This is a genomic window from Cupriavidus necator (assembly GCF_016127575.1).
Taxonomy (GTDB): Bacteria; Pseudomonadota; Gammaproteobacteria; order Burkholderiales; family Burkholderiaceae; genus Cupriavidus; species Cupriavidus necator_D.
In genome coordinates this window covers 2,267,654-2,325,324 of record NZ_CP066019.1, presented here as the reverse complement: position 1 = coordinate 2,325,324, position 57,671 = coordinate 2,267,654, and the positions used below count along the sequence as shown (strand labels likewise).

Sequence of the window (57,671 nt, the reverse complement as noted above, 5' to 3'; positions counted from 1 at the left end):
TTGCGTGACGGCTTGAATTGCTGAAGGGTCCTGCCTCCCGCTGGTTCGCTCCCCTCTCCCGCTTGCGGGAGAGGGGGCGCGCAATCAGTCAGCAATCCGCGCTGCCCACATCAGCCGAACGCAGCAACCTGCCTGAATGCGCCATGCCCCGGCGCCTGTGCTGACGCCGGTTCCGCATCCAGCCTGAACTCGCCCACCACGCGCTGCAGCTCAGTGGCCTGGCCCGCCAGTTCGTGCGAGGCACTGGCCGCCTGCTCCACCAGCGCCGCATTCTGCTGCGTCACGGTGTCCATCTGCGCCACCGCCTCGTTGACCTGCGCAATCCCGGCACTTTGCTGTTCAGAGGCCGCAGTGATCTCGCCCAGCAGCCCGGTCACGCTGGCCACTGCCTGAACGATCTCCTGCATGGTCTCGCCGGCCTGGCCCACCAGTGCCGAGCCGCTGTCCACCTGCTGCACCGAATCGTCGATCAGTTGCTTGATCTCCCGCGCCGCCGACGCACTGCGTTGCGCCAGCGTTCGCACCTCGCCGGCCACCACGGCAAAGCCGCGCCCCTGCTCACCCGCGCGCGCGGCTTCCACCGCCGCGTTCAGCGCCAGGATATTGGTCTGGAAGGCAATGCCTTCGATCACTTCGATGATGTCCGTGACCTTGCGCGAGCTGGCGCTGATCGCCGACATGGTCTGCACCACGTTGCCCACCACTTCGCCACCGCGCGCGGCGATTCCCGATGCGGTTGCCGCCAGCCCGTTGGCGGCGCGCGCGCGTTCGGTGTTCTGCTGCACCATCGAGGTCAGCTCGCCCATGCTTGACGCGGTCTCTTCCAGCGCCGCCGCCTGCTCTTCCGTGCGCTGCGACAGGTCGGTATTGCCCGCGGCAATCTGGTGCGAAGCGGCGGTGATCGAATCGGTGGAAGCGCGGATGCGTGTCACCAGGTCGGTGAGCATGTCTTCCATCTCTCCCAGGCCGCCCAGCAGCCGCCCAAACTCGCCGCCGCGCTCGGTGTCGAACTCCTGGCTGAGGTCGCCCGCCGCCACGGTCTCGGCTATGTAGACGGCTTCTGACAACGGCGCCTCGATGCTGCGCGCCAGCGCCCAGACCGCGCCCACCGCCAGGCATAGCCCACCCACGCCCAACGCGATCAGCAGGCGCCGCGCATCGGCCGCCTCCTGCATCCGCGGCAAGGCCACCGCGATCCCGATCGCCATCAGCGACCACATGGCGCCAAACGCCGCGCCCAGGCGTATGCGAATCCCCAGGTTTTGCATGTCTCTCCCCCGTTTCCACCCCAGAAGTGCAGGCGCCGGCGTGCCGGCTGCCTGTCTTGCCAATGTCTTCGCTGGCCAACTCTTGCTTAACGGCGGGAACGGTGCAGTCTTTAGCGGCTTGCAGGACAGGCTTGTCGCGGCATCGACTTACAATTGCAATTGAGTTGCGTTAATATGGCGCCGGTCGACACAGCCAGCGCCTCCATCAATGCGTAAGCATGCGAACTTCGTTCGTCTCATCTGGGCCGTGCTCCTGCTCTTGCTAGTGCAGGCGTGGGCCGCGGTGACGCACGTGCATGCGGTACCGGGAACGCGGCTGGAGGCTGTCGTGGCGAACACAAGCGCAGGCGCAATCCCCGATACGGCCGCCACGCCGGACACGTCCGACACGGACCGCGTGCCTGCCGATGGCACGACGGAATGCGATTGCCTGTGGTGCTCGCCCCGGTTGCATCTCTTCATCAGCGCCGCCATCGCGGTGCAAATGCTCTGCGTCATCCTGCGCCTGTTGTCACGGGTACGGCAGGTCGATGTCGCCGCGCCGACATGGCGTACCCGCTTCCTCTCTCCGCCCGCCTTGCGCGCGCCACCGGCGCTGCCCCGCGCCGCCGGCTAACCCCCGGCCGCATCCCTTTCCCGTATATCTGATTGCGCGTCCGCTGCGTCATGCCAGGCGGGCGGCATGCTCACGTCTGAATTTTGTACGGCAAGCCCGGTGCCCGTAGCGGATACCGCCGGGCTGCCGCGAGGCCTCATGAACAAGAACGAAAACACGGGTGCCGCGCGCCCCCTGGCCTGGACACTGCTCTCGCTCTCGTCGGGCGTCTTCAGTCAGGCCGCATTTGCCGAAGGCCAGCATACGGTGCTGCCGGAAGTCAGCGTGGTGGCGACGCAGGACACCAGCCTGCAAGGCAAACGCAAGCTCGTGACCACGGACAGCACCGGCCTGCCGACCGCGGTCTCGGTCGTCACCGCCGACGAGTTGGGCACCATCAATATCGGCCGGGACATCTCCAACATGTTCCGCCGTGTACCTGGGGTGGTGGCCAACAACATCGACCAGGGCGACACGGGCAACGGCTTCCGCATGCGCGGCTTCGCCACCCAGGGCACGCACGGCGCCGACACCGCAGTCTATGTGGACGGGGTGCCGCAGAACATGCCGTCCAGCCAGGCCGGCGCCGGGCATGGGCCTGCATTCCTGGAATGGCTGACCCCGGACATGATCGGCCAGATTGACGTCATCAAGGGGCCGGTGTCCGCGTTGTATGGCGACCAGAACCGGGCGGGTGCCGTGCCGATCAGCACGCAGTCGGGCGACGTGCCCTCCAGCATCGGCATCGGCTTCGACCGGTACAACGGCAAGCGCGCAACACTGGTCCTGTCAGGCAGCCATGCGTTCCGGCCCGGGCCTGAGCCGATCAAGTCGCTGTTCGTGGCCGATATCTACCGCACCCATAGCTACCGGTACGACGGCAGCACCGACCGCGACAACTTTTTCTGGAAGCTGTCGACCAGGATCGGCGACGGCGTCTACAGCCTGCGGCTCAACCACTATCGCTCCGAATCGACAGCCGCCGGCTACCTGCTGCTGAGCGACCTGCAATCCGGCAAGGTGGACCCGCGCTCCACGCAATACGGGCTGCCGGGCTTCGGCAGCGGCAAGCGTTCGATGTTCGCGCTGAATCGCGCCCCGGCGCATGGCGAGGACGGCTGGTATGCGACGTTGTACGGGGAAGCCTTCGAGCGCGAGCGTGGCATTGCCACCAGCAGCGTGCAGCACACCGTGGGTTCGGATGACCGGAATATCTTCGGCGGCCGGCTGGCCAACAACTTCACCTTCGGAGACCGGGCCGCGCTCATGGTCGGCGCGGAAGTGCGCCGCGACCGCGGCGACGCGCAGCGCCAGATCTGGGTGCGTGGCGTGCCCACTGCGAACTATATCAACGCGCAGCAGCTCGACCTGCTCACCTACGGGCTGTTCGTGCAGGGGCAGTTCAGGCCCGTCGAAGCGGTCAAGCTGACCGCCGGCCTGCGGCGCGACTGGTTCGACTACGACATCGTCAACCGCAAGCTGCCGGCAGCGAGCACCGACTACTTCTCGGGCGTCACCACGCCGAAGCTCGGCGCGGTCTGGTCGGTGCTGCCCCGGCTCGACCTGTTCGCCAACGTCGCGCAGGGCTTCCGTTCGCCGGCCGCGGAGCAGATCAGCAGCAGCGGGGCCACGGGCCCGCTGGGCGCTCCCGGCGGCACGGTCTATGACGTATCGCCGTCGAAGGTGAAATCCTACGACGTGGGCTTTACCGCGACGCCGGCCAACAACCTGACCGTGACCGCAGCAGCCTACTACACGCTGAATGAGGACGAGATCGTGGGGCAGCCGGACGGATCGTTCAAGTCGGTCGGCGACACGACGCGCAAGGGATATGAGCTCGAGGCCCGCTGGCGGCCCATCCGCCCGGTGTCGGTCTACGCCAGCTACGGGCAGATCATCCAGGCCGAAGCAAACAACCCGCTGCCAAACACGGGGGCCAGGCTTTCGGTTCCCCGGCACCAGCTCAAGCTGGGCGCCGAGTACCGCCAGCGGCTGCAGGGCGCGCAACTGACGGTCAATGCCGATGCTTACCTGACTACCGGTATTCCCTATTACATGGGGGCGCCGCAGACCCAGTTGCGCTTCATGCCAGCCTACACGCGCTTCGACTTGCGTGCGGTGCTCGACTGGAAGCAATACCAGTTGTCGCTGTTCGCGGTGCTGCAGCCGCACCGGTTCTCGACCGAGGCCGCGTATGGGTCCGCAGCGGGGCTGCTGGTAGCGCCGCAGCCGAAATGGCAGGCCGGCATGGCGGCACGCTATTTCTTCTGACGTATTCGACGGAGACACGACATGCTTGAAATTCGTGACCTGGTTGTCCATCGCGACGGGCGTCGCGTGGTGGACGGCCTGAATATTACCGTGCCGAAGGGCTGCATCTACGCCTTGCTGGGCGGCAACGGCGCGGGCAAGACCACCACCATCGATGTGACGCTGGGGTTTGTCCCGCCGGCCGGTGGCACGGTGCTGGTCGACGGACTGTCGCCCGTTGCCGATCCGGCTGCGGTCAGGCGGCGCGTCGCCTACCTGCCCGAGAACGTCGCGCTGTATCCCTACTTGTCCGGCGCGGAAAACCTGGATTACTTCTGCGCGATTGCCGGCATCAGCCTGTCGCGTGCCGAGGCCACGGCGCTGCTGGACGGCGCGGGGCTGGCCCGCGACGCGCACGGCCGGCGCGTAGCGAAATACTCGAAGGGCATGCGCCAGAAGGTGGGCCTGGCCATCGCCCAGGCCAAATCCGCGTCATTGCTGCTGCTTGACGAGCCGACCTCAGGGCTGGACCCGGCCGCGGCCGATGACATGGCAAGCCGTGTCCGGCAAGCGGCGGACGCGGGCACGGCGGTGCTGATGGCCACGCATGACCTGTTCAACGCCAGGCAGCTCGCCGACCGCATCGGCATCCTGCGTGCCGGCGTGCTGGTGGCCGAGTTTGACGCGGCCACCGTCGGCCACGAGGCACTGGCCTCAACCTACCTGGCCCATGCGCGCGCGCAGGGTGTTGCGCCATGATCAGGACCGTGGTTGTGAAGGAACTCAGGGCGATGGCCAGGGAGGGGCGCTTCGCAGCCCTGCTTGCGATCGGCGCCGCGGTATTGGCCGTCGCCATCCTGGCCTCGCTGCAGCGGCATGCCGCCGTCGCCAGCGAGGTGGCGCAGGTTACCGCCGCCACGCGGCAGCAGTGGGACGACCAGGGTGACAAGCATCCGCATCGCGGCGCGCACTTCGGCTTGTACGTGTTCCGGCCCGCCTCCGCGCTGACGGTGATCGAGCCGGGGCTGGGCGACTACTTTGGCCAGGCGCTGTGGCTGGAGCCGCACCGGCGCAATGTGGCGCGCTTCGAGCCCGCGCAGGATGCGCTGCCATCCACCCGCTTCGGCGACCTGAGCGCCGGCTTCGTGTTCGCGGTGCTGTTGCCGCTGCTGGTGATCGCAGTCACTTTCGATGCCGTCAGCGGCGAGCGGCAGCGCGGCACACTGCGCATGATGCACGGCGCCGGCGTGGCGCCGGCCAGGCTCGTGGCCGGCAAATTCCTGGCGCTGGGCGCGGGCTTTGCCGTGTTTGCGCTGGCCGTCGCGCTGGCCCCGGTCATCGCGGCCAGCGCCGGCGGCACGCTGGATGGTGCGGTCTGGTGGCGGGCAGCGGGCCTGGGTGCCGCCTATCTGCTATACACCGCGATTCTGGTGGGACTGGGCCTGGCGGTGTCGGCCTGGCTGGCCGACGGCAGGAGCGCGTTGTTCGTGCTGGTGGGCCTGTGGCTGGCCTTTGTCTTCGTGATCCCGGGCATTGGCGCGGCGGTTGCGCGGCATGCCGTGCCGCTGCCGTCGGCGCAAGCGTTCTGGGCGGCGATCCAGCGCGACTTCACGGAGGGATTGCCGGGCGACGGCAACCTGGCGGCCCGCACCGAACGCCATGACGCGGCGCTGCTGTCGCGCTATGGCGTCACGCGCCTCGAGGACCTGCCCGTGGGCGCGGCGCCGCTGCGGCGGCTGGAGCGCGACGCCTACGCCGACCGGGTCCATGCGCTGCATTTCGATGCGCTGTGGCAGCGCTATGCGGCGCAGGAGAACGTGATGCGCGCCGCCGCGCTGCTGAGCCCCACGCTGGCGATCCGCAACTTCGCCATGAAGATGGCGGGAACGGATCTCTCGCACCAGCGCGACTACGAGGCCGCCGCGGAGCGCTATCGGCGCAGCGTCAACACGGCCATCGATGAATGGGATGCCAGCCACACGCGCGGCATGACTTCGTTCGATGCCAGGTACGCAGGCGCTGCGCTTTGGCGCGCAATCCGGCCCTTTGCCTACACCATGCCGCCGGCGCTGTTCGCGCTGCGGGCAGCGTTGCCGGAGATCGCGATCATGTTCTGGTGGTGCGGGCTGGCCGTGGCCGGCCTGTTCTTCTCTCTTCGCAGGATACAGCCATGAACCCCATAAGACAGACCAGGCAGGCGCTTGCCGCGCAATGCCGCCGCTTCCGCGCGGCGGGCAGTGCCCGTTGGGCGCTGCTGCTGTTTGCTGCCGCCCTGTGCGCGTGCGCGCTGGCATCGGGTCTCAGTGCGCGCGCATGGCATGAGAAGCTGCAGCAGCTGGAAGCAAACGGGCAGGCGGCGTTGCGCCTTGCCCAGGCCAAGGCATCGCCGGCATCGCCGGAGCAGGCCGCCATGGCGGCATTCCGGTTCGCCAGGTCGGAAGCCCCGGTGGCGCAGCTGCCGCCAGGTGGCGGGTTGGCGCTGGCGAGCAGCGTGCTGGACCTGCTGCCGCCGTCGGTTCGCGTCACTGTCGAGAGCCGCCACACCGACGCGCGCAACGAGGAGCGGCTGGCCAACCCGCTGTTGCAGCGCTATGGCACCTTCGACCTGGCGACGGCGATCGCGCTGCTGGCGCCGCTCATGCTGGTTTGCCTGTGCGCAGGCATGGTCCAGGGCGAGCGCGAACATGGCACGTGGCGGATGTTGATGGCGCAGGGTGCGGCCGGCGGGCGTGTGCTGTTCGCCGCCATCGCGGTTCGGGCGGGCGCCGTCTGGCTGATTGCAGTGCTCGCTTCCACGCTGGCATTCGTGCTGGACCCCGCAGCAACGCTGTCGGCGTATCTCGCATGGCTGTTCTGCGTGACGGCGTTCATCGCGTTCTGGAGTGCGGCCAGCGGTGCGCTCAACCTGCTGCCCGGTTCCGGTGCCACGGCGGTGCTGGCCGGGCTTGGCCTGTGGGTCATCGCCACCTTCGGCACGCCTGCGATGGTCGCGGCGCTGGCGGATCGCACGATGCCGATGCCGTCACGGCTGGCGGCAATCGTCCAGATCCGCGCGGCGCAGCAGAGCGCGGAAGCCAGGATGTCGGCCCTGGTGGACGAGTGGTATCAGGCTAATCCGCAGTGGGCCCCGGCCACGGCACGACAGCACGCATGGCCGGTCAGCTTCATGCCGCGCTACCTCGACCAGGCAGCGCATATCCGGCCGGTCGTGTCCGCGTTCGACCAGGCGCGCGCGCTGCGTTTCGAGCAGGCGGAACGATGGGGCTGGTTGTCGCCGCCACTGTCGCTGCTGCTTGCTGCCGACCGGCTGGCAGGCAGTGACGCGCCGCGGTACGCCAGCTTCATGGCACGGGTAGACCGCTTCGAAGCGCAGTGGCGCGCGTACTTCGTCCCGCGCATCATGGGCTATCGTGGCGTGTCGACGGACGAGTATCGGAATGCGCCGCGGTTCGAGTGGATTGAAGGGGAGCGCGGGAAGGTGGGGATTGGCGGGCTGCAGCAATTTGGGCTGGCAGCGGCAATGCTAGGCTTGCTCGTGGTGTTCCGGGCGCGGTTGGCGCGCCCTTGAACGCCGCGCTCAGTCCACCTGCGCGCCCGATGCCTTCACGATGCGGGCCCACTTGTCCATGTCGGACGCCAGCATCTTGCTGAACTGCTGCGGCGTGCCCGTCATCACTTCGGCGCCCTGTGCCGCCAGCTTGTCGCGCAGGGTCTTGTCCGCCAGGATCTCCTGCATGGCCTGGCCGAGCTTTTGGGTCACGTCCTTCGGCGTATTCTTGACCGCGAACAGGCCGACCCAGAGGTCGCCGCTATACCCGGGCACGGTTTCGTTGATCGCGGGAATGTCCGGCGCGAACGGCGAGCGCTTGGCGGAGCTGACGCCGAGCGCGCGCACCTTGCCCGCCTTGATATGGGCCAGCACCGACGGCAGGCTGGCGAAGGCCAGCGGCACCTGGTTGCCCAGCACATCGTTCAGCGCCGGCGCGACGCCCTTGTAGGGCACATGTTCGAGCTTGATGCCGGCCATGCTGTTGAGCATCTCGCCCAGCAGGTGGTTCAGCGTGCCATTGCCGGCGGAGGCATAGCGGTAGTAGTCCGGCCTGGCCTTGGCCATCGCGATCAATTCGGGCAGCGACTTGGCGGGGAAGGCGGGATTGGCCACCAGCACGTTCGGCACGCTTGCCACCGGGGCGATCGGCTCGAAATCCTTGACCGGGTCGAACGGAATGCTGCGGTACAGCGACGGGTTGATGGCCTGCGTGCTGCTGATGGTCATCAGCAGCGTGTAGCCGTCCGGCGTGGCGCGGGCCGCTGCCTGGGTGCCGATATTGCCGCCGGCGCCCGGGCGGTTTTCCACCACCACCTGCTGGCCGAGCCGTTGCGACAGGGTCGCGGCGACCAGTCGCGCGACGATGTCGTTGGTGCCGCCCGGTGCCTGCGGCACGATCATCTGGATGGGCTTGGACGGATAGGGGGCGGCGGCGAGGGCTCTGGCGCTGAACAGCGGCAGGCATGCGGCCAGGGCAGCGGCGGCTGCCAGGGCGCGGCGGGTGCGTTGCATGGTGTCTCCTGGAATTGCGGGGCCGTGAATGCCGGCCCAGGCTGGTGGCAACTCTAGCCGACTGCCGCGCCGGCGTGAAATTCAATCGCCGACTACGGGCATAAGTTTTATTGATCGGCCGCAGGCGGCGAAATGAGCGGCTTGAGCGACCCGCCCGCCGCAATGCGCTCGGCCACCAGCTCACGCAGCATCTCCGCCACGGCCTCGGCCGCGCTGGTGCGCGGCAGCGCGCGTGGCCAGCACAGCGACAGCGTGCGGCGCAGTTCCGGCACGATCAGGTGCCGCGGCACTTCGCTGTCCGCGTCGGACAGCGACGACGCGGGCAGGATGGTGCAGGCCAGGCCCTCGCGCGCGGTCGCCAGCAGGAAGGGCAGCGAATCCAGGTCGGCCACCACGTTCAGCGACACGCCGGCCTGCGCGAAGGCAAGTTCGACCACTTCACGCAGGCCCTGCGAGCCGCTTGGCAGCACGAGTGGCAGCTCGCCCAGTGCCTTGATCGCGACCGTAGCGCCTTCCGCACCGGCCAGCGCCCGAGGCTTCGCTTGCGCCTTTGCGCGCCCGCGCGTCACGGGAAGCGTCCCGACTAGGTATAGCGATTCGCTTGCCAGCCGCTCCAGTTCCACCGCGCGCGACGGCACATCGCGGAACAGGATGGCGAAGTCCAGCCGGTTGTGGTCCAGCAGCTCCGAGATATAACCGCTCATGCTCTCGAACAGCTGCAGCCGGATTTGCGGATAGCGGGCGCGCACCGCGCGGATCAGCGGCATGCCGAATGCCGCTGCCGCCGTGGTGGGCAGGCCGATGGCAACCATGCCGGTAACATCCGTGCCGGCCACCCGGGCCTCGGCGCCGGCGATCTCCACCTGCCGCAGGATATTGCGGGCGTGGCGATAGAGTGTGCGGCCGGCTTCGGTGGGTTTGACGCCCTTGGCGCCGCGATGGACCAGCGGCACGCCCAGCTCTTTTTCCAGCGCCGCCAGCTGCTGGCTGAGTGCGGGCTGCGCCACGCAGACCACTTCGGCTGCCCGCGTCAGGCTGCCCTGGTCGACGATGGCGATGAAATAGCGCATGGCGCGCAGGTCCATGGCAGGCTCCGGGAGAATTCCAAAGTATTCATTTTACTTATGATCCCCTCGGCAATCGGTATTTCCCAGGTGCGGCCCGCTCCGGTAGATTGCCGTCAGGACATTGCGCAAAACCGGATACCACCATGCCCCATCCCCTCGAAGGCATCACCGTCGTTTCCCTGGAGCAGGCGATCGCGGCCCCGTTCTGCACCCGCCAGCTGGCGGACCTGGGCGCGCGCATCATCAAGATCGAGCGGCCTGGCAGCGGCGACTTTGCCCGCGCCTACGACACGCGCGTGCGCGGCTTGTCTTCGCACTTCGTCTGGACCAACCGCTCCAAGGAGAGCCTCACGCTCGACGTCAAGCACGCCGCGGCCGCCCCCGTGCTGGCCGGACTGCTCGAACGCGCGGACGTGCTGGTGCAGAACCTCGCGCCCGGCGCGGCCGCGCGCCTGGGCCTGGACTTCGACAGCCTGAGCGAAAAGTACCCGCGCCTGATCGTGTGCGATATCTCGGGCTATGGCAGCGACGGCCCGTACCGCGACAAGAAGGCCTACGACCTGCTGGTCCAGAGCGAGTCCGGCTTTGTCTCCGTGACCGGCACGCCGGACGACGGCGTCAAGGCAGGTGCCTCAGTAGCCGATATTGCGGCCGGCATGTACGCCTATACCAATATCCTGGCCGCGCTGCTGGAACGCGGCAAGACCGGGCGCGGCAAGCGCATCGATATCTCGATGCTGGAATCGATGGTGGAGTGGATGGGCTTCCCGCTCTACTACGCCTTCGATGGCGCCGAGCCGCCGCCGCGCGCGGGCGCGGCACATGCCACCATCTATCCCTATGGCCCGTTTCCGACCGGCGATGGCAAGACCGTGATGCTTGGACTGCAGAACGAGCGCGAGTGGGTCGTGTTCTGCGAGGCGGTGCTGGGCGAACCCGATCTCGCCACGCATCCCGACTTTGCCAGCAACAGCCTGCGCAACCAGAACCGCGCCGCGCTGCGCGCGCGCATCGTCGACAGCTTCTCGGGCCTGACCGCCACCGAAGTGGCCGACCGGCTGGAGGCCGCCAGGATTGCCAATGCGCGGGTCAATACCATCGCTGACGTTTGGGACCACCCCCAGCTGGCGGCGCGCCAGCGCTGGCGCCAGGTCGACACGCCGGTGGGTCCGGTGCCGGCGTTGCTGCCGCCGGGCATGACCGAGGCACGCATGGACCCGATTCCGTCGCTCGGCGCGAGCACCGATGCCATCCTGGCCGAACTGGGCCAGACCGCGGCGCAGATTGCCGCGTTGCGCTCGGCCGGCGCAGTCTGAAAGGAGCAGCCATGCCGATCGCCAATCCTCGCAGCTACCTGTTTGTCCCGGCCTCGCGCCCGGAGCGCATCGCCAAGGCGATCGGCTCCGGCGCCGATGCCGTCATTGTCGATTTCGAGGATGCGGTCGCGCCCGCCGACAAGGGGCAGGCCCGCGACGGGCTTGGCGCCCCGTGGGCGGCGCTGGGCCAGCAGGCAGCGGCAGCCGGCGTCGCCATGCTGGTGCGCATCAACGGCGCCGATACCGCGTACTACGAAGACGATCTCGCCTGGTGCCGCGCACAGGGTGTCTCGGAAATCGTGCTGCCGAAGGCCGATTCGGCCGGCGTCGATGCGCTTGCTGCGGCATTGCCCGGTGTGCGCTGTTTCCCGCTGGTCGAGAACGCCGCCGGCTTCGCCGGCTTACGCGAGCTGGCCCGTGCCGGCGGCGTGGTCCGGCTGCTGTTCGGCAGCATCGACCTGATGTTCGATCTCGACGTGCAGGACGACGGTGAGGCGTTGCACTACTTTCGCAGCCGGCTGGTGCTTCATTCCCGCGCGGCGGGTTTGCCCGCGCCCGTGGATGGCGTTTGCACCGCAATCGGCAATGACGCCGCACTTGCCGCGGAAACGCGCCGCGCCCGGGCCTTCGGCTTTGGCGCCAAGCTGCTGATCCACCCGGGCCAGGTCTGCGGCGTGCACGACGGCCTGGCGCCGTCGGCCGATGAACGGCACTGGGCCGGGCGCGTCATGGCCGCGGCTGCCGCTGCCGATGGCGCCGCGGTGGCGGTGGACGGCAAGATGGTGGACCGCCCGGTGCTGGAGCGCGCGCGCCGGATCTTGTCCGGTGGGTAGTCTGCCACAGTCAGTCCAGCCGCTTGCCCGCCGTCTCCGGCGCCATCGCCAGCCCGACCAGCGAAATCAGGCCGCAGCCGATCACATATAGCGCAGGGGCGCTGGCATTGCCGGTCAGTTCGATCAGCCAGGTGGCGATCAGCTGCGCGAAGCCGCCGAACACCAGCACGCCGATGCAATAGACCACCGACAGCCCGCTCGCGCGAATGCGGCGCGGGAACAGCTCGGTGATCAGCACCACGGACGGCACTACGTTCAGCACCAGCGGCAGGGCCAGCATCGCGACCACGGCCAGCAGCGTGCCGAGCGACGGCCGCGCGTTGAGCAGCAGGAAGGCGGGGTAGACCAGCACCAGCATCGCCACGCGCGACCACAGGATGGCGGGCTTGCGGCCGATGCGGTCGGACAGCCTGCCGGCATACGCAGACAGGGCCACCTGCACCAGTGCGGCGACGCAGCCGGCGGCCATGCTGAGCCCGAGCGGGATCTTCAGTACCGTCACCGCGTAGCTGGTCATGTAGTGCAGCACGATATAGGTGGCGGAGGTGCCGCCGATCGTCACCAGCACGCCGGCCACCACCACGCGGCCGTGCCCACGGAAGATTTCAGTCAGGCCTGCGCGTTCATGGCCCGGCGCGCCGGCGGCCGGCGCTTCGGCGGTTTCTTCCAGGTGGCGGCGGATATAGAGACCGAGCGGGATCACCAGGACGAGACCAGCCGGCTCGGCATCATCACGCGCCATAACGCGGTGCGCAGCCCCGCGGCGCAGTGCTTCACCGACTGCCTGCTGCAGGAAATCCGGCGCCGCGCGCGCTCGGCGGCGCAGAAGGACAGCGAGTTGTTCGACGAGCTGGAAGTCTTGTACTGAGCGCCCAGGGCTCGCGACTGCCCGGAAAAGAAAATCGGCCCCATGTGGGGCCGATGTGTCTGGGTGCGACCGGATCAGGCAGCTTCTTTCAGTTCCGCCAGCGCGCGCCGGCCCGCGACCAGTTGCTGCGCCACTTCGGCCACGCGGGCACCCAGGTGCTCGGCGGTGCGCAGGTCGGCCAGCGGCGGCACCACGTCGGCGCTTTCATCGGCGTTGGACTGTGCGGCGGCGCCCAGGAAGAAGCCGTGGCGGTTCAGCGAGTCCTCGGTCGACTTGGAGTTGTTGTGGCCCGGGGGCAGGCCCAGGTTGACCCAGTGCATGCCGTGCTGCGCCGCAAAGATCGCGATCTGCTGCAGCGTGGCCAGCTTGTCGCCGGAGCGCGAAGCCGCGTTGGTGAAGCCGGCTGCGACCTTGTTGGCCCACTTGCCGCCCTTGGCAAAGACATTGCGCGAGGTGGCGTCCATAAAGCCCTTGAACTGTGCCGAGGCGCTGCCCATGTAGGTCGGCGCGCCGAATATGATGGCGTCAACCTGTTCCAGCGTGTCCCAGTGCTGGTCGATGTCCTCGACCGGGATCAGCAGGCTTTCAGTGCCTGCGACATTGCCGGCGCCGCGCGCAACGGCCTGGGCCTGCTTGGCGGTGTGGCCGTAGCCGCTGTGGTAGACGATGGCGACGCGGGTTTGTGCGGTGGTCATGATGGTGGATCCCCTTGGTAGTAGCGAAAATCTGAATACCCTTATGCTGCATCGCGTGATGGACTGGTGCGGTTGCGGCGGGTGGTGAAAGCAGTGTAGGGAGCCGTGGGGCGGACTGCGTGAGCGTCCATGCAATCAGTTGTTGAATTTTTCTGAACAACCGGAATCCGGTGCCGGCTCCATCTCCTCCGCGGGTTTTCCCCGCGGCCAAGCGCGTGGCAATAGTGCTGTGGACACGATAAAGTTGCGACACATTCACCTGTGCCCGGCGCCTCCATCCTCCGCGCCAGAACCCGCAACCGCTTCCGATCCCATGAAACCAGGCGGCAGGCAGATTTTGGCGGTCCGGCAGCAGCGCCGTTCCGGTATCCCCCGCATCCCGTTCGCGAACCGCTCCGCGCTGGCGTTCGCCGCGCTGGTCCTGGCCAGCGCCGGCGCGCGTGCCGCCGACCCGCCCGGCACGGCAGTGGCCGCCGCCACCGCCGAAACGCTGCCCGACGTGGTGGTCAGCGCCACCCGCAGCGAGCAGCGCCGCTTTGACGCGCCGGCGGCGGTGGACAGCGTGCCGGTCGATCCGCTGCGCAGCGCCACGCCGCTGGTGAACCTGTCCGAGGTGCTGGCCGGCGTGCCGGGCGTGGCGGTGCGCGACCGGCAGAACTACTCGCAGGACCTGCAACTGGCGGTGCGTGGCTTTGGCACGCGCTCCACCTTCGGCGTGCGCGGCGTGCGCCTGTATGTCGACGGCATCCCGGCCACCATGCCGGACGGGCAGGGCCAGGCTTCCACTGCCGACCTTGCCAACGCCAGCCGGGTCGAGGTGCTGCGCGGCCCGTTTGCGCAGATGTATGGCAATGCGTCGGGCGGCGTGGTGCAGGTGTTCACGCCCGATCCGCCCAAGGACGGCTTCAGCGGGCGCGCGTCGACGGGCTTCGGCTCCGATGGCCAGTGGCAGGCGGGCATCGCGCTGGCCGGCGGCAACGACCGGCTCGGCGGCTCGCTCGACGCCTGGACCTACCAGACCGACGGCTACCGCGACCACAGCGCGGCGCGCCGCTACCAGCTCAATGCCAAGGTAGTGGCGCAGCCGGCGAGCGGCACGCGCGTGACCGGCCAGTTCAACTATTTCAACCAGCCGCTGGCGCAGGACCCGCTGGGGCTAACGCGCGCGCAGGCCGATGCCAATCCGCGCCAGGCGGTGTCCGCGGCGACCCAGTTCGATACCGGCAAGAACGTCGAGCAGACCCAGGCCGGCGTGGTGGTGGACCACCAGCTGACCGGGACCGACAGCGTGTCGGCACGCCTGTACGGCGGCACGCGCAACCTGTACCAGCGGCTGGGCTTCAGCGGAGCCGCGCCGAATTCGGCCGGCGGCATCGTCGACCTGGACCGCACCTACGGCGGCGCCGCGCTGTCATGGAGCCGGCGCACCGCCACCGCCGCCGGCCTGCCGCTGCTGTGGAGCGCCGGGCTCGAAGCCAACGGCATGCGCGATGGCCGCAACGGCTACGTCAACCAGAACGGCACGCAGGGCGCGCTGCGCCGCGACGAGACCAATACCGCGACCGACCTCGGCGCGTTTGCGCAGTTCGACTGGACCTTCCACCCGGCCTGGCAACTGGTGGGCGGCGTGCGCGCCAGCCGGGTGCGGCTTGGCATTGACGACCACTTCATCAATGCGGCCAGCCCCGATGACAGTGGCAGCGCGACCTACAGCAACGTCAGCCCCGTGCTTGGCGTGGTGTGGCACGCGCTCGATTCCCTCAACGTCTACGCCAACCTCGGCCGCGGCTTCGAGACCCCGACGCTGACCGAAGTCGCCTACGGACCCGGCGGCGTAGGCAGCAACCTGGGGCTGCAGGCCTCCACCAGCCGCCAGGGCGAGATCGGCATCAAGTGGCAGGCGGCGGGGCAGCGGCTGGAGGCGGCGCTGTTCGATGCCGACAGCCACGACGAGGTGGTGCCCCAATCGAACAATGCCGGGCGCACCGTCTACCAGAATGTCAGCGGCGTGCACCGGCGCGGCTTCGAACTGGGCTGGCGCGGCGGCTTTCTCGGTGAGGTGGGCACGCCGGGCAAGGGCGGCGGCAGCCGTATCGAGGCAGGACTGGCCTATACCTGGCTCGATGCTTACTTTGGCGACAGCTTCGTCAACGCGCAGGGCCAGACCGTGGCGGCCGGCAAGCGCCTGCCCGGCACCGCGCGCCACAGCCTGGGCGCGGACTTGTCATGGCGGCCGGCTGCGCCGCTGACGCTGGGGGCAGAGATGCGCGTGGACAGCCGCGTCTACGCCGATGATCTCAACACGCAGGCCGCGCCAGGCTATGCGGTGTTCAACCTGCGCGCCGGCTATGAGTTCCGCATCGGCCCGACCCGGCTCTACGTCTTCGGCCGCATCGACAACCTCACCGACCGGCGCTATATCGGCTCGGTGATCGTCAACGAGGCCAACGGGCGGTATTTCGAACCCGCGCCGGGGCGGCGCTTCTTCCTGGGGCTGCGCGCTGCCCTTTGAGGCGCGCCGGATAGCGGTCAGCCTGCGGATCAGGACTCTATGCCGTCAGGCTGGCAAAGCTGTCCTGTATCCCTCAGAGCGGGCTAATGCCACTGGTTCCGGCATACCGTTGGTGTGCTCCCCCCTACGCTCTCACCACCATCGACAACTCGCTCGCCAGCGACGCCAAGTACGACGCAGGCGCGCTGGTGGCACACACTGACCGCGTAACCTCCATTGCAAGAAATCGTCATGGCATCGCGGGAGACTCACGCGCGCCGGCCTGTCCGCTCATACCAGCCAACGAAAATCCCGCCTGAAAACTCAGATTTTTTTTAATTCTGATTTAAATAGATCGCATTCATTTATAGGAAACGTCCGATATCCGGCTGGACTCCACTTCCATATAAAAGGCGTATTGATGCGCATCAAGTGCGGGCGCAGCGATCGCCCCGCAAAATAGCTAGCCATTGGCTGCCTGTGGCAGTCACCAATCCATTCTCACGGAGCGTGTTTGCATGGGCAGCCGATCGCTTTCCTCTCGTACCGTCACTGTCAAGGGCAATGGCCTGCCCGAATTGATGGGGCAGCCCGCGTTGGTGCTTTCCAAGCTGTCTGGCACCGAGCGCTTGTGCGAACTGTTCGAATACGAGTTGGAGCTGAAGACGCCGGACGACCGCCAAGCGCTGTTCGGCCCGGCGGCGGACCTCGATACGAAGGCGCTGCGCGGCCAGGAGCTGACCGTCACGATTCAGCTCGACGGCATGGGCACCGGAATGGCGGGCGGTGTCGGCGCGGGCACGCGAGAAATCACGGGCATGGTCACCGATGTGCGAGGCCCCATTGCAGTCGGTCACCAGATTGTCTATCGCCTCACCCTGCGCCCCTGGCTGTGGCTGGCGACACTGACCAAGGACTTCCGCATTTTCCAGCAGCAAAGCGCCGTCGAAATCCTCGACACGCTGCTCTCGGACTATACCTTCCCGGTCGAGCGGCGCCTGGACGTGGCGCGCTACCCCAAACGCGAATACCAGGTCCAGTATGGCGAGAGCGATTTCGACTTCTTCCAGCGCCTCACTCAAGAATGGGGGATTTCCTGGCACATCGAACACAGCGAGGGCAAGCACCGGCTGGTGCTGACCGACGGCAACGGCGCCTTTGCCCCGTTTGCCAGCTCCGCCTACCATTCGATCCGCTGGGCACGCTCGTCCGACCGCATCGACGAGGAACACCTCCATGAGTTCGAGCTGCACGACCGGCTGGTGTCGGGCCAGTGGACCAGTTCCGACTACGATTTCGTCAAGACGCGGGCCGACTTGACGGTACGCGCTGCTGATCCACTCGACACCGCGCACGCCGGCCAGGAAATCTACGAGTTCCCTGGCGACCACAGCCAGCCGGCCACCGGCAACGACCCGTGGAAGGAAGGCGACCAGGTGGCCCGGCAGCGCATGGAAGCGCTGCGCCAGCATGGCAGCCGCGCCAGCGGGCGCGGGAATGTGCGCGCCATGGTGCCCGGCTGCACCTTCACGCTGGCGAACTTCATCCAGCCCAAGGCCAACCGCGAATACATCATTCTCGGCACGCACCTGCTGATCGAGGACGTACCGGAAGCGTCGGGCGGCAGCCAGCCGTGGCGCTGCGAGGTGGCATTCACCGCCCAGCCGTCCAACGAACTGTTCCGCCCCGAGCGCACCCAGCCCAAGCCGCGCGCCCACGGGCCGCAGACCGCCACCGTGGTCGGTCCAGAGGGCCAGGAAACGTGGACCGATGAGTACGGGCGCATCCGTATTCAGCTGCACTGGGACCGGCAAGGCAAGCGCGACGCCAATAGCTCATGCTGGGTGCGGGTGGCCTCGTCCTGGCAGGGCGAGCGTTTCGGCGCCGTGCACGTGCCGCGCATCGGTCAGGAGGTGATGGTCGAGCACCTGAACGGCGATCCGGATTGCCCTATCGTGACCGGCAGCGTGCCCAACAAGCTGAACATGCCGCAGTGGCCGCTACCGGAGTTCCACGCGCTGTCGGGCTTCGTCAGCAAGGAGGTGCACGGGAATCGCACCAATACCTTTGTGCAGGACGCCAGCGAAGGACAGATCCAGACCCAGCTGCAGAGTGACCACCAGACCTCGTGGCTGGGGCTGGGCTTCCTCACTCGCATCATCCGCGGCAGTGGCCGCAAGGACAAGCGTGGCGAAGGCTTCGAGCTGCGCTCCGACGCGCAGGGCGTGGTGCGTGCCAATGGCATGCTGCTTACCACCGAGCCCCGCGCCAACGCCAGTGCCCACCACAAGGACATGGGCGAGACGGTGCAGCGCCTCACGGTGGCGCGTGACCAGCAGGAGACGCTGGCGGAACTGGCGCAGGAACACGACGCGCAAGAGTGCACCGACCAAGCCGAGGTCGCGAAGATCATCAAGGCGCAGAACGACGACATCCGGGGCAATGGTACCGCCAACGCCGAGACCGGCGACTTCCCAGAACTGGCCGCGCCCCACCTGGTACTGGCTAGCCCGGCCGGCATCGAGGCCAGTACCGCGCGCTCGACCCACTTCGCCGCTGGAGAGCACCTGGCCTTCACCAGCGCCGGGCACACGAGCCTCGCCATCGGGCAGCGCCTGCTGGCGAGCGTAAGCCGGGGCGTGCGCATCTTCATCCAGAGCATGGGCTGGCGGCTGGTCGCCGCCGGGGGCGACATCGACCTGCGCGCGCTGCAGGACAGCATCAACCTGCTGGCGAAGCTGAACGTCACGGCCACGGCCAACCGCATCACGCTGTCGGCCAAGGAGGAACTGGTGGTGGCGGGCGGTGGCAGCGCCACCATCTACAACGCGGGCGGCATCACCCACAAGACGAGCGGCCCATACACCATCCACGCGGCCAGCTATACCTTCACCAGTGCGCAGAAGTATGTCGCGCAGTTCCCCGAGCCGCCCAAGCCCGGCAAGGGCAATCTCGAACTGTTCAATCACTACGCCAACCGCTTGGGTATCGATGGTGGCGACTTCACGGTCGAGGACGCCTTGGGCAAGGTCACCACTGGCAAGCTCGACACCAAGGGCTTCGCGGCGGTTAGCGGCATCGCACCGGGCCCGGCCAGGGTCAGCTTTGGTAAGGACCCGACCGATACCTGGGCCGAGGGCAGCTATGTCGCCAAGCCAACCTGGCCGCCGGCCGGCGCATCGGCCGACGGCGCAGGCGCGCTGACGCAGGCTTCAGGCATTGCTGTCGGCACCGCCGCCGGCGCCATGGCAAGCCAGGTGCTGGCAGCCGCTGGACAGGCCACCCAGGCACTGCAACTGGCGCAACAAGTGGCCGGCGCGGTCAAGGCCGGTCCTGCCGGCTTGGTTGGCCTGGGCCTGTCCGGTGCGCAGAGCCTGCTGGGCGAGGCCATGCCAACCGCAGGCACGCCGACGCTTGCCAAGGCCAGCCCGCATCCCACGCAGACCACGATGCGCGTGCCCGGCTTTGTCTGAGCACATCGAGCCAAGAATACGAACAATCCTTGACTTGACCTATGGCTGAACCTACACCCGCAGCAAAGCCGCGCGAGCCGCAAACCGCCGTCGCGCCCCTGAACACCATCGCGCTCGAGGACATCGGCAAGGGCGCCGCCAGGTTCGACGCCTGGCTGCAAAGCGCCAGCGGCGGCCTCGTGACGCTGGAGCGCATCAAGACCGTGGCGGGCAGCCTGCCGGTGGTGGGCAACATTATCGCGCTGGTCGACGCCTTGGGCGATGTCGTCACGCTGGTACGCACCAAGTCGCAGAACTTCCTGGACTGGGTGAGCCTGGGCATCAACCTGATCGGCGTGTTGCCCGCGCCGCCGACCATGGCCGCCGCGAGGATGAGCCTGCGCCCGACGCTGGCGCTGGTGCGCCAGGAGCTACGCCAGGCGGCCAAGGCCGCGCTGGGGGATGGGATCATCGAGGTGCTGGTCGGGCACCTGAACGCCACCATCATCGGTGAGATCGATGACTTCGTGGCCAAGGCGCAGGCCAAGCTCGCCACCATTCTCAATGATGCCGGGGTGCTGGGCGAGAAGATGGTGCTGGAGGTCGCCGGCGGCCTGGAGAAGGTGGCGCTGGGCAAGCTCAACGCTGCCGGCAATGCGCAAACAGCGGTCAGCCAGGCACGAGAAGGTGCCAGCCAACTCCTGCATGATCCCAAGAAGGCCATTGGCAACTTCTTGAACGCTACCTGGAACGCCTACAAGGCCGCTGGCAAGGCCGTTGTCAACACGGCGGTCAAGGTTGGCATGCCGGCCGAAATCCGGCAGACGGTGGTGGCCCATGTCGGCCAGTTGCGGACCATGGGGCCCGTGCTGCGCGCGCAGATGACCAGGCTCGCCGACCCGAGGCTACAGCACAGCATTGGCTGGCTGCTGTCGATGCTGGTCCAGGCGGTGGCTGCCTGGCGCAAGAGGAAAGGCAACCATCAGGCCGCCAACGTCCACCCGAAGCAAACCAGCCAGGCCCGCAAGACCGGCCACGAAGGCGAACTGGAGGTGAGCAGCCACCAGGCGCCGGCCAAGGCCAGCCCCCGCTGCAAGAACTGTCCCGCGCCGGCGGGCAGCACCAACAGCATCAGTTTTGCAATGGGCGACGAAACGCTGTCGCACACCGATTTTGTCTTGCCGGGGCTGTTCCCCATCGACTGGGCGCGCACCTACCGCTCCAGCCTGGGCGCCTATGACGGCGGTGAACAGGGCGCGCGCTGGATCACGCCGTACACCACGCGCTTTGATGTGATACGCAAGGAGGGCCAGGAAGCGCTGCGCTACCATGCCGCCGACGGGCGCAGCCACGACTACCCGCTGCCGGCGGTGGGCAAGTTCCACCACGACCCCATCGATAACGTGACGCTGGTGCGGGTGTCGGAGAACGGCCTGACGCTGGCGCGCGGCTTCGAGAGCCAGGAAACCTACCGGCGCCATGGTCAGCGCTTCCGCCTGACCGGCATTACGCTTAGAAGCGGTGCAGGTGTCGCGCTGCACTACGACCACCGCATTGACGGCGACACCGTGCTGTCGGACGTGATCGCTTATCAGGGCGAGACCGTCTTCGCCCACGTTGGTGTGCGCCCGGATGCCAAGGGCCGCATTGCCGAGTTGTGGCAGATCGCAGACAGCAAGCTGGTGCGCCAGCTTTCCCGCTACACCTACGACGATGCGGGCGACCTCACCATGGCGCAGGACGAGAACGCCGCGCATTGGGAGTACACCTATCAGCACCATCTCGTCACGCGCTATACCGACCGCACCGGGCGCGGCATGAACCTGCAGTGGCAAGGTGACGGCCCGGACGCCAGGGCCGTGCGCGAATGGGCCGACGATGGTAGTTTCGATACCCGCCTGGAGTGGGACGAGAACATCCGGCTGACCTACGTTACCGATGCCCATGGCAACGAGACCTGGCATTACTACGACATTCTCGGCTACACCTATCGCATCCAGCACCCGGATGGCTTGTCGGAGTGGTTCTTCCGCGACCACGCCAAGAACGTGGTCAAGCATGTGCACACCGATGGCGCGGTCGATCGCTATGCCTACGACGAGCGCGGCAATCTGGTCGAACACATCCGCCCCGACGACAGCGTGGTGCACTACGCCTGGGATGATAAGGACCAGCTCATCAAGATCCGCGACGCCGAGGGCGGGCTGTGGCTGCGCGATTACGATATCAAGGGCAACCTGACCGAGGAAATCGATCCGCTCGGGCACAAGACAGCATACGCCTACAACAAGTCGGGCTTGCCGGTGGAGATCACCGATGCCAAGGGCGGCAAGAAGCAGCTCGCCTTCACCGCCACCGGACAGCTGGCCAGCTACACCGACTGCTCGGGCAAGACCAGCGCCTGGAAGTACGGCGAGCGCGGGGAACTGGTCAGGTTCACCGATGCGGCGGGCAATGCCACCCAGTACCACTACGAGGCCGGGCAGCTCGCCAGCGTTACCCATCCCGACCAGCGGGTGGAGCGCTTCGAGCGCGACGCCGAGGGGCGGCTGCTGGTGCACACCGATGCGCTGCACCGCCGCACCGCCTGGCGCTATAACGAGGTCGGTCTGATTGCCGAGCGCACCGACGCCGCCGGCCAGACGCTCGGCTACCGGTGGGACCGGCTGGGACGGCTGGCCACGCTCACCAACGAGAACAGCGCCAGCACCGAATTCCAGTACGACCCGGTGGGGCGCCTGCTGCGCGAGAGCGGTTTCGACGGCAAGACGACCGAGTACAACTACGACCCGGCAAGCGGCTTGCTGGATTGGACGGTGGACTCGGGCCAACTGATGACGGATTTCGTCTTTGACGCCATGGGTCGCCTCACGCGCCGCCGTGCGGGGCTGATTGACGCCGACAACCGGGTGCCGCATGTACTGACGGAAACCTTCGCCTATAACGGCAACGGGCGCCTGATCCTGGCCGAAAACGCCGACAGCCGCCTGCAATGGTTCCACGATGCAGCGGGCAATGTGGTACGCGAGCACCAGCACTACCGCTGCCTGAAGGAGCCGCTGGTGGCCGTGTGGCGGCACGAATACGACGCGCTGAACCAGCGCATCGCCACCGTTCGCCCGGACGGGCACCGCGTGGGCGTGCTTACCTACGGCTCGGGCCATGTGCACGGCGTGATGCTGGACGACCGGGAGTTGGTGCAGTTCGAGCGCGACAACCTGCACCGGGACATTGCCCGCACGCAGGGCAACCGGCTGGCGCAGTCGCAGGTGTACGACCCCGCGGGACGCCTCCTGGAGCAGACGCTTTCACACGTCGAGGGCGCCCATGCGGGCCAGCGCATGCTGCGCCGCGAGTACCAATACGATGCGGCGGGGCAACTGTCCAGCATCCGCGACCTGCGGCGCGGCACGCTGCAATACCGCTACGATCCGGTGGGGCGCCTGCTGGAGGCCAACAGCGCGCTCGGGGTGGAAACCTTTGACTTCGACCCGGCGGGCAATCTGCTGCACGACCCCGACACGCGCGTATTCAAAGCCGACCCGGCCCGTGGCCGGCCCGAGTTCCACAGCCGCCTGCAAGGCCGCCCGAAGCTGGTGGACAACCTGCTCAAGCAGTACGCCGGTACCCACTACGAGTGGGACGAGCGCGGCAACCTGAGTTTGCGCGTGGTCAACGGTGTCCATGAGCGCTTCGCCTGGGATGCCTTCAACCGGCTGGTGGGCTGGCACAATCCGAAGGTGGAGGTGCGTTACCGGTACGACGCACTTGGGCGGCGGCTGTCCAAGTCGTCATCGGCCAACTACTTCGAGAATCAGAATGACGGCGAAATCTACCGGCGCAACGAGCGGGCACGGCTGAACCAGGAATACGGCTGCGCCTTCACGCTGTATGGCTGGGACGGTGACCAACTTGCGTGGGAGAGCCGCCAGGAACCCGAGGCCGGTGTCGGCGACCACTTCCGGATAATACCGGGTGCGGAGCGCACCACGCACTACCTGTACGAGCCGGGCAGTTTGGTGCCGCTGGCGCAGGCGGTGCGGCGCGAGGCCATCGACCTGCTGCCTGAACCCGCCTGGGAGGGCGACTACGACCTGGACGACGATCCGCTGTGGACCCGCGAGATTGCGCCGCAGCCGTTCGAGGCGCTGGCCTGGTATCAATGCGACCACCTGGGCACGCCGCAGGAACTGACCGACGAGGCGGGCGAGCTGGCGTGGAGCGCGCAGTACAAGGCATGGGGCGCCGCGCAGGAGGCAATCTCGAACGCCGCGAGGAAGGCCGGCATCCAGAATCCGCTGCGCTTCCAGGGGCAGTATTACGATCACGAGAATGGGCTGCACTACAACCGGCACCGGTATTATGATCCGGGAACCGGGCGCTTCGTCTCCAAAGACCCTATCGGGCTGGCTGGCGGGCTGAACCTGAATCAGTACGCGCCGAACCCGATAAGCTGGGTTGATCCGCTCGGGCTGGCATGCAGTCAGACGCGGCGCGCTAGTCTGAGAGAAGTTCGGCGACAGCTTGGCATTCCAATGTCTCAGCAACCAACAAGTCAGAAAATGGTTCCATTAACTGACTCAAGCGGTGCTTGGATCCTCGGCAACGACAAGCACCCGATCATGACCAGAGAGTTGACCTATCAGTTGAATGGGAAGAATGTGATTATTCAAGACCACTCGGCAGGGCACTACTACAATGAAGGAGGTGTTGGCGACCAGCCGTCGCACCATAATGTACGCCCCGAAGACAATACTCGGACGGGCAAAGTCGATGGTATGGACGATCATTACCATTTCAATTGCCGGAATAAGAAATGAAGACAACTGCGAGGTTAATGAATCCCAAAGCCATGATTTCCATATATGGTGAGTTTCCGTCACTTAGTGGATCTGAACTTTCTGACGTCCATGTCAAGCGCGATGAGCCGCGGCTATCGGTCAAGCTTATAACTGAAGAGAAGCCAAAATCTTGCCCTGACCGATGGCCCAAGAACTATGACGTGGTTCATATTAAGCTATCATTTGTCGGCTTGAGCTGCTTGTCCTTCAGCCACTGGGGGCATGAGAACATCATCGACAAGTTCGAATGGGAGGATATGGAAGAATCAGTATCTGTGCGGTTTGTATGCAAAAATCAAACTACGTTGGCATTCTCATGTGATTGGATTCGCATCGAGAGCATTACTTACGGGCATGTTGGCAGTCCGTGAAAGACATACGAAGGGGCCGCAAGCTGACGCCGCGCCCTCGAATCAGTAACGTGTCGAACCCGGTAGGCCCTGTGGAATTGAGTCACGGCAATCAGCCTGCCCCCGACCAACGGGCTATCAGAACCACAATGTTATCCATGATCGATGGACGGCATATCCGATACATTAGTGGGGCGACAAAATGATTTGCCACAAGGTATGGATAGGATGAAATTGTTGAAGCAAGGATTAACAGGTCGCTGAAATACCTCCAGCGGACGTCAGCGTGACAACTGGCTGAAGCGTTGATTTGAGGACCCCATCCAACCCCACATTCATGCGCGGCGGAGACACCTTCACCGAAAGTTTGTTCACCATGCGGCGTCTGGATGATTTCGTGCCGAAGTCGCACCCGCTGCGCTCGATCCGAACCATGGCCAACCAGGCGCTGGTGAAGATGGACCGGTTGTTCGCGCAGATGTACGAGGCCGACATCAAGGGTGGCCGGCCTAGCATCGCGCCGGAGAAGTTGCTGCGCGCCATGCTGCTGCAGGTGCTCTACAGCATCCGCTCCGAACGTCAATTGATGGAGCAGACGCAGTACAACCTGCTGTTTCGCTGGTTCATCGGGCTATAGATGGACGCCCCAGTTTGCGTGCCAACGGTCTTCACCAAGAACCGCGAACGGCTGACTAAGCATGATGCTGTGATCGAGTTCTTCAACGAGGTGCTGGCTATCGCGCAGAAGAAGAACTGGCTGTCGGGGGAGCACTTCAGCGTCGACGGCACGCTGATTCAGGCGTGGGCAGGCCACAAGAGCTTTGTGCGCAAGGACGGCGGTGACAAGGACGATAACGACGGCGGTAACTTCAAGGGTCGCAAGCGCAGCAACGACACGCACGAGTCCAAGACCGATCCCGATGCCAGGCTGTACCGCAAGGGCAAGACTGCGAGTGAACTGCGCTACATGGGCTATACCCTGAGCGACAACCGCCACGGCCTGGTGGTGAGCGCCATGGTGACCAATGCGGACGGACACGCCGAGCGCGAGGCCCGCGAAGGTCATGCATCAACGATGCCAGGCAGGTGACTGAAGATCTGAATGTGGAAGTCACCGTGGGCGCGGATAAAGGCTACGACGCGCAGGAGTTCATTCAAGCCTGCCTGGAGATGAAGGTGACGCCGCATGTGGCGCAAAACACCTCGGGTCGGCGCTCGGCGGTTCCTGATGCCATTGCCCGCAGCGAGGGATATGCCATCTCGCAGCAAAAGCGCAAGCTGATCGAGCAAGGCTTCGGCTGGGTCAAGACGGTCGGGCGCATGCGCCAGGTGATGGTGCGCGGACTGAAGCGAGGCGACTAGATGTTCGTGCTGAGCATGGCCGCCTACACCTCGTGCGCATGCGTTCGCTGGGAAAAATCCGTCCGCAGTTGCAGTAAGCGGGCCAAGAATGCCGGAAACGGGCGCCCAACAGCCGAAAAAAACGATTCAGGGGCGCATAGCTTCCGGATTGTGAAATCAAGCAGTGCTTACCTGCACAGGCGGAAAGCATTCCGTTTGTGCGGCAGTACTTCAGCAGCCTGCTAGTCTGCTATTACCTTGAGCGTAGCGCCGACAGCGGGTCACTGCTGGCGTTGGCCTATTGCGGGCTTCTTCCTGAACCTGTTTAACCTGGTTCCGCTTTCACCCTTCGATGGCGGGGGGCGGGCTGTGGCAATGACAGCACCAGCCCGTTACTGTTACGGTCACTGCGGCGGCGCGCAAGCCACCGAGGTAAAATCGCCCCGGCCGCACAATCCGGCGAGGCGCCGGGTGCCCTGCGATCTGTAGCCAGACTCCAGCAATTCCCAGTCAACCGCGCCAGCTAGAGGCATTGGTTTGCGAGGGGAAGCAAACCGCCAGCAGGCCAGTTTTCTCAGCGATCAGAGGGCACTAGCTCCTGACCAGCAACACCGGGCAGTGCGCATGGGCAAGCACTCGCCTGGCGACCGAGCCGATGATGGCATCCAGGAAGCCGCCGCGGCCGTGCGAGCCCATCACGATCAGGCTGGCGCCGATGCTGCCCGCGTACTCGACGATGCGGGCCGGTGCGAAGCCGACGAAGCCGTGGCACTCGCAAGCGATACCGGCCTCGTCCAGGATGCTCGCCACGGACTGCATCGCCTTGTCGTTCTGTTCGCGATGCCAGGCATCCAGGGTGGACCGGTCGATGAAGGTCTTGATGTCGCCAGCCACATCCGGTTCGCAGTGCACCACGTGCACCACGAAATCGCGGCTGAACAGGGGATTCTGTACCAGGTAGCGGGCGGCCGCGTCGCTATAGGCCGACCCGTCGGTCGCAAGCAGGATCTTGTTCATGGAATCGCTCCTTATGTGCGCCGGTTCCCTGCCCTGCGCTCGCGCGGGGCGCAGTGGCCGCCCAGTTCGTCCCCGGCGTGCGCAAGCGTGCGCCTGGCCCTGGCCCGGCTGACCAGGACGGACACGAACAACGTCATGGCGACGGCGCCGAGAGACCAGTGCACCGGCACATGGAACCACGGCTCGGCCAGCATCTTGGCGCCGATAAAGGCCAGCACGATGGCCAGGCCGTACTTCAGATAATGGAAATGCTGCGCCAGGTTGGCCAGCAGGAAATACAGCGCCCGCAGCCCCATGATGGCGAAGATGTTCGAGGTGAAGACGATGAACGGGTCGGTGGTGACGGCGAAGATGGCCGGAATGCTGTCGACGGCAAACACCAGGTCGGTCGCCTCGACCAGCAGCACCACCAGGAACATCGGTGTCGCATGGCGCAGGCCGTCGACGCGCACGAAGAAGTGCTCGCCGTGATAGTCCGCGGTGATCCGCATATGCGCACACAGGAAGCGAACGATGGGATTGCGCGAGAGATCGGGGGCACGCCTGGAGACGAACAGCATCTTGATGCCGGTGAACAGCAGGAACACGCCGAACACGTAGAGGATCCACGAGAATTCGCTGATCAGCCACACGCCGAGCAGGATCATGACGGCGCGCATCACGATCGCGCCGACCACGCCGAACAGCAGCACCCTGCGCTGCAACTCCGGCGGCACCGCGAAATAGCCGAAGATCATCGCGAACACGAACATATTGTCGACCGACAGCGACAGCTCGATCAGGTAGCCGGTATAGAACTCCAGCACCTTGCGGTCTGCGGTCTCGCGTCCGGCGCTTCCGGCCAGCAGCCACCACAGGGCGATGCCGAAGAGCACCGCCAGCGTCGACCAGGCCAGGGTCCAGCCCAGCGCCTCGCGCGTTGAAACGCGGTGCGCGTGCCGGCCGCCAAGGACGAACACGTCCACCACCAGCGTCCCCAGCACCAGGACCAGGAAGCCGGCCCACATCGGGGCGGTGGCAAAGGTATCCATGCCGCTAGGGTCCTGCTCCGTCGGCAGATGTCATGGCAAGTTCCTCGCGGCGCGGGGCACTAGGCCCGCCTCGCATCCCGGTGCGTCGTGCGCCGCGCATCCGGTTCGCCGCAGTAATGGAGGATCTCGGCGCGGGCGGTGTTGCGCAGGCGCATGGCGGCGGGCCAGTCTGCGCCGTCCGGCCAGAGCGGGCTGCCGATGACCACGCCGATTGGCCCGCGGCGCGGCAGCCACTGGCCGTCGCGCAGCACCGAGCGGGTGCCGCGGATGGCGACCGGCACCACAGGCGCGCCGGCCCGCGCGGCCGCCAGGAAAGCGCCCGAGCGGAAGGCCTGCAGCCCCGGCGCACGGCCGAAGGTGCCTTCGGGGAAGAACAGCGCCGAATGCCCGGCGCGCACCGCGGCCACCACGCGCTCCACATCCTCGTGCTCGCGCACGTTATCGAAGCGGTCGATGAAGTCCGCGCCGATGCTGGCCAGGTAGGTGCCGGGAATGCGCTGGCGCTGCAGCTCGCGCTTGGCGACCATGCATACCGGCGTGGGCAGCGCGGCCACCAGCACGATGCCGTCCAGGTAGCTGGCGTGGTTCGAGACCAGGATGCAGGGCCGGTTGCGCGGCAGGTGCTCAAGCCCTTGCACGAACCAGGGCACCGCGCCCAGCCTGAGAAACAGCCGGGCGGCGTGGTGGCTGAGCGTCCAGCCCAGTGCCGGCCGGTGCAGCGCAACCGATGCCAGCCAGGTCGCCGGCGCCAGCGTTGCGAACAGGAGCCAGGTGTAGAGCGCGTAGGACAGGCTCGCGGCGGTCTGCCGGCCGCGCCGCAGTTCCGGCCGCAGCGCGCGCCAGCCAAAGCGCGCGATCTGCAGCCAGGGCGCTTCCACGCCGCGGCCGGGGCGTCCGTGCTCGAAGCGCTCGCGGCAGGCGGCGCGCCGGATCTTGCCGCTCGATGTCTTCAGGATGCTGTGCGGCGGCACCAGCGCGATATGGTCGGGCGGCATGCCCAGCACGTCGAGGGCGGTCTTCAGCGCCTGCCGGTGCAGCGCGCGGCGCGCCTGCACATCCTTCTCTGCGGTTTCCGCCATCACCACGATGCGTTCCGTGCCGCTATCCGGATCGGGACTGCCGAACACGGCCACGCAGCCCTTGCGTATGCCGGGGATGGCGCCGACCGCCTGCTCCAGTTCATAGGGATAGATATTGCGGCCGCCGCGAACGATGGTTTCCTTGGCGCGCCCGGTGATATAGACCTCATCGGCGGCGATATAGGCATAGTCGCCGGTGTTCAGCCAGCCGCGGTCGAACAGCTGGCGGGTCTGCACGGGATTGCGGAAATAGCCGCTGGTGGCTGAAGGGCCGCGGAACTGCAGCAGGCCTTCATGCCGCTCGCCCAGTTCGCGTCCGGTGGCGTCGACGATGCGGACTTCGTGGCCGGACAGCGGCCGGCCGCAGGACGGGAATTCCAGTGTCTCGCGCTCGCCAGTGGGCCCGTGTTCGCCCGCGGGCACGGCCACGGCAGTACGCGTGAATTTGTCGCGGTCGATGCGGTCGGCCGCCAGCCCTCGGCCAAGCGGCGGAAAGGCCAGGCCCAGCGAGGCCTCCGCCAGCCCGTACACCGGCGCGGCAGCCTGCGGGCGCAGGCCGTAGCGGGCAAAGCGCTCCATGAAGACGCGCATGGTCTGCAGGCTCACCGGCTCCGCGCCATTGAAGACGAAGCGCCAGCTGGACAGGTCCAGCCCGGCCAGGTCGGCATTGGCCAGCTTGCGCAGGCACAGTTCGAAGGCGAAGTTGGGCCCGCCCGAGAGCGTGCCGCGGTACTTGTGGATCGCCCAGAGCCAGCGCTCGGGCCGCGCCAGGAAGGCAAGCGGCGACATCACCACCAGCGGGTAGGCGTAGTACAGGCTGCCCAGCCAGGCGCCGATCAGGCCCATGTCGTGATAGAGCGGCAGCCAGCTGACAAAGACGTCCTGCGAGCCGACGGCCAGGGTCTTGCCCATGGCGCGCAGGTTGGCCAGCAGGTTGGCATGGCTGAGCACGACCCCCTTGGGCGAGCCGGTGCTGCCTGAGGTGTATTGCAGCAGGGCGATGTCGTGCGTGCGCAGCATCGGATGGACCGGGGCGCCGCCGCCGTCCGCCAGCTCCTGCGGCGTGAGCACGCTATGCAGCGTTCCCGTGCTGGCCTTGAGCAGGGCCGCCAGCGGCCGCGCCTGTGCCACCGTGATCAGGACCGGCGCCTGCGCGTTGGCCAGGATGCCGGCGTGGCGCTGCAGGTGGTCGCCGATCTGCGCCAGCCGCGCCGGCGGGTAGAGCGGCACCGGAATCCCGCCCGCCAGCAGCACGCCGCAGAAGCTGTAGAAGTATTCGGGGCTGGTGGGCAGCATGATGGCCACGGCCGTGCCCGCGCTCACGCCGCGGGACACCAGCCCGGCCGCGATGGCCGCAGCGCCGCGGTGCAGCTGGGCAAAGCTGATCTGCGTGTCTGCGCCGTCGCCGTCCTGCAGGATGATGTGGGTGCGCTCCGGGTGGCTGCGCAAGTGCCAGCGCAGCACGTCCGGCAAGGTGGCGGCACTGTCGGGCGCCTGTGCCGCCGGGGCAGGGCGGGCCTGGCGCAGGTGCGTGCCGCTCGCTCCGGGCGGCAGGTCCTGGGCGGCGAGCAAGGCGCGCAGCAGCGCGCGCGGGGTGTCGGCCTGGGCCAGCACCTGCTCCGGCAGGCTGACGCCGAAGCGGTGTTCAAGGCGGGTCAGCAGCTCGGCGCGCGTGAGGCTGTCGAAGCCCAGGTCGCCTTCGAGCGTGCTGTCCAGCGCGACCGTCACTTCGGACTCTGCCGGCGGGCGCATGGCCGAAGACATCTCCCGCACGATGCCGAGCAGGGCATCTTCGTAGTTCTGCCTCGGGGGAGAATCCGCTTTCATGCGCGTACGGCCTCTGTCCACGCGACACCGCGGCCGCCGCCGAGTGCTGGCTGGCACGGCGGCCCTTGTCGATGACGCCTGGACTGACACCCTAAAGATAGGCTGCGTGCGGAAATTGTCGAGGCAGGTGCCGAACCGGGCACAGGCGGGCAAGCCCCGACTGCACGCCGATCCGGCAGCATCGTGCACATGACAATGAAATCCGCGCCCGCGTACGGGTTGCCTCTCTATGCTGGAAGGTAGAGCGCGGACGCGCATTCCCGAGGATGGCAAAGCCATGAACGCTGACGCAGCCCTGGCAGGCCGGATCCTGGAGGTTGCCCTGATGCTGGGCGAGCGCAGCGGCTGGGATGCCCTGCACCTGCATGACGTTGCCGACGACATGGGCATCGGCCTGGACCAGATCCATCGGCATTACCGGCAGAAGGACGACCTGGCCGAGGCCTGGTTCGAGCGGGCCGACCTTGCGCTCGTGCGCGCTTCCTCGCGTGAAGGCTGGGCCGCCCTGTCCCACCGCGAGCGCCTGGAGCAGGCCATCCTCGCCTGGCTCGAGGCGCTGGCCCCGCACCGGCAGCTCACCGCCCAGATGCTGCGCTACAAGCTGCAGCCGGAGCACGTGCATCTGCAGGTGCAGGGCCTGCTGCATATCAGCCGCACCGTGCAATGGCTGCGGGAATCGGCGCGCCTGCCCGAATCCGGCTGGCGCCGCGAATTGGGCGAGGTCGTGCTGACCGGAATCTTCCTTTCCACCTTTGGCTGTTGGCTACGCGACCGTTCTCCGGATTCCGGCCACACGCAAGCGTGGCTCGAACGGCAACTGCGCTGCGCCGAGCGCCTGGCCTGGCGCCGCCCTGGCGACAAGGGAGCCCGGTCCGGATGGACACGATCACCCATGCCTTGATGGGGGCGCAGGCCGCGCTCGCCATCCCTGTCGCCGAGGTTCCCGGCCGGCGACTCAGCACGCGCGAACGCCTGCTGCTTGGCGCTGCGGCCGGTGCCTTTCCGGATATCGATTTCCTGGGTTTTTTGGTCCATCCGCTGCGTTTCCTGGCGCAGTGGCACCAGGGGCCGACCCATTCGCTGCTGCTGCTCCCCGCCTGGGGCGCGCTGCTTGCCGGCCTGTTCTGCCTGGCGGCGCACCGGCGCGAGGCCTGGAGGGAAGCGTTCGCCGTCAGTTGCCTCGGCGTGGCCAGCCACATCGCGCTGGACCTGGTCACGGTCTATGGCACCCGCATCTTCTATCCCGGCTCCGAACGGCGCTTCAGCCTTGGCACCAGCTTCCTGATCGATCCGCTGTTGAGCGGCATTGTCGTGTCCGGACTGGTCCTGGCACTGTTGCTGGCGCTGCAGTGGCGCGGTCGGGCGGCACTGGCGGGCATGGCGCTGCTGTGTGCCTATGTCGGCGTCCAGGCTGTGCTCAGGCAACGGGCGCTGGAACTGGGCAACGAATCCTTGCGCACTGCCGGTATCCAGGCGCAGCGCGTGGATGCGCTGCCCCAGCCGTTCTCTCCGTTCAACTGGAAACTGATTGCCCGCGCGGAGACGGACTACCGCGTCGCCCACGTCAACCTGGCCGGGCATCGGGCCTGGGTGCCGCAATGGCAGGTGCTGGGGCGCCTGCCGGCCATGGCCAGGGCCTACGAACCGCCCGGGCGCATGGTCTGGACCGAGCGGCCGCAGCTGCTGGAGGCGCCGGCTGAGCAGGCGCTGGCTGAGCAGGCGCTGGCATGGCAGCTCTGGGTGCGGCCGGACTTTGCCGATTTCAGGCAGTTCGCGGTCTATCCGGCCTTGTCCGCCATCACGGCGATGCGGGCATCGCCATCCGTGCCGCCGGGCGCAGCGGTCGCCTGCGTCTGGTTCACCGACCTGCGCTACGACCTGCCCGCGCTGGAAGACATCTTCCGCTATGGCTATTGCCGCGACAGTGCGCAGGCACCGTGGCGGCTGTACCGGCTTGCCTATTTCAGCCAGGACCAGCGCCAGCGCCTGGACTAGGGCAGCGAGGCGCTTGGCCACGCATCGATTTGCCTGTTCCGCGATAGACCTTTAAGGTGTCGGCTTTGGCCGGCGCATACCGGGATTCCGGGGCCCGGCCGGCCCGGAGCCCGCCACATGACCACACCCCAGCCCGACGACCGCACCCGCCGCATCATGCTGTGGGTGGTGGCGGTCGGCTTCTTCATGCAGACGCTGGACTCGACGATCGTCAACACCGCGCTGCCGTCGATGGCGCACAGCCTGGGCGAGAGTCCGCTGCGGATGCAGTCGGTGGTGATTGCCTACTCGCTGACCATGGCGGTGATCATCCCGGCATCGGGCTGGCTGGCTGACCGCTTCGGCACCCGCACCATCTTCCAGACCGCCATCGGGCTGTTCGTGGTGGGTTCGCTGTTGTGCGCCTACGCGCCTACGCTAAACTTCCTGATCGGCGCGCGCGTGGTGCAGGGCGTGGGCGGGGCCATGCTGCTGCCGGTGGGGCGGCTCTCGGTGCTGCGCACCTTCCCGCGCGAGCAGTACCTGCAGGCGCTCAGCTTCGTCGCCATCCCCGGCATGCTCGGCCCGCTGATCGGGCCGACGCTGGGCGGCTGGCTGACGCAGGTGCTGTCGTGGCACTGGATCTTCCTGATCAACGTGCCGGTCGGGCTGCTGGGCGCACTGGCCACGGTGCGCTATATGCCCAACGCGCGGCTGACCGGCATCGGGCCCTTTGACATCGCCGGCTACCTGCTGCTGGCCATCGCCATGCTGTCGCTGTCGTTCTCGCTCGACGGGCTGGCCGGGCTGGGCTTCCAGCATGCCACCGTGCTGATGCTGCTGATCGCCAGCATGGCCGCGCTGACCGCCTACGGGCTGCACGCCAACCGGCGCAAGCAGCCGCTGTTCCCGCTGCGGCTGTTCCGCATCCACAGCTTCAGCGTGGGGCTGCTGGGCAACCTGTTCGCCCGGATCGGCAATGGCTCGATGCCGTTCCTGATCCCGCTGACGCTGCAGATCAGCCTGGGCTATTCGCCGTTCGATGCGGGCCTGATGATGTTGCCCGTCACCGCCGCCGGCATGGCCTCCAAGCGCCTGGCCACGCGCCTGATCCAGCGCCACGGCTACCGCCGCGTGCTGGTGGCCAATACCTTCGTGGTGGGGCTGGTGATGGCAGCCTTTGCGCTGATCACGCCGCAGTTGCCGCTGTGGCTGCTGGTCCCGCTGCTGGCGCTGTTCGGCATGGTCAATTCGATCCAGTTCACGGCCATGAACACGGTCACGCTGAAGGACCTGAGCGGGGCCGGCGCCAGCAGCGGCAACAGCATGTTGTCGATGGTGCAGATGCTGTCGATGAGCCTGGCGGTGACCGCGGCGGGCGCCTTGCTGGCGACCTTCCAGCACCGCTTCGGCGGCGATTCCACGGCGGTGCTGCCGGCGTTTCATGCCACCTTTGTCTGCATGGGGCTGATCACGTGCGCGTCGGCCTGGATCTTCATGCAGCTGGGGGTGCGCGAAGCCGCGCCGGCGATACCGGTGCAGCATGGCGAAAAGGAGGTGTGAACGCCTGCGCCCGGGCGCCTGCGTGACACATGGGGCGCTTTGCGGGGGCGGCCGCGAACTTACCCGCACTTCGCGGCTCCTATCCACATGAGCCGGCAGCGCCCGGTGCAGGGAGGCGCCCATGCAGCCGACAGGCAAGCCCGAGACCGAACCCGCCATTCCGCAGTCGTCCGGCGCCACTGCCGGCGGCAGCACGGTGCCGCGCACGGCCCCGGCCACCCCTGACGGCGCCGGCGCGGTGCCGGGGCCATCGGCGGCGCCCGGCAAGGTCCATGCGGCGGCGCAGCCGGCGCTGGTCACGGACCGGGACTGCCCGCCGCCGCACACGCTGCCCGGCTGCGCTTGCGCCGACATGCTGTCGCCCGCGGCGCGCTACTGCGAGCTGTTCGTCGACGTCCAGCACAGCGGCCTGTTTGCCGACAGCAAGACCTTCCCTGACTGCATTCCCAACTGCGACCCGGACCTGATCGTGGCACGCTACCGCGAAACGCGCGACACGCCGGGTTTCTGTCTGGCTGATTTCGTGCAGGCGCATTTCACCCGCGCCACCGTGCCGGAGAGCCACTACGTGTCAGACCCGGCCAGCACCCTGCGCGAGCATATCGACGGCCTGTGGCCGGTGCTGACGCGCGAGCCCGTGGCCCATCCGCCGTTGTCGTCGCTGTTGCCGCTGCCGCACCGCTACGTGGTGCCGGGCGGGCGCTTCGGCGAGCTGTATTACTGGGACTCCTACTTCACCATGGAGGGGCTGGCCGGCAGCGGGCGCGGCGACCTGATGGTGGAGATGGCGCGGAACTTCGCCTACCTGATCGACACCTATGGCCTGGTGCCGAACGGCACGCGCAACTACTACCTGAGCCGCTCGCAGCCGCCGGTGTTTGCGCTGATGGTGGACCTGCTCGAGCGCGAGCAGTTGGCCAGCGCCATCGACTTCCTGCCGCAGCTGCGCCGGGAATACGCCTTCTGGATGGACGGTGCCGACTGCGTGCGGCCGGGCCACGCGCACCGACGGGTGGTGTGCCTGCCCGACGGCGCGGTGCTGAACCGCTACTGGGACGACCGCCCGTGGCCGCGCGAAGAGGCCTTCCTGGAAGACATGGAGACCGCAATGCGCAGCGGCCGGCCGCATCACCTGGTGTTCCGCGACCTGCGCGCCGCGGCGGAATCGGGCTGGGACTTCAGCTCGCGCTGGCTCGATTCGCCATCCACGCCCACCGGCCAGCCCGCGGACCTTGCCACCATCCGGACCACGGCGATGCTGCCGGTCGACCTCAACGCATTGCTCTGGCACCTGGAAACGCGCCTCGCCGTGCTGTGCGAGCAGGCGGGCGATGCCGCGGCGGAGGCTTACCGCGTGGCGGCGCAGCGGCGCGAGGCAGCCATCCTGCAATACATGTGGAACGACACCGCGGGCGCCTTTGTCGACTACGACTGGTGCCGCGGCGCGCCGCGGCTGTGCCTGACCGCGGCAATGGTGATGCCGCTCTATCTCGGTCTTGCGCTGCCGTCGCAGGCGCAAGCCGTGGCGCAGGCGGTGAAGGACCGGCTGCTGGTTGACGGCGGGCTGGCCACCACGGAATGTGCTTCGGGCCAGCAATGGGACCATCCCAATGGCTGGGCGCCACTGCAATGGCTGGCCGTGCGCGGGCTGGCACGCTATGGCCATGACGACCTGGCGCGTGAGATTGCGCAGCGCTGGCTGGCGACCGTGGCCAGTCTCTACACCCATGAATGCAAGCTGGTGGAGAAATACCGCATCCGGCATATCGAAGGGCCGGCCCGGGGAGGGGGCGGGGGCGAGTATCCGTTGCAGGATGGCTTTGGCTGGACCAACGCGATTGCCGGCGCGTTGATGGCTCTATACGGAGAGGTGCCGGCAAGATGCCGGGCGGATGATTTGGCGAGCTGAGGTGGGCACACTGCGCTTGCATCGCGTTGGGGGGATTTGGGGATTGCTGCTCAATGCGGTCGGGGTGTCGCTCTTGACTGGGCTGTTTCGCCGGCTGCGCCGGCGAAACAGCCCACGCCTGCCAAGAGCCACAGCCGAATCGCATGGCAACAACAAGAACAGCCACCTTCAAAATTTCACGGACACACTCATCCAGTACCGGCGCCCATCCTCGACATGCCCATAGTCGGTGTAGTTCACCTGCTTGTCGAAGAGGTTGTAGATCCCGGCAAACACCGACACGTTCCTGGTAACCGTGTAGGTCGCCCCCAGGTCGACAAAGGTGTACGACGGCGCCACCACGGTGCTGGATGACGGCCCCGTGATCGGCTGGCTTTCCTTGCCGCGGTAGTTGACGCGCGCCCAGGCGTTGATCTTCTCGCTCGGCCGCCAGTTCAGCGTGGCCACCAGCAGGTGCATCGGCAACTGGTTCAGCGGCTGGCCCTGGTACTGGCCGCTCTTCTGTTCCGACTTGGTATAGGTATAGCTGCCGGTCAGCGACCACGCTTGCGCGATCGGCCAGCGCAGGCTGGCTTCCACCCCGCGCGAGTAGGCGCGGTCCACGTTCATGTAGGTGGTCGGGTTGGCGCCGAACCGGTTAGGTGCGTCGGTGCACTGCGTGGCCGGGCAGGCGACGCGCGTGATCTTGTCCTTGAAGTCGTTGTTGAACAGCGTCACGCCCGCCTGCAGGCCGTTGCCCTTGTCATAGAGCAGGCCCAGTTCCTGCGACAACATCGTCTCGGGCTTCAGGTCGGGGTTGCCGTACATATTGCCGCCGCGGCTGGTCTGGCCCCAGCCGGCCACGGTCTGGCGCAGGTCCGGCGCACGGAAGCCGGTCGACACCCCGCCCTTGACCGTCCAGCGCTCGGCCGCATGCCACACGCCGTACAAGCGCGGGCTGTAGTGCTGGCCGAAGTTCTGGTCGTGATCCATGCGCACGCCGCCGGTCAGGGCAAAGCTCTGCGCCAGGCGCCACTCGTCCTCGGCAAACAGCGCCCACTGGTAGCGCTCGACCTGGTTCGGGCCGCCGGCGATCTGGTTGCCGGTCTGGTCGTTCAGGCGCTGGTTCAGGTATTCGCCGCCAACCGACAGCATATGGTTGCCCAGTGGCATGGCCCAGCTGGTGCGCAGGTCCAGGTTCTTGATCTTCATCCGGCGGCTGCGGTTGTCGAACTCCTCCTGCTGGATATAGCTGTCGGAGACGCCGAAGCCCCAGCGGCCGGTATGCGACAGCGCGTACTTCTCGCTGCGGTAGTCGGTCTCGGAGGAGGTGGGGCAGCCGGAGCGCGGGCAGGCGGTGCCGGGCGGCAGCGGCGGCACGGTCTTGCCCACGGTCTCGCTGCGCAGCTGGCGCATGCCGGTGGCCTCGAACACGATGTCGTGGTTGCGCGTGGGCGTCAGCGCCAGCTTGGCGGTCAGGCTCTCGGCGCGGCGGCCGCGGAAGCCGTAGTCGATATCGTCTTCGATGCGGTGCGTGCTCTGGCCGTACAGCTGCAGGCCCAGCAGCTCGCTCTTGAGCGGCCCGGCCAGGTAGAAGTTGCCCTGGTAGAGATTGCCGGAGTCGCTGTTCTCCTGCAGCGTGGCGTCGCCGCGCAACTCGCCCGTCCACGTCCTGGGCACCTTGCGCGTGATGATGTTGATCACACCGCCCATGGCGTCGGAGCCGTACAGCGACGACATCGGCCCGCGCACCACCTCGATGCGCTCGATCGCGGACAGCGGCGGCGTCCAGCTGCTTTCCACGCCGGACGAGTCGGAGTTGGTGCGGGTCTCACGCGAGTTCTGGCGCTTGCCGTCGATCAGGATCTGGGTGTACTTGGCGCCCATGCCGCGCAGGCTGATGTCGGTCCGGTCGCCGCCGCCGCTGACGATTACGCCTGGCACTTCCACCAGCGCATCGTTGATGTCGCGATAGGCCTTGTTCTCCAGGTCTTTGCGCGTGACCACGCTGATCGACGCGGGCGCGTCGCGGATGTCCTGCTCACTGCCGGCCGCCGTCACCACCACGGTGGCGAGGGTGGCTTCCGTCTTCAGCGCCTGCGCCTGTGCCCAGGCTCCCGTCATGCCGGAGGCGGCGCATGCCGCCGCCAGCATCCGCATCCATTGACCCCGTTGTACGCCCGCCGGTGCTGGCAACCCTGCCGCCGCTCTTGTTGCCGCCCCGATCCCGGCGACCTGCCTGAACTTCATCATTTTCCCTGTCTTCTGTAAATAACAATCATTCTCATATTAAAATTCGAGATGAAGGTGCCTACCAGTCACTTTGGATAGCTTTTGTTTTCTTGACGTTTCTTGACGGAACCGGGGACCGGCGGCCACGTCCACGTCCGCAAGGCCCCGGCAAGCTGCATGCTGATGTGCTTCCACACGCCGCTCGCGCGCGTGCTGCTGATCGACGACGACCTGGAACTGGCGCAGATGCTGCGCGAGTACCTGGAGCCCGATCACTGCACCGTCACGCTGGCGCACACCCGCCAGCAGGGCGAGACCCTGCTGGCCCGCAACGACTACGACGTCGCCCTGCTGGACCTGATGCTCCCCGACGGCAACGGCCTGGACCTGCTCAGGCTGCACCGCGCGCGCTCGCAGCGCCCGGTGATCATGTTCACCGCGCACGGCGATGAAGCCGACCGCGTGCTGGGGCTGGAACTGGGCGCCGACGACTACCTGAGCAAGCCGTTCAGCCCGCGCGAGCTCAAGGCGCGCATGCATGCGGTGCTGCGCCGTTTCCACCGCGCCGCGCCTGCCGCGCCCGCACAGGCGCCGTGGCTGGAGGCTGGCGCGCTGCGCCTGAACCTGGCATCAGGCCTGGCCATCCACGGCAACGCCGAGGCGCCGCTGACCGGGGCCGAGCAGCGCGTGCTGGAAATCCTGATGCGGGCGCCGGGCCGGGTGGTTGCGCGCGCCGAGATCGGCCGGTTCGCGCTGGGCCGCGCGCCGGAACGCTACGACCGCAGCCTCGACACGCATATCAGCGCGCTGCGCCGCAAGCTGGCGCTGGACGGCATCACTTCGCCGCTGCTGATCCGCAACCTGCGCGGGCAGGGCTATTTGCTGGTGCAGGCGCCGTGAACTGGCGCCGCCGCGTGCGCGCGCTGTTTCCGCTGCCGCTGTTCTGGCGCAACTTCCTGACCTTCTGGCTGGGCATGGCCGCGATCGTCGGCATCGGCATGGCGCTGACGGCCGCGGTGGCCTGGTACCGCTTCGACGCGCTCGATGGCCTGAGCCCCGCGGTGCTGACCGAGGATGCGCTGGAAGTCGCCCAGACCCAGGGGCGCCCCGGACTCGAGCGCTGGCTGCGGGCGATCGATTCGCACGCCTCGGCGCTGGACATCTACATTGTCGACGACACGCTGCAGGAACTGCTGGGCCGCCCGTTGCCGGCGCGGCTGCGCAACCGCCTGGCCGACCGGCTGGTGCCGATGTGGCGCGCGGGGTTGATCGGCCATGCTGTCGCGCATGTGCCCGGGCCTGGCGCGCGCGTGTCATGGTGGGACCCGCAACCCATCGCGCTGCCGCAAGGCGGCGAGCTCCTGATGCTGTTCCTGCCGTTCGATTCGTCGCGTTGGGAGGTGCTGCACCTGTCGCCTGTGGTGCTCTCCCTAGGCCTGTTCGCGCTGGCCGTCTCGGCGCCGCTGTGCTGGGCGCTGACGCGGCATGTCACCGGCCCCGTGCGGCGCCTGCGCGAAGCCACGCAAGCGCTTGCCGACGGCGAGCTGGCCACGCGCACGCCGCCCGTGCTGGCCCGCCGCGCCGACGAGCTGGGCCAGCTCGCGCGCGATTTCGATGCCATGGCCGACCGCCTGCAGCGCCTGATGGACTGGCGCGAGCAGCTGCTGCGCAATATCGCGCATGAACTGCGGTCGCCGCTGGGGCGGCTGCGCCTGTCGCTGGAACTGGCGCGGCGGCGCGATGCCATGCTCGACCTGCAGTTCGAGCGCATCGAGCGCGAGACGGAACGGCTCGACGCGCTGGTCGAACGCACGCTGCAGCTGGCGCGGCTGCATGCGATGGCGCCGGTGCTCCGCCCGATCGACCTGGCGGAACTGCTCGACGTCATCGTCACCGATGCCCGCTTCGAAGCCGCGGCCCGGGGCGTGGCGATCTGCTGGACTCCCCCGGATGAACTGATCGTCGACGCAGATGCCGCGACGCTGGGCAGCGCCATCGAGAACATCCTGCGCAATGCGATCCGGTACACCGACCCCCCCGCGCCCGTGACCGTGACGCTGCAGGCTGATGAGACGGCGATCCGGATCGCCATCGTCGACGGCGGGCCCGGCGTTCCGCAAGACGCGCTGGCGAGCCTGTTCGAACCCTTCTACCGCGTACGCAGCGGTCCGGGGCATCCGACCGGGGCGGGACTGGGTCTCAGCATCGCGCAGGCGGGCATTGCCGCGCATGGCGGCACGGTGTCGGCGCACAACGTGGCGCCGCGCGGGCTGGCGCTGCAGGTCTGCCTGCCGCGCAGGACGTGTGACGGCGCTGTTGGCACGGCCGGGACTTTGGCCAGTTAAGGGCGGACGGATGCTGCGGAGATGGCCTTTGCACCATGCAGCCGCTGCAAGCGGCGCGTACCCTTTGGCGTAGATGCGGCGCTTCAATGCGGCTGCCATGATGCAGATCAATCCGGCGCCTGTCTCCTCACCGTCCAGGCTCTTCGCAGGCACATCTGCCTTGCGCCGGCAAGTCAGATTTACACCTCATGACGCATAAGAACCACGGCGAGCTGTTCGCGGCAAAGGAAAAAATTCCGAGCAAGATCTAAGGCTTGCCTGATTGGTGGCATTAGGTGCCATACATATAGTTCAGCTGTCCCCGGGGCAACCGGCAACTGCAACACAGATCTGGCGGTTCAATGGCGGCACGGGGCGGGGCGGGATCCGTTGGATCCGAAAGCCATCTACCTATCAACTTATTTGAATCACCCATCATGACCCATACCAAGCTCCTCGCTGCTCTGATCGTCGCCGGTACCGCCATGGGCGCGCAGTTTGCACATGCCGCAAATGCCGACGGCCAGATCACCTTCAACGGGCAGATCACCGCCCAGACCTGCACGATCAACGGCAACGGCACGGGCAGCAAGAACTTTACCGTGACACTGCCGACCGTTTCGGCCTCCACCCTGGTCCAGGCTGGTGACACCGCTGGCCAGACGCCGTTCTATATCGCCCTGACCAACTGCACGCCGAACACCGGCAACGTGCATACCTACTTCGAGGCTGGCCCGACCACCGACACCACCACCGGTAACCTGATCGTGGACGCCGGCGGCGCCACCAACGTGCAGATCCGCCTGCTGAACGGCGGCACCGATAACAGCCCGATCAAGGCCGGCTTTGCCGACGCCGCGCAGAATTCCGGCGTAGTCGCCATCAACAGCGGCGCGGCCAAGCTGGAGTACTACGCACAGTACTACGCAACTGGCGCGGCAACGGCCGGTGCCGCCAACTCGACCGTGATGTACTCGATCGCTTACCAGTAAGCCCTGGTACCACAGGGCGCGGAGCGTGTTACCGGCGCGCTCCGCGCCTTCCGAATATTGAGTGTGTGCCGCTTCACCCGGTCAAGTCCGCTGCAACCATCATGAAAACGTCCATCAAGTCCCTGATTTCCGCCGGCGTGATTGCGCTGGGGCTCATGAGCGCGCTGCACGCGCAAGCTTCCGTGGTCATAGCGGGCACGCGGGTCATCTACAAGGCAAAAGACACCGAGACCACGATCAAGCTGACCAACGAAGGTCAGTCGCCGGCGTTGACGCAGGCGTGGATCGACAAGGGCGACGCGAAGGCTGCGCCGTCGTCCATCGACGTACCGTTCACCGTGACGCCGCCGGTGTCGCGCATCGACCCGAAAAAGGGCCAGACGCTGCGCATCATCTACACCGGCGAGCCACTGCCGCAGGACCGCGAATCCGTGTTCTGGCTCAATGTGCTGGAGATCCCGCCAAAGCCCACCGCCGAAGAAGCCGATGTCAACAAGCTGCAGCTGGCTTTCCGCTCGCGCATCAAGCTTTTCTTCCGCCCCGCGGGCCTGGAGGGCAACGCCGACGACGCCCCTGGCAGCATCAGCTGGCGCGTCACCCATGCAGGCGGCAAGCCGGCGCTTGAGGCAAGCAACCCCAGCAAGTATCACGTTTCTTTCGCCAACCTCGAACTGGTTGGCGGCGGCAAGACCGCGAAGTTTGAAGAAGGCGGCATGGTCGGCCCGGGCGAAGCCAAAACGTTCCCGCTGACCGGCGATGTTGCGCAAGGCACCGAAGCCAGGGTTCGCTACAAGGCCATCAATGACTACGGCGGCGCCGTAAGCGGCGAAGCCGCACTGGGCAGCAGCGCCACCAAGGCCGCTTCGCGCTGACCACACGCCGGGCCGCGTCCGGCGTTCTTCCGAGCTGATTTCTCCGATTGACGATGCCGCAACCAGCGGCAGGGGCAAGTCTTGCCCGCGCAAGGCCAGATATCCGGCATAAACCCATGAAAACCCAGAAGACCTCTTCCTTCCCGTCCCGGCTGCGTCCGGCCAGTGCGGTGGTATTGTCCTTGTTCGCCGGCGTGGGGGCATGGGCCGCGCCCGGTGGTAACAGCGCGCCGACGCTGGTGGCGGAAGTGGAATTCAACGACACCTTCCTGCAGCAGCCCGGCGGTGCCCGCATCGACGCGAGCCGCTTCAACAAGGGCAACGTGGCCTTGCCGGGCAACTATCGCGCAGAGCTGTACGTCAACCAGGTCTGGTTGGGCCGTGCCGAAGTGACGATGCGCCAGGTGGGCGAAGACAGCCGCAACGTGCAGCCGTGCTTTGACCGTGCCGCGATCGAGCGCATGGGCGTGGACCTGGCCAGGTTGTCACCGGAGGCGTCGGCGCGGCTGGACACGGGGTGCGTGTCGCTGCCCGACCTGATCCCCGATGCCACGGCCAGCTTCGACAACGGCGAGCAGCGCCTGGACGTCTCGGTGCCGCAGATCGCCATGTCGCGCTCGGCGCGCGGCTATGTCGATCCCAAGTACTGGGACGAAGGCGTGACCGCGGCGCGCCTGCAGTACAACGCCAACGTCTATCACTCCGACTCCAGCGGGATATCGACCACGCAGAGCTACGTCGGGGTGAACGCCGGACTCAACTTCGGTGGCTGGCGCTTTCGCCATCTGGGCAACCTGACGCACGGCGACGTCGAGGGCACGCGCTACCAGAGCGTGCAGACCAACCTGCAGCGCTCGATTGCGCCGATCAGGAGCCAGCTGATCATCGGCGATGCCTTCACCGACGGCACCCTGTTCGACAGTTTCGGCTTCCGTGGCGTGCAGATTGCCAGCGACGACCGGATGTACCCGGAATCCCAGCGCGGCTATGCGCCGGTGGTCCATGGCATTGCCAACAGCAACGCCCGCGTGCAGGTCCGCCAGGGCGGCAACACCATCTACGAAACCACGGTTGCCCCCGGCGCATTCGAGATCAATGACCTGTATCCGACCGGCTACGGCGGCGATCTCGAGGTGGTGGTCACGGAAGCCGATGGCAGCGTCCATACCTCGCGCGTGCCCTACGCCGCAGCCGTCAATGCGCTGCGCCCGGGCGTCACGCGCTACAGCGTGACCGTCGGCCAGTACCGCAATACGTCGATCCAGAGCAGGCCGATGCTGATGCAGGCAACCGTTCAGCACGGCATCAGCAATATGCTGACCGGCTACGGCGGCGTCATCGCGGCACAGGACTACACGGCGGTGATGGGCGGCGGGGCGCTGAACACGGACTTCGGCGCCTTTGGCGCCGACGTGACCCAGGCCTGGACCAACCTGCAGAATGCACCCAACCGGAGCGGCCAGAGCATGCGGCTGTCGTACAGCAAGCTGGTGGCACCGACCAACACCAACCTGACGCTGGCCGCCTACCGCTATTCCAGCAGCGGCTACCTGAGCATGACCGATGCCATGGCGCTGCGCGACCTGGACCAGCGCGGCCTGGGCCCTGGCACGTTCCTCGGCGGCATCCAGCGCGGGCGCCTGCAGGTGACCATCAACCAGATGCTGCCGCAAGGCTATGGCTCGTTCTACCTGTCCGGCTCCACGCAGAACTACTGGAACCGCGGCGGTTCCGATACCCAGTTCCAGGCGGGCTATAACAACAGCTACAAGCGCATCAACTATGGCGTCTCGGCGTCGCGCCAGTTCAACGTCGGCTCAGGCAAGTGGGACACCCGGGTGATGCTCAACGTGGGTATCCCGCTGGGCAAGGGTCAGCACGCGCCGTACTCGATGACCAGCCTGAGCCACGATTCCACCGGGGGCACGTCGCTGCAGGAAACAGTGACCGGCACCCTGGGCCAGGACAGCGCCTTCACCTACGGCGTGAACGCCGGCTACACCGGTGGCGGCGACACCAGGGATGCAGCCACTGTCGGCGCCAACGTCGGCTATGTGTCGCCGATGGCGACCATGACGGCCAGTGCCAGCAAGGGCCGCGACTTCTCGCAAGCAGGCCTGGGCATCAGCGGCGGCATCGTGGCCTATGCGGGGGGCGTGGCCTTCACGCCCACGGTGGGCGACACCATGGCCATCATCGAGGCCAAGGATGCCGCGGGTGCGCGCCTGGCCAACGGCAGCGGCCTGCGCGTGGACCCCTGGGGCCACGCCGTGGTGCCGACCCTGACGCCATTCGCCACCAACCAGATCGAGATCGACCCGAAGGGGCTGCCCATGAGCGTTGAGCTGAAGACGACGCAGCAGAACGTGGCGCCGACCGCAGGCGCGATTGTGAAGATGAAGTTCGAGACCGACAACCCTGGCCGTGCGGCGCTTCTGCGGGCCAACAGACCGGATGGCAAGCCGCTGCCGTTCGGGGCGGAGGTCTTCGATGCACAAGGCCAGAGCGTCGGCACTGTCGCTCAGGGCGGGCGCATCATTGCGCGCGGGCTGAAGACGGATGCAGGCCAGCTGAGCGTGAAGTGGGGTAGGGCCGTTGCGGAAGCATGCAAGCTGGACTATGTCCTGCCGAAGCTTGAAAAAGACGCGAATGCCTCGTATCAGACCGTGGAAGCGGTTTGCCGCTAAAGCTGGAGCGAATGGTGCCGCCCCCATTTTCTTAATGCATGCCAGCCACGGCATGCGCAGGACATCAGGATGTTGAATTCTACAAGCCCATATCAAAGCCAGCGCGGTGGCGCCTTGCACAAGATATTGTCTGTCCTCACACGATCAGTGAGCAGAGGCCAGGCGACGGCCAGGCCATGGCACGGCATACTGAAGGCAGCTGCGCTGCTGTTTTGCCTGGCACTGCATGGACAGTCGTTCGGCGCGACCTTCTCCTGCACACCGAGTGCCGGTACACTGGACTTCACCGCGCCCACTGGTACATACGGCGTGCCGCGCGATACCCCGGTGGGCACGCATCAGAACAAGGAGTTTGCCGGGCCGGGCACTTATACGTCATCGCCGGGATTCAATATCGCGCTGAACAACTGCCCGGCCGGCATGACTTCGGTGAGCTATCGCATCGATGCCGTGACCCCGGCTCTCGATGCCGCCAACTCGGTGGTATCGCTCGATGCCTCCTCGACGGCATCCGGCATCGGCGTGCAGTTGCTCGATGATTCCGGCAATGTTTTCCGCTGGGGACCACCAAGGTCTTGAGCGACTATAGCCAGCACTGGTGGCAGCTACGTCATTCCACTGAAGGCACGCTACTACCAGACCGGAAGCACGGTGGCGGCCGGCGCCGCCAACTCGGGAATGACGTTCACCATGACCTACCAGTAGGGACGAGTCCCTCCGCGTAATGCCACTGAGCCCTGTGCGGCGCTGTATGCTGCCGCGCTGGGTTTCTTGTTTTGGCCGGCGATGGGATTGGTGAGGACATCTGTCGTGCTGCAATGTGATGCATAATCCCAGAGACAGTATTTCACCCACTTTGGGCGCTTGCCGATCCCCGCGCCGGGCGCTACGCGGCGTCAGGCAGGCTGCCGAGACGGAGCCCGCCAATGGTCAGCTGGCTGTCGCGCGCGAACCGGCAGGTGCACAGCAGCCTGCTCACCGTTGTCGTTGGCCTGCTGATCTTCGTGATGAGCGGCTTCCTTGCCCTGTTTCTCCATAGCCTGTTCCAGCGCATCCTGTGGGAACAGGCGTCGGCCAACCGCTTGCATTTTGGCGCGGTGCTGGAAGTGAAGGCCATGCACGAGTATTTCATACGGCGCATGGCAGAAATCTCCGGGCCGGAGTATCGGCTGGTGCGCAGCGACCGGCTGGCGGGCCAGCTCGAAGCCATGCTGACGGGCGTGCCTCCAGGCAGTGCCCGTGCCGTCGAAGTGCCTGGACTGACCAATCCTGCCACCATGCTGATGGGCACGTCCGCGCCAGCGGCGCAGCGTCCCGCCACGGTTTCGCACATCGTTCGATTCGCCATCTTCGAGCGCGCGTACTGGGGTAAGGCGCCGCAGAGGATGCGCTCGGCTTTCCTGGCTGCCGACGGGAGCCAGGCATACGTGACACCAGCGCTTCCGGGTGCGCCGGGGTTGAACGGGCCGCTGCTCGCTGAGGTTGTCAGCAACTGGGCCAAAGCGCTGGCGAACCGGTCGCGCGAAGCGCAAGCCGAGACGCCGGTCGCCTCACCGCTGTGGACCGGGCCGTACCAGGGCACCATCGAGCGGGGCCCTATACTGAGCTGCTTTCTGCCAGTCCTTGACGCCAGCGGCAATCTCGTGGCGTATGGCGCGACTGCCATTCCCGTACGCGCGCTGATGGACGACGTCAGTATCCCGGATGCCACGCATACCGCGTCAGGCAGCCGGGCAATGTTCTTCGATGGCCAAGGGCGCCTGCTGTACCGGGGCAGCGACGCCGGCTGGCTGCGCCCGCAAGCGCTGGGTGAGCGGGTGGCGCGTGAGTTGGGCAGCGGCGGGCAAAGCGTAGCCTACTGGTTCGAGCAGGGCAGCCTGATGATTGGCCGCATGGAACGCGACCATGGCTGGCGCGCGGCTTACGCCTATCCGCTGTCGCAGGCGCTGGCCGATCATGGCTCGGCGCTGGCGGCCGCGCTTCTGCTCTACGGGCTTGGTGTGCTTGCGGTGCTGACCGGTGCCGGCATGCTGCGGCGCCGGATGTTGGTGCCGATGCAGGAAGACGCCGAACGGATCGAGGACAGCGAACGCTTCAACCGTACCGTGATGCAGGCCGCTCCGGTAGGCCTGCGGGTGGTGCGCACAGCCGATGCCCATGTACGGCTCGAGAACGCGCTGGCTGCGCAATGGCTGCCGCTCGACACGCGCACTGCGGGCCGCCCGTGGCTGGACCAGATGCTGGCGCGGCGGGGCGACCAGCCCGCGCGGCTGGAGCTGCAGGTGCCATCCGGCCATGGGGGTGCACGCGACGTGCTGGTAGTCGGCCGCCACACCCGCTTCGAGGGTGAAGACGTGCTGCTGTGTGCGATCCACGATGTCACCGGCGAACGCGAAGCGCACCGCGCTCTCGCGCGCGCGCGTCGGCTGGCGGATGAGGCAAGCGCTGCCAAATCGCAGTTCCTGGCCGCCATGAGTCACGAAATCCGCACGCCGCTGTACGGGATGCTGGGCACGCTGGAGCTGCTGTCCCTGACACAGATGGCGCACAGCCAGCGCGAGATGCTGTCGACCATCCAGTCCTCGTCGCAGGTCCTGCTGCAGATACTGGATGACCTGCTGGACTACTCCCGCGCGGAAGCCGGCCAGATCGAACTGGACGCCGTGCCGTTCGATCCGGTCGACCTGCTGGAATCGACGGTTCGCGCGCAGGCGCCGATCGCGCTGCAAAAAGGCATCGCGCTGCCGTGCTATCCACAGCCCGGCCTGCCTTGCCTGATCGGGGATCCGGTGCGGGTGCGCCAGATTATCGGCAATCTGCTCGACAACGCGCTGAAATTCACGGCACAGGGCCATGTCATTGTGCGCCTGCAGCGCGCGCCGCAGAGTGAAGCGCCCGATGCGGACGGCAGGATCGGCATCCAGCTTGAGGTGGCGGATACCGGGCCAGGCATTGCGCCCGAGGTCCAGGCGCGGCTGTTTGAGCCTTTCGTGCAGGCAGATGCTTCCACTGCAAGGCGGTTTGGCGGGTCGGGCCTGGGCTTGTCGATCTGCAGACGCCTGGCCGCCCTGATGGACGGCAGCATTTCCGTGCAGAGCGAACCGGGCAAGGGCAGCGTCTTCCGGGTATTGCTGAGGTTGCCGGAAGCCGGGCCGCGCGAACAGGTGGAGCCGGTGCTGCCGCCGGTGGCCGTGCTGTCGGAAAATGATGAAATCCGCAACAATGCCATCGACAATCTGCGCGCCATGGGCTGCAGGGCGATCGCTTGCCGCGGGCCGGCGCCGGAACCAGGGATGGTGCTGTTGGTCGCCACCCGCCACGTCGAGGCCATTCCCGATGGCTATGCCGGCGTGGTCTTTGCGCGCGCCGACGGCCCGGCGGAACCACAGCAGATCGCTGGCAGCTGGCTGGTCAGTGCCTATCATCAGGCGGGCATCCTGCGGGCTTTTTGCAAGGCGGCCGGCATGACGCCGGTCAGTGCGCCACCGCTGGCTGCGCCTGTCGACCCCACGCCGCAGTTGGGGCTGGAGATACTGGTGGTCGACGACCATCCCTACAACCGGCTGCTGATGCAGCAGCAGCTTGAGCGCCTTGGCTGCCGGCCGACGCTTGCTGCCAGTGGCGAAGAAGGGCTTGCGGTGTTGCGCCAGCACAGGTTTGACCTGATGCTGACAGATATCCATATGCCCGGCATGGACGGCTACGAACTGAGCCGCACGCTGCGTGCGCAGGGGGCGACGCTGCCCATCGTCGGGCTCACCGCGAGCATCGCGCAGGGTGAGGCCGAGCGCTGCCTCGAAGCCGGCATGAATCGCTACCTGTCCAAGCCCATCCTGCTGGGCGACCTGGCCGAGTGTCTGCGCGCCGTGCTGCCGGCACAGGCATCCGGCCTGGCACAAAGGGCCGCGGGCGCGGCGGGCGCCGCCCATGTGGAGGATAACGTTGCCAGCATGGCGCTGCTGGAGCGCACCATGCGCGAGGATTTCAGGCAACTGTCCGCGGCCGCAGCCAGCGGGGAAATGAAGGCGATCCGCCACCATGCCCATCGTATGAGGGGCGCCATGGCGCATGCCGAGGATGGCGAGGAGATTGTCGAACTGTGCCGGGAACTGGAGCTGGGTGCGGCCCAGGCGCTGGCGGTCGTGCAAGCCCATGTCGACAACCTGGCGTTGTATCTTGCAGCATACTTTGACGACCCTGAAAGCGATAAAGGCAGCCAGGATGCGGCACGACGCAATTGGCCGGATACTATTTAAGGAATTCCTTAATTCAGTCTTCTCGGAAGACTCCTAATATTCAGAGCAGCGAAGATGACCGGCATTGAATGCCGGCAGTTCGGCGGCGCACCGCTACGCGGCCGCAGAACCGATAAAAAACAGGGGGATCGTAAATGATCAAGGTAATCATTGCAGATGACCACCCCGTCGTCCTTGACGGGATGAGCCGGGTGCTGGCGAACGAAGTGGGCGTGCAGATCGTGGGGAGTGCCGCCAATTCGACCCAGTTGGTGGAGTTGCTTGAAAGCACGGATTGCGACGTTATCGTGACCGACTACTCCATGCCGGGCGGCCAGTTTGGCGACGGCCTGCCAATGCTGCAGATGCTGCGCCGCCGTTATCCCACCACCCGGATCGTGGTGATGACCATGCTGGATAATCCGGCGCTGATTCGCAATATCCAGAAGGTCGGCATTTCCGTGATCCTGAACAAGACCGATCCGGTCCAGGAGTTGGTGCCGGCGGTGCGTGCCGCGTTCAGCGGGCTGAGCTACCAGCCCGCATCGGTGCGTGCGATCCTGGCTTCGGGCGGCCTCGACGAGCCGTCACAGCGGCCGGTCCTGACGCGCCGCGAACTGGAAGTGATACGGCAGTGTGCGGCCGGTGTCCCGGTCATCGAGATTGCGCGCCAGGCCAACCGCAGCAGCAAGACCATCAGCGCGCAGAAGAGCATCGCCATGAAGAAGCTGGGCCTGACCAACGACTACGAACTCTACGAATACGCCAGGACAAACGGCCTGCTGGGCGGCCCCTGATCCTGGCATCATCCCCTTCCTTGCGGCCGGTCCCCGGGCCGCGTTGCATTTCCCCTCCCTCCGCTGAATAGCATCCCTGGCTGCGCCGATGCCGGCCGGCTCCTCCCGTGCGGCGGCGCGTGCGCTATTCCTCTCCTCGGAAATATCCCCGCTTTTTTCAGGCTTGGCTGATTTCGAAAGCCAGGCGCATGGTTCATCCTGAATGCAGGAACGACAACGCTGGAGCCTAAGGCGGCCATGGAAAAAATCCGGGTGATCATCGCGGACTCGCAACCTGTCATGCGGCGCCTGCTGGGCCGGCGGCTCGCGGCCAGCGCCTGCATCGAGCTGGCTGGCGTGGCGGGCGACGAACCGAGCCTGGTGCAAGCGCTGCAGCAAGGCTCGTGTGATGTCGTGACACTGCGTTACCCGCTGTGGGACACCAAAGACCGCGAGCCTTCCGGCTATGCGCGCATTGGCACGCGGCTCGCCGAGCTGGGCGGGCAGCGCGTGGTCGCGATCGCCAACGTCGTCGACCGTGCCGCCGTGCTGCAGTTGCTCAAGGACGGCTGCCGCAATGTCGTGACAGCCAAGGACGGTGTCGACGAGATCATGAAAGCGGTCTGGATGGCATACCTGGGGCTGGCTTCCGTATCGGAAACCGCTTGCACGCTGATCTGGGGCAGGCCCTGCAGCGGTCCGCCGGACGGCGATTGGGCGGAGCTGCTGACCAGGCGTGAAAGCGAAGTGCTGCGCCTCTACCTGTCGGGCATGTCCGTGACCGGGATCGCCATGCGCACCGGCCGGACCGTCAAGACGATCAGTACGCAAAAGCAGAGCCTCATGCGCAAGATCGGCGCCGAGAACGACGTGGAGCTTGCCGCCATTGCCATCCGGCGCGGCATGTTGTGAGGCCCGGTACGTCGCTTGCCAAGTGCACTACGACCCATGCACTGTCCGGACGCTCCGGACAGTCTCGATGTCAAAACGAGGTATTCAATGAAACGGCTGATGTCGATCGACAGCAGCTCCGCGTTGCCGTTGAGCATTCGCCAGATCCGTTATCTGGTCTACCTGTTCTCCGCCTGCGTGCTTGGGCTGACCGTGTTGTCGTGGGGGGTGCTGCTGCGCTACCGCCTGCACGAGGCGGTCGAGCGTCAGGAGATGGTGCTGCAGTCGCAGTCCGAGCAATTGCAGGCAAAGCTGCACGGGGCCGAGGCGCTGACCGTGCGCGCGCTGGGATCGCTGACGCGGCTTTCCGATATCGGCCTGGCCGATGAACTCGCCGCCGTCAGCGATGAGCAATGGACCGACCGCCTGCGGCGCCGGGGCGACCGGCAGTACATCCCGCTGCTGGTCCCGCCCGCCAGCGCCAGGGCGCCGGGCGCCAGGCTGAAGAGCCTGGCCGACGTGATGACATTCACCTTCCGCGTGAACAACCTGCAGTACCGCGACGTGCAGAACGCCTACCTGGTCGACCTGCAGGCCGACCAGCTCTATGTCATCCCGCGCCGGCTGGACCCGGCACGCGCGCTCATGCAGCGCGATGACGTGCGCCAGACCTTCCTGCGTGACACGCTCGCGCGCCTGCGCAATGACGCGCTGGTCGCACGCCTGCGCGCCCATCCGGGCCAGGCGGTGGTGCTGCCGCCGGCGCTGGACTGGGTCAGCGGCATGCGCACCGTCACTTTCGCCACGCTGGTGCAAGTCGGTGGCGAACCGGCCGCGGTGCTGGCCATGGAGTTCCCGCTGTCGCCGATGCTGCCGGACGGACAGACCATTGACGGCGATTTCGTGCTGGTGACCGATGCCGGCATGGCACTGAGTGCGGATGGCATGCCGGCCGGCACCCTCGGCCAGTCGGTCACGGCATCGCTGGCCGCGCCCGGTACGCGCCCGGGTAGGGTGAGTTCGGCGCTGGTACGGCAAGGGCTTCTGGACTATGTCGTCGTGCTGGAATACCAGTTTGACGCGTGGGGCTGGCGCACGGTCGGCGTGATCGCACTGGGCCAGGTATGGCACCAGTTCCGGCAGAACGCCTTATGGATGCTGGGGCTGACCGGCTCGCTGTCGATGCTGATCCTGGCGTGGATCTGGCTGATCGACCGCCGCATCATGCGCCCTGCGCAGCGTCAGTCCTTGCGCCTGCAGGAAAGCGATGCGCTCGGGCGCTTCGTGATCGAAGTGGCCGGCGTGGGCCTGATGATCGTCGAGCGCAGCACCCGGCAGGTGCTGCTGGCAAATGCCGCGGCCCACTCGATCACCGACCAGGCCACGCCCGCCGGCCTGGCGCAGTTGCAGGATGCCTGTGACGCGCGGCTGACGAGCGAGGGCACCACAACCGAAGGCATGCCGCGGGTGCAGCCCTGCTTCGATGTCGATCTGGTCGGCCGCAACGGCCAGACCCGGTACCTGGAAGTGCGCCAGGTGGAGATTACCTATGAAGGGCGGGCGGCCGTGCTCCGCGCGCTGAACGACGTGACCGACGCGCGCCGCAGCGAGGCGCGCCTGCGCGAGGCGATCCGCGCCGCGGATGCCGCCAACCACGCCAAGTCCTCGTTCCTGGCCACCATGAGCCATGAAATCCGCACACCGCTCAACGGTATGCTGGGAAGCATCGAGTTACTTGGCCTGACCCGGCTCGATTCGCGCCAGCGCGACCAGCTGGCGGTCATGCAGCACGCGTCGCAGTCGCTGATCTACATCATCAATGACGTGCTCGACTTCAGCAAGATCGAGGCAGGGCAAATGTCATTGCAGTTGCGGCCCTGCCGCGTCGAGGAGATCGTCGAGGACGTGACCCGGCGCTTTGCCGCGGAAGCGGCGCGCAAGCAGCTGCGCCTGCTGTGCGTCAATGATCCTTCGCTGGTTGAGCCGGTGATGGCTGACGTGGTCAAGCTCGAACAGATCCTGAACAACCTGGTCAGCAATGCGGTGAAATTTACCGAGCAAGGCAAGGTGATCGTCACGGCCATGCGCAAGCCGGGCGGCGGCGTGGAAATCCGCGTCATCGACACCGGCATCGGCATCGCCGCGCGAGACCAGCGCCGGCTGTTCGAGCCCTTCGTCCAGGCCGAGCAGCCGGACACGCGCCACTACGGCGGCACAGGCCTCGGGCTGTCGATTTGCCGCCGGCTGGTCGGGCTGATGTCTGGCGAGATACGGCTGGTCAGCGAGCCCGGCCTGGGCAGTTGCTTTACCGTCAGCCTGCCGCTGGCCAGCGCTGGCGCCGAGGCGCCGGCCGATGCCTGGCCGCGGACCGCGTTGCGGGGACTGACGGTCGGCCTCAATGTCACCTTGCGCGAGCTCTACCAGGGCGTGGAGCAGTTGCTGCAGTTCTATGGCGCACGGGCGGTCAAGTATGACCCCGCCGCGCCGCCGGCCACGCCGGTCGATGTCCTGGTGTGCGATGAGCAGGCCATGCCTCGCTGCAACGACGCCGATGTGGTGGTGTCGGCCATGGCGCCGGCAGTGCCGGACCTGACGCAGACCCCGGTGGTGGCATCGCCCTATGCCTGGCGCGGCTTGCTGGCGGCGATCGCGGCAGCGGCAGGCGTGGAGGTGACGGCAACGCAGGCGCCCGTGCCGGCGCGCGACGATACGCCTGCCGTGCAGCTGGCGCTGCTGCTGGTGGAAGACCATCCGATCAACCAGGTGGTGATGCGGGAACAGCTTGAAAACCTGGGGCAGAAGGTCGATCTGGCCGGTGACGGGCCCGAGGCCCTGTTGATGGCATCGGGCCGGCATTACGACCTGGTCCTGACCGATCTGCAGATGCCTGGCATGGATGGCTTCACGCTGGCGCGGTGCCTGCGCGATGCCGGCCTCGCCACGCCGATCGTTGCCGTCACCGCCAGCGTGGGGCCCGATGTCTCCGAGCGATGCCAGCAGGCCGGCATCGACCGATGCCTGACCAAGCCGGTGGGGCTGGGCACGCTGCGCAAGCTGCTGGAAGATCTGTCCGGCACCCATATGGCGACGCGGGCAGCGCCGGGCGCGCATGCAGGCGGCGACACACTGCTGCATGCCGACGCGCTGCGGCGGGACCAGCGCGCACTGGCCGAGGCGCTGCTGGCGGGCGACGCCGAAGCGTTTGCCCAACGTTTGCACGGCTTGGCCGGGGCGCTGTCGGTAATGGGCCATGCGCTGCAGAGCCAGGCGTGCCGCTGGCTGGAGCAGGCGGTCCGGCGCTCGGGGCTGGTTGCCATCGGTCCGGACTGGCAGGCCTTCCATGCCGAACTGGAACTGCTGGCAGACGGGCTGGAGTCGCAAGGCGGCACGCAGGGTGCCAACTACACGGCCGATTTAAGGCATGCCTGATGGAGCGGTCACGCGCCGGGCGCGATACTGCATTTGTGGAGCGTCTTCCCGATCGCTCCGCATTCTCCCGGGTGCGTCCCGTCGCGAGAATTTTCCCTGCCGCCTGCTTCCCCAGCAGGCGTTTTTTTTGCGTGTTTCACAAATTCGTGAAATGAAAGCGCTTCGCCGAGCCCGGATGCGCGGATGTGCTCGACGACGCGACCGCCCGCAATCTGGAGCCAGCCCCGCTTAGCCTACCTGCGGACCTCCCAGCAGATGTTGGATCTTGCCCCTCTGAGCTTGCTTTCAATATCAGTCGCCCAATAGCACGAGGAGATGCCCAGCTCAGTGCCTTCGAACCTGCCGATGATGAAGATGTTTCCCGAGGCGCCGCTGAGGAAGACCTTCTCGCCATTGCTCTGGATGATGACCCGATTCAGCACCCTGCTGGTTTCAATGGCAACGTCCCGATAGGGCCTAAGTGCCTGTTGCAGGGCAAAATCGGCAAGCTGAGGTTCGTCATTGAATGCCTGATGGATGAGAAAGCGGCGCAAGTGGTCGCCAGCCAGAGGGTTCAGGCCATCAAACAGGCTTTGAACCAGTGGCTTCGGGTTGACGGCGAGGCGGTTGTAATCTGCCAGGGTCAGCTGTATGCGCAGGAAATCCCACCAGAACATGGTTTCGGCAACGCCGACTTCGAGCAGCAACGGTTGCCGGCAGACATGCTTCAACGCATGGGCGCGCAGGTTGGCATCGGGATTGCCATGGTCGCCCGGCCCCCAGCGCGTATATCCCATGAATCCGCTCAACGGAGGATGGGCACGCAGCATCCTGGCCAGCGCAACAATGGTTCTGGACGTGATGCCGGCAGCGTTGCCCCCGTTTTGCATTACGGCTTTCATCACGCGCAGCGCATCATCGCCCATTCCTTCCTTGTTGGCGGTGTAAAAGATTTCCTCGATATCCGACAGTGCGCTTCGGGCATTGCGAGTCCGATAGAAGCGATCGAGATAGATCCTGTCCTGCTGTGCCACGCGAGCGCATGCCTCGCCAAGCGCTTTCCATCGCGACAGGGAGTTGATCTCCGGGAGGGCGCTTGCTGTGATGTTGAATGCGGCATTTATGCGCTTGATTGCATCGACCTTGATGGTAGCGAACTGGCTGGGCCGCAGGTAATCCAGGAAGGAGACCAGCCACTGGTACTTTCTGTCACAGCAGGCTCGCAGTTCGTCGGCAGCATCGTACGCGGCATCCAGGATCGGGCGCCCATATCCCGTCAGCCGGGTGACCTGTCCATGTTGAATGTTGGCGATGGAGTATGCCTGGACCAGATGGGAGGCTGCTGTCATTAGCGGCATGGACAATGGAAGGGGCATGGGATTCTCTCCGGGTCGGTCAATGCGTGCCAGCAGGCGGCCAAGCCCGATGTTACTTATCGCAGGAATGGTCGGAAATCCCTGAAATCGGGTAGGCCGGCGGCATGGGCGCGGCGTCAAATTTGGTCGCGCCATGACGCGCTGGCCGAACCGTGTCTATAATGCTTGACAACGCAACGATTGATCGGGCAATAAAAGTGACCCCACAGCCAGAAAAGTCCGAGGCCAACGGCCAGGTGCTGCCGTTTCGCGAATCCCTGCTGGCCATGCTGGGCGTGGCCTTTGTGGTGATGCTGGTGGCGCTGGACCAGACTGTGGTCGGCACGGCGCTACCGACCGTGGTGGCCGAGCTGCAAGGCTTCGAGTACTACGCCTGGGTAGCCACGGCCTACCTGCTGACATCGGTGATCACCGTGCCGGTGTTCGGGCGGCTGGGGGACTATTACGGGCGCAAGCCGTTCGTGCTGGCATCGATCGTGGTCTTCTCGGTGGCCTCGGCGCTGTGCGGCATGGCGCCGAGCATGCCGTTCCTGGTGCTGGCGCGCGCGCTGCAGGGGATTGGCGGGGGCATGCTGGTCGGCACTGCCTTTGCCTGCATTGCCGACCTGTTTCCGGATACGCATGTGCGGCTGCGCTGGCAGGTGATGATGAGCGCGGCTTTCGGCATTGCCAATGCGGTGGGGCCGTCGCTGGGCGGGCTGCTGACGGAGTGGTACGGCTGGCGCGCGGTGTTCTATGTCAACCTGCCGATCGGCGTGCTGGGGCTGTGGTTTGCGTGGCGCTACCTGCCGCACCTGCGCCAGCAGGCCCATAGCGGGCCGATCCGCGTGGACTGGCTCGGCGCCTTGCTGATCGCAGCCGGGCTGGGGTGCGTGCAGCTGAGCGTTGAACTGCTGCCGGCGCGCGGGTTCGATGCCTATACGGGGGGCTTGCTGGTGCTGGCGGCGGTGGCACTGGTGGCGCTGTGGCGGTGGGAGCAACGCTGTACCAACCCGATCCTGCCGGTGGAGATGTTCCGCAACCCGGGGCTGGCGCCGTTGTTCCGGCTGGCGGTGTTCACGGGCTTCACCATGTTCGCGCTGCTGCTCTATGCGCCGCTGCTGTTCCAGGGCGGCTTTGGCTATTCGCCGAAGGAGGCGGGCATCCTGATCACGCCACTGGTGGTCTGCATCACCGCGGGCAGCATACTTAACGGCCGCATCGTCACGCGCATCCACCGCCCGAATACCATGCTCTATGCCGGCTTTGGCATGCTGGCGGTGTCCTGCCTTGGCCTGTCGCAGGCCACGCGCAGCATGCCGCACGGCGTCTTGCTGACGATCATGCTGATCGGCGGGTTCGGGCTAGGCTTCATCATGCCGAACCTGACGGTGTTTGCGCAGCAGACGGCAGGGCGCGAGCACCTGGGCATTGCCACGGCCATGCTGCAATCGCTGCGCATGGTGGGCGGCATGGTGGGCACCGCCATCGTGGGCACGCTGGTCACGCGCAGCTATACCGGTGGTGTGGAACATGCGCTGTCCGCCGCCAATGCCGGACAATGGACGGCGCGCATGGCGGATCCGCAGGTG

General features: G+C 66.6%; 38 protein-coding genes and 2 pseudogenes (2 of these 40 running past the window's edge). 30 read left to right on the top strand and 10 right to left on the bottom strand.

The window, feature by feature from the left end; genetic code table 11:
* Positions 1-16: the final stretch of an aspartate aminotransferase family protein gene (locus I6H87_RS29460; RefSeq protein ID WP_011617661.1), read on the top strand. The gene continues 1,322 nt to the left of window position 1, outside the view; 16 of the gene's 1,338 nt are visible here — the last part of the coding sequence; its start codon lies off the left edge, out of view; the stop codon is at positions 14-16.
* Between the two features lie 94 nt (positions 17-110).
* On the opposite strand, the gene I6H87_RS29455 is transcribed toward I6H87_RS29460, so the two are convergent.
* Entirely contained in the window at positions 111-1,268 is a 1,158-nt protein-coding gene (locus tag I6H87_RS29455; RefSeq protein ID WP_011617660.1) for a methyl-accepting chemotaxis protein, read from the bottom strand.
* A 208-nt stretch (positions 1,269-1,476) separates the two neighbouring features.
* Here I6H87_RS29455 and I6H87_RS29450 point away from each other — a divergent pair, with 208 nt between their 5' ends.
* The 5 genes from I6H87_RS29450 to I6H87_RS29430 all read left to right on the top strand — a co-directional run bounded on the left by I6H87_RS29450 (position 1,477) and on the right by I6H87_RS29430 (position 7,681).
* Entirely contained in the window at positions 1,477-1,884 is a 408-nt protein-coding gene (locus I6H87_RS29450; protein WP_011617659.1) for a DUF2946 family protein, read from the top strand.
* 138 nt (positions 1,885-2,022) lie between these two features.
* A complete protein-coding gene (locus tag I6H87_RS29445; protein ID WP_011617658.1) occupies positions 2,023-4,134 on the top strand; it encodes a TonB-dependent receptor in 2,112 nt (703 codons plus the stop codon).
* 21 nt (positions 4,135-4,155) lie between these two features.
* Positions 4,156-4,872, top strand: coding sequence for an ABC transporter ATP-binding protein (locus I6H87_RS29440; RefSeq protein WP_010811018.1), 717 nt, complete (start codon positions 4,156-4,158; stop codon positions 4,870-4,872).
* Positions 4,869-6,287, top strand: a complete 1,419-nt coding sequence (locus I6H87_RS29435) for an ABC transporter permease (RefSeq protein ID WP_011617657.1) — start codon at positions 4,869-4,871, stop codon at positions 6,285-6,287. Before I6H87_RS29440 ends, I6H87_RS29435 begins: the two co-directional genes overlap by 4 nt.
* Positions 6,284-7,681, top strand: a complete 1,398-nt coding sequence (locus I6H87_RS29430; protein WP_011617656.1) for a DUF3526 domain-containing protein — start codon at positions 6,284-6,286, stop codon at positions 7,679-7,681. The genes I6H87_RS29435 and I6H87_RS29430 overlap by 4 nt, the downstream gene beginning before the upstream one ends.
* Positions 7,682-7,690: 9 nt before the next feature.
* Here the strand turns inward: I6H87_RS29430 and I6H87_RS29425 are convergent, their stop codons facing one another.
* Positions 7,691-8,674, bottom strand: coding sequence for a Bug family tripartite tricarboxylate transporter substrate binding protein (locus tag I6H87_RS29425; protein WP_011617655.1), 984 nt, complete (start codon positions 8,672-8,674; stop codon positions 7,691-7,693).
* Positions 8,675-8,781: 107 nt separating this feature from the next.
* Positions 8,782-9,759, bottom strand: a complete 978-nt coding sequence (locus I6H87_RS29420; protein ID WP_011617654.1) for a LysR substrate-binding domain-containing protein — start codon at positions 9,757-9,759, stop codon at positions 8,782-8,784.
* Between the two features lie 125 nt (positions 9,760-9,884).
* Here I6H87_RS29420 and I6H87_RS29415 point away from each other — a divergent pair, with 125 nt between their 5' ends.
* Together I6H87_RS29415 and I6H87_RS29410 are read left to right on the top strand one after the other, a co-directional pair.
* Positions 9,885-11,057, top strand: coding sequence for a CaiB/BaiF CoA transferase family protein (locus tag I6H87_RS29415; RefSeq protein WP_011617653.1), 1,173 nt, complete (start codon positions 9,885-9,887; stop codon positions 11,055-11,057).
* A gap of 11 nt (positions 11,058-11,068) precedes the next feature.
* Entirely contained in the window at positions 11,069-11,890 is an 822-nt protein-coding gene (locus I6H87_RS29410; RefSeq protein ID WP_011617652.1) for an HpcH/HpaI aldolase/citrate lyase family protein, read from the top strand.
* 10 nt (positions 11,891-11,900) lie between these two features.
* Here the strand turns inward: I6H87_RS29410 and I6H87_RS29405 are convergent, their stop codons facing one another.
* Positions 11,901-12,593 (bottom strand): MFS transporter, encoded by a 693-nt coding sequence (locus I6H87_RS29405; protein WP_081225831.1) that lies wholly within the window; start codon positions 12,591-12,593, stop codon positions 11,901-11,903.
* On the opposite strand from I6H87_RS29405, the gene I6H87_RS29400 reads away from it, so the two are divergent.
* Positions 12,561-12,758 carry a hypothetical protein gene (locus I6H87_RS29400; RefSeq protein WP_081050138.1) on the top strand — a complete coding sequence of 66 codons (198 nt, stop codon included), beginning with the start codon at positions 12,561-12,563 and terminating at the stop codon, positions 12,756-12,758. The genes I6H87_RS29405 and I6H87_RS29400 overlap by 33 nt on opposite strands.
* Positions 12,759-12,832: 74 nt before the next feature.
* On the opposite strand, the gene I6H87_RS29395 is transcribed toward I6H87_RS29400, so the two are convergent.
* Positions 12,833-13,453, bottom strand: coding sequence for a flavodoxin family protein (locus tag I6H87_RS29395; protein WP_010811027.1), 621 nt, complete (start codon positions 13,451-13,453; stop codon positions 12,833-12,835).
* 313 nt (positions 13,454-13,766) lie between these two features.
* Here I6H87_RS29395 and I6H87_RS29390 point away from each other — a divergent pair, with 313 nt between their 5' ends.
* From I6H87_RS29390 to I6H87_RS34925, 6 genes and pseudogenes are all read left to right on the top strand, one after another.
* Positions 13,767-15,965 carry a TonB-dependent receptor family protein gene (locus tag I6H87_RS29390; protein WP_011617650.1) on the top strand — a complete coding sequence of 733 codons (2,199 nt, stop codon included), beginning with the start codon at positions 13,767-13,769 and terminating at the stop codon, positions 15,963-15,965.
* A 497-nt stretch (positions 15,966-16,462) separates the two neighbouring features.
* A complete protein-coding gene (locus tag I6H87_RS29385) occupies positions 16,463-19,417 on the top strand; it encodes a type VI secretion system Vgr family protein (RefSeq protein ID WP_011617649.1) in 2,955 nt (984 codons plus the stop codon).
* A 41-nt stretch (positions 19,418-19,458) separates the two neighbouring features.
* A complete protein-coding gene (locus tag I6H87_RS29380; protein WP_011617648.1) occupies positions 19,459-24,216 on the top strand; it encodes an RHS repeat-associated core domain-containing protein in 4,758 nt (1,585 codons plus the stop codon).
* The gene (locus I6H87_RS29375; RefSeq protein ID WP_136227881.1) at positions 24,213-24,608 is read left to right on the top strand and encodes an immunity 50 family protein; all 396 of its coding nucleotides are present in this window, start codon (positions 24,213-24,215) and stop codon (positions 24,606-24,608) included. The genes I6H87_RS29380 and I6H87_RS29375 overlap by 4 nt, the downstream gene beginning before the upstream one ends.
* Positions 24,609-24,924: 316 nt before the next feature.
* Positions 24,925-26,026, top strand: a pseudogene (locus I6H87_RS29370) (IS5 family transposase).
* A gap of 144 nt (positions 26,027-26,170) precedes the next feature.
* A pseudogene (locus I6H87_RS34925) lies at positions 26,171-26,315 on the top strand (site-2 protease family protein); the annotation flags it as partial.
* A 204-nt stretch (positions 26,316-26,519) separates the two neighbouring features.
* Here I6H87_RS34925 and I6H87_RS29365 read toward each other — a convergent pair.
* Genes I6H87_RS29365 through I6H87_RS29355 form a run of 3 tightly spaced genes read right to left on the bottom strand, consistent with a single transcriptional unit; the run spans position 26,520 to position 30,882 of the window.
* The gene (locus I6H87_RS29365) at positions 26,520-26,945 is read right to left on the bottom strand and encodes a universal stress protein (RefSeq protein ID WP_011617645.1); all 426 of its coding nucleotides are present in this window, start codon (positions 26,943-26,945) and stop codon (positions 26,520-26,522) included.
* A gap of 11 nt (positions 26,946-26,956) precedes the next feature.
* A complete protein-coding gene (locus I6H87_RS29360) occupies positions 26,957-27,976 on the bottom strand; it encodes a TerC family protein (RefSeq protein ID WP_011617644.1) in 1,020 nt (339 codons plus the stop codon).
* A 59-nt stretch (positions 27,977-28,035) separates the two neighbouring features.
* Complete coding sequence (locus tag I6H87_RS29355; protein ID WP_011617643.1) at positions 28,036-30,882, bottom strand: AMP-binding protein; 2,847 nt, start codon at positions 30,880-30,882, stop codon at positions 28,036-28,038.
* 277 nt (positions 30,883-31,159) lie between these two features.
* Between I6H87_RS29355 and I6H87_RS29350 the strand changes: the two genes are divergently transcribed.
* The 4 genes from I6H87_RS29350 to treF all read left to right on the top strand — a co-directional run bounded on the left by I6H87_RS29350 (position 31,160) and on the right by treF (position 36,328).
* The gene (locus I6H87_RS29350) at positions 31,160-31,783 is read left to right on the top strand and encodes a hypothetical protein (RefSeq protein WP_010811037.1); all 624 of its coding nucleotides are present in this window, start codon (positions 31,160-31,162) and stop codon (positions 31,781-31,783) included.
* Positions 31,759-32,877 (top strand): metal-dependent hydrolase, encoded by a 1,119-nt coding sequence (locus I6H87_RS29345; protein WP_011617642.1) that lies wholly within the window; start codon positions 31,759-31,761, stop codon positions 32,875-32,877. Before I6H87_RS29350 ends, I6H87_RS29345 begins: the two co-directional genes overlap by 25 nt.
* A gap of 117 nt (positions 32,878-32,994) precedes the next feature.
* Positions 32,995-34,419 (top strand): multidrug transporter subunit MdtD, encoded by a 1,425-nt coding sequence (gene mdtD, locus I6H87_RS29340; RefSeq protein ID WP_011617641.1) that lies wholly within the window; start codon positions 32,995-32,997, stop codon positions 34,417-34,419.
* 121 nt (positions 34,420-34,540) lie between these two features.
* Positions 34,541-36,328 carry an alpha,alpha-trehalase TreF gene (gene treF, locus I6H87_RS29335; RefSeq protein WP_011617640.1) on the top strand — a complete coding sequence of 596 codons (1,788 nt, stop codon included), beginning with the start codon at positions 34,541-34,543 and terminating at the stop codon, positions 36,326-36,328.
* A 168-nt stretch (positions 36,329-36,496) separates the two neighbouring features.
* On the opposite strand, the gene I6H87_RS29330 is transcribed toward treF, so the two are convergent.
* Positions 36,497-38,467, bottom strand: coding sequence for a ligand-gated channel protein (locus I6H87_RS29330; RefSeq protein WP_011617639.1), 1,971 nt, complete (start codon positions 38,465-38,467; stop codon positions 36,497-36,499).
* Positions 38,468-38,716: 249 nt separating this feature from the next.
* On the opposite strand from I6H87_RS29330, the gene I6H87_RS29325 reads away from it, so the two are divergent.
* The 10 genes from I6H87_RS29325 (at position 38,717) to I6H87_RS29280 (ending at position 54,745) form a co-directional block, all read left to right on the top strand.
* Positions 38,717-39,439, top strand: a complete 723-nt coding sequence (locus I6H87_RS29325) for a response regulator transcription factor (RefSeq protein ID WP_010811042.1) — start codon at positions 38,717-38,719, stop codon at positions 39,437-39,439.
* Positions 39,436-40,884: a sensor histidine kinase gene (locus tag I6H87_RS29320; protein WP_011617638.1), complete on the top strand. Its 1,449-nt coding sequence runs from the start codon at positions 39,436-39,438 to the stop codon at positions 40,882-40,884. Before I6H87_RS29325 ends, I6H87_RS29320 begins: the two co-directional genes overlap by 4 nt.
* 416 nt (positions 40,885-41,300) lie before the next feature.
* Positions 41,301-41,855: a fimbrial protein gene (locus I6H87_RS29315; protein ID WP_010811044.1), complete on the top strand. Its 555-nt coding sequence runs from the start codon at positions 41,301-41,303 to the stop codon at positions 41,853-41,855.
* 101 nt (positions 41,856-41,956) lie between these two features.
* Positions 41,957-42,727 carry a fimbrial chaperone gene (locus I6H87_RS29310; protein WP_011617636.1) on the top strand — a complete coding sequence of 257 codons (771 nt, stop codon included), beginning with the start codon at positions 41,957-41,959 and terminating at the stop codon, positions 42,725-42,727.
* Positions 42,728-42,843: 116 nt separating this feature from the next.
* Positions 42,844-45,414 carry a fimbria/pilus outer membrane usher protein gene (locus I6H87_RS29305; RefSeq protein ID WP_041688190.1) on the top strand — a complete coding sequence of 857 codons (2,571 nt, stop codon included), beginning with the start codon at positions 42,844-42,846 and terminating at the stop codon, positions 45,412-45,414.
* A gap of 69 nt (positions 45,415-45,483) precedes the next feature.
* Positions 45,484-45,993, top strand: coding sequence for a fimbrial protein (locus I6H87_RS29300; protein ID WP_011617634.1), 510 nt, complete (start codon positions 45,484-45,486; stop codon positions 45,991-45,993).
* A 347-nt stretch (positions 45,994-46,340) separates the two neighbouring features.
* Positions 46,341-49,670 carry a hybrid sensor histidine kinase/response regulator gene (locus tag I6H87_RS29295; RefSeq protein WP_011617633.1) on the top strand — a complete coding sequence of 1,110 codons (3,330 nt, stop codon included), beginning with the start codon at positions 46,341-46,343 and terminating at the stop codon, positions 49,668-49,670.
* A 134-nt stretch (positions 49,671-49,804) separates the two neighbouring features.
* Positions 49,805-50,446, top strand: a complete 642-nt coding sequence (locus I6H87_RS29290) for a response regulator (protein WP_010811049.1) — start codon at positions 49,805-49,807, stop codon at positions 50,444-50,446.
* 237 nt (positions 50,447-50,683) lie between these two features.
* Complete coding sequence (locus I6H87_RS29285; RefSeq protein WP_010811050.1) at positions 50,684-51,337, top strand: helix-turn-helix transcriptional regulator; 654 nt, start codon at positions 50,684-50,686, stop codon at positions 51,335-51,337.
* A gap of 87 nt (positions 51,338-51,424) precedes the next feature.
* Positions 51,425-54,745 carry a hybrid sensor histidine kinase/response regulator gene (locus I6H87_RS29280; RefSeq protein ID WP_011617632.1) on the top strand — a complete coding sequence of 1,107 codons (3,321 nt, stop codon included), beginning with the start codon at positions 51,425-51,427 and terminating at the stop codon, positions 54,743-54,745.
* Between the two features lie 233 nt (positions 54,746-54,978).
* Here I6H87_RS29280 and I6H87_RS29275 read toward each other — a convergent pair whose 3' ends face one another.
* Positions 54,979-56,100, bottom strand: coding sequence for a hypothetical protein (locus tag I6H87_RS29275; RefSeq protein WP_010811052.1), 1,122 nt, complete (start codon positions 56,098-56,100; stop codon positions 54,979-54,981).
* Positions 56,101-56,366: 266 nt separating this feature from the next.
* Between I6H87_RS29275 and I6H87_RS29270 the strand changes: the two genes are divergently transcribed.
* On the top strand, positions 56,367-57,671 hold the 5' portion of the coding sequence (locus I6H87_RS29270) for an MFS transporter (RefSeq protein WP_231881519.1). 222 nt of this gene lie beyond the right edge of the window; 1,305 of the gene's 1,527 nt are visible here — the first part of the coding sequence; its start codon is at positions 56,367-56,369; its stop codon lies beyond the right edge, outside the window.

Bases quoted from the DNA above. Each gene is read 5' to 3' on its own strand.
- I6H87_RS29455 (WP_011617660.1), bottom strand. From the start codon at position 1,268: ATGCAAAACCTGGGGATTCGCATACGCCTGGGCGCGGCGTTTGGCGCC.
- I6H87_RS29450 (WP_011617659.1), top strand. From the start codon at position 1,477: ATGCGTAAGCATGCGAACTTCGTTCGTCTCATCTGGGCCGTGCTCCTG.
- I6H87_RS29445 (WP_011617658.1), top strand. From the start codon at position 2,023: ATGAACAAGAACGAAAACACGGGTGCCGCGCGCCCCCTGGCCTGGACA.
- I6H87_RS29440 (WP_010811018.1), top strand. From the start codon at position 4,156: ATGCTTGAAATTCGTGACCTGGTTGTCCATCGCGACGGGCGTCGCGTG.
- I6H87_RS29435 (WP_011617657.1), top strand. From the start codon at position 4,869: ATGATCAGGACCGTGGTTGTGAAGGAACTCAGGGCGATGGCCAGGGAG.
- I6H87_RS29430 (WP_011617656.1), top strand. From the start codon at position 6,284: ATGAACCCCATAAGACAGACCAGGCAGGCGCTTGCCGCGCAATGCCGC.
- I6H87_RS29425 (WP_011617655.1), bottom strand. From the start codon at position 8,674: ATGCAACGCACCCGCCGCGCCCTGGCAGCCGCCGCTGCCCTGGCCGCA.
- I6H87_RS29420 (WP_011617654.1), bottom strand. From the start codon at position 9,759: ATGGACCTGCGCGCCATGCGCTATTTCATCGCCATCGTCGACCAGGGC.
- I6H87_RS29415 (WP_011617653.1), top strand. From the start codon at position 9,885: ATGCCCCATCCCCTCGAAGGCATCACCGTCGTTTCCCTGGAGCAGGCG.
- I6H87_RS29410 (WP_011617652.1), top strand. From the start codon at position 11,069: ATGCCGATCGCCAATCCTCGCAGCTACCTGTTTGTCCCGGCCTCGCGC.
- I6H87_RS29395 (WP_010811027.1), bottom strand. From the start codon at position 13,453: ATGACCACCGCACAAACCCGCGTCGCCATCGTCTACCACAGCGGCTAC.
- I6H87_RS29390 (WP_011617650.1), top strand. From the start codon at position 13,767: ATGAAACCAGGCGGCAGGCAGATTTTGGCGGTCCGGCAGCAGCGCCGT.
- I6H87_RS29385 (WP_011617649.1), top strand. From the start codon at position 16,463: ATGGGCAGCCGATCGCTTTCCTCTCGTACCGTCACTGTCAAGGGCAAT.
- I6H87_RS29380 (WP_011617648.1), top strand. From the start codon at position 19,459: ATGGCTGAACCTACACCCGCAGCAAAGCCGCGCGAGCCGCAAACCGCC.
- I6H87_RS29375 (WP_136227881.1), top strand. From the start codon at position 24,213: ATGAAGACAACTGCGAGGTTAATGAATCCCAAAGCCATGATTTCCATA.
- I6H87_RS29365 (WP_011617645.1), bottom strand. From the start codon at position 26,945: ATGAACAAGATCCTGCTTGCGACCGACGGGTCGGCCTATAGCGACGCG.
- I6H87_RS29360 (WP_011617644.1), bottom strand. From the start codon at position 27,976: ATGGATACCTTTGCCACCGCCCCGATGTGGGCCGGCTTCCTGGTCCTG.
- I6H87_RS29355 (WP_011617643.1), bottom strand. From the start codon at position 30,882: ATGAAAGCGGATTCTCCCCCGAGGCAGAACTACGAAGATGCCCTGCTC.
- I6H87_RS29350 (WP_010811037.1), top strand. From the start codon at position 31,160: ATGAACGCTGACGCAGCCCTGGCAGGCCGGATCCTGGAGGTTGCCCTG.
- I6H87_RS29345 (WP_011617642.1), top strand. From the start codon at position 31,759: ATGGACACGATCACCCATGCCTTGATGGGGGCGCAGGCCGCGCTCGCC.
- mdtD (WP_011617641.1), top strand. From the start codon at position 32,995: ATGACCACACCCCAGCCCGACGACCGCACCCGCCGCATCATGCTGTGG.
- treF (WP_011617640.1), top strand. From the start codon at position 34,541: ATGCAGCCGACAGGCAAGCCCGAGACCGAACCCGCCATTCCGCAGTCG.
- I6H87_RS29330 (WP_011617639.1), bottom strand. From the start codon at position 38,467: ATGCGGATGCTGGCGGCGGCATGCGCCGCCTCCGGCATGACGGGAGCC.
- I6H87_RS29325 (WP_010811042.1), top strand. From the start codon at position 38,717: ATGCTGATGTGCTTCCACACGCCGCTCGCGCGCGTGCTGCTGATCGAC.
- I6H87_RS29315 (WP_010811044.1), top strand. From the start codon at position 41,301: ATGACCCATACCAAGCTCCTCGCTGCTCTGATCGTCGCCGGTACCGCC.
- I6H87_RS29310 (WP_011617636.1), top strand. From the start codon at position 41,957: ATGAAAACGTCCATCAAGTCCCTGATTTCCGCCGGCGTGATTGCGCTG.
- I6H87_RS29305 (WP_041688190.1), top strand. From the start codon at position 42,844: ATGAAAACCCAGAAGACCTCTTCCTTCCCGTCCCGGCTGCGTCCGGCC.
- I6H87_RS29300 (WP_011617634.1), top strand. From the start codon at position 45,484: ATGTTGAATTCTACAAGCCCATATCAAAGCCAGCGCGGTGGCGCCTTG.
- I6H87_RS29295 (WP_011617633.1), top strand. From the start codon at position 46,341: ATGGTCAGCTGGCTGTCGCGCGCGAACCGGCAGGTGCACAGCAGCCTG.
- I6H87_RS29290 (WP_010811049.1), top strand. From the start codon at position 49,805: ATGATCAAGGTAATCATTGCAGATGACCACCCCGTCGTCCTTGACGGG.
- I6H87_RS29285 (WP_010811050.1), top strand. From the start codon at position 50,684: ATGGAAAAAATCCGGGTGATCATCGCGGACTCGCAACCTGTCATGCGG.
- I6H87_RS29280 (WP_011617632.1), top strand. From the start codon at position 51,425: ATGAAACGGCTGATGTCGATCGACAGCAGCTCCGCGTTGCCGTTGAGC.
- I6H87_RS29275 (WP_010811052.1), bottom strand. From the start codon at position 56,100: ATGCCCCTTCCATTGTCCATGCCGCTAATGACAGCAGCCTCCCATCTG.